This window comes from Actinomycetes bacterium (genome assembly GCA_022599915.1).
Taxonomy (GTDB): domain Bacteria; phylum Actinomycetota; class Actinomycetes; order S36-B12.
Genome location: JAHZLH010000061.1, coordinates 1 through 43866 on the forward strand (window position 1 = coordinate 1; position 43866 = coordinate 43866).

A 43866-nucleotide genomic window follows, 5' to 3' on the forward strand; every position below is an offset into this window, starting at 1 on the left:
AGTGGTCGGAAGTCGCTGAACCGTTCGGCGAGGTTAGCGAATAGTTTTTGGACCCTGGTGAAGTCGTCCCCCAGCTTTTCCAACCGTTGCGAGGTCTTATCGGTTTGCTGGATGGTGCTGTTCAGACCTTCTGACACGTCCACAATCTTGATGCCAAGATCATCGAAGAACGCGGTGAGTGCATCACCGATGTTCTGCAGCGGATCACCGCCACTGGCGCGGTTGTTGGCGATGCCCTGCATCGCTTCCAAGACCTTCCCAACACCGTCGACGATCTCATTCTTGCCAGCCGACAGGTCCGGGCCACCACCGCTGGGCTTGCCCAGCGTCGGCAGTCCGAAGCTACCGCCGTCGTCTTCCTTCTTGTCCTTATTCTCTTCCGGGATATACACCGGAGCGACCTGGATCAGCATGGCTGGCAACACCATGTCTTGTACGTTGGCTGCCCAGCCGAAGCAGGCCTTTCCGCCATCCTGGTTGATCGGGGTGAACGGCAGCACAATCCACTGCGCTTGCGTGTTGCCGCGACCGTCCGCGCCACCCAGGCCGGCTCCCATATTCAGGTCCACGTAGCGCTGCGGAATCAGCGTGGAAGCCTGCGCCACCATCGGCACCTGTGCTTTCACCTTCTCGGTGATCTGCTGGCCACCCAGAGTGGTGATCGGCACCTCCATAGTCTTAGTGGACATGTTCTTGACGCAGTACTCGGTGGTGACGAGCCCGTCCGCGCCAATCATTTCGTCAGCGGTCACCGTCTCGCCGTTCAACGTGAACTTCGTGGTCAACTCAACCGGGACCTCGAAGTCCTGCGGCATCAGACCGACAGTGCGAACACTGCCCCAGGAGCCGTGATTATCTACTGGGGCGGTGACGGTGCCGTTGCCGTTGTCAGTGGGTTCGGCGAAATCGTCCAGACTGCGAACCGCGACTCCCTGGTCGGGATAGGTAACCGTTTCAGGGATGTCGCCACCGGGGATGGTGATCTGGGTGACTGACCAGCGGAAATCCACCAGGTCGGAGTTTGGCGCGCCGTCAGCGTCTACACGCAACTGCACACTCTGTCCAACGTCGACCGGAGCCGTGCTCGGCTCCGTAGGGGCAGAGGCAGGCGTGCTGACGGCAGTGGCACCGCCAGCTGCCGGACCGAGGGCGATGAAGCCGGCGGTGGCAGCCGCGATGGTGGCCTTGAGAGTACGTGAGGTATTCATCAGGCGTTGCTCACATTCTTGTCGAGATTGACGTCGGATTCGGAATCGGAGATTTCTGCGGTGTCGGCGGCATCCGTGGCCCCGTCCACCTCGGTGGACTCACCGTCGGGGTTGTCGTCGCCCTTGGCAGCAGCGCGCTGTTCCTGGTACTCGTCGTCGTCGGGGAGGAGAATCCGAACGAACATGCCGAACAGGTAACCAACCGACAGCGGCAGCAGCGCCTGGGCCATCGCGATCGGAAGCGAGGAGTTCAGGCTCTGCGGGTCCAGGTTGAACTGGTAGACGTACACGCCCGCCAGCGCCCCGGAGCCGAGGATCGCGCACAAGAACGCTGCTTCCTTGCGAGTCCAGAACGTCAGCAGCGCGATCAGTACGGTGGTGATCGTCGCGCCGAGCGCTAGACCGAAGGCGTTGTCGGTCATGGCGCTAGCACCGATGACGAAGCCCAACGCCCCGCAGATCAGACCAACCAACAGCCAGACCGACCGGGAGAAGTAGTTACCGCCAATCAAAAACGCAGCGACTACACCAGCTCCAATTGGCCCCTGAGCAGTCAACAACAGGTCGGGTCCCGTGATGTCGCCCATCATAAATAGCAGCCATGTTGCCAGGATGATCGCTAGTGCGATGACCCAGATCCTTCCCATCACGTTCTCCTCACGTGTTTGGTCTGCGAAAACAGCAGTCCCGAGGATGAGATTAGGAACTCTGTTACCGATCCGTGGCCGAATTCAAAAACTGTCCGAACTTTCCTATTTGGCCGGTACAAAACTCCCAACCTGGACATGCCGCCCAGGTATCCGCAAGTCGGTCAGCCCGCACCCCCGCGGCAACGGCGCTACGCTCCCCTTATGGCTCGCTATGGCGCTCAATATGGCCCCAACATCACCTTCCTCGGCGTCCCCGAATGTGACGCCGCAGAACCCGACAGCTACGCCGATTCCGACGTTGTCGTTATCGGTGCGCCATTTGACGGCGGGACCTCCGCCCGTCCGGGCGCTCGATTCGGCCCCAAAGCGCTGCGGGAGTCCTGCTACCTGGCGATGGATGGTTCCCGACCCAGCCTGGCACTGCGCACTGACGGGTTGAAAGATCTGAACGTTCGCGACGCCGGTGATGTGGAGATGTTCTCCGGGGACGCGCAGCGCTCCTGTGCTTCGTTGGAACGAGTCGTGCAACAGGTCGCGGAGAACGGCGCCATCCCGCTAATCCTCGGTGGTGACCACACCGTCACCTGGCCGAATGTGACCGGAGTTGCGCGGGCGGTCGGCTGGGGCAAAGTCTCGATCATTCACTTCGACGCCCACGCTGACACCGGCAACATCGAGTTCGGCTCCCTGATCGGCCACGGTCAACCGATGCGACGCCTGATCGAAAGTGGTGCCGCTCGCGGCGATCGGTTCCTGCAAATCGGCTTGCGTGGCTATTGGCCGGAGCCAGAGACGCTGGACTGGATGGCCGAGCAAGACATGCGCTCGTATGAGATGACCGAGATCGGGGCCCGCGGATTCGACATGGTGCTCACCGAAGCGATGCGGATCGCCACCTCTGACTGCGATGGGGTGTTCCTGTCAGTGGATATCGATGTCGCCGACCCAGCCCACGCGCCAGGTACCGGTACCCCGGAACCCGGCGGCTTGTCTGCGCGACAACTGCTCGATGCGGTCCGCAAGATCTGCTACACCGTTCCGATCGTGGGGATGGACATCGTGGAAGTAGCGCCGCCATATGACCAATCCGACATCACCGCGATGCTGGGTAATCGGGTGGTGCTGGAGGCGCTGTCGGCGCTGGCGCGCGCCCAAACGGATGCGGCCCGTGGCACCCACTGGGATCCGAAGATGCCGCTACTGGCCTATCGCGGTGACGACGCCTACGGCGCTGGTGAGAATCCCGACCATGGTGACGACGACGCTGTCGTCGAAGACTGACGTTTCGTAGCGGCCGACTACCGCCGCTGAACGGCGGTAGTCCCCCGTTCAGCGGAATACCGAGGCTGGGCACAACGTTTACCCTGAAACTGGGTGTCGTTCAGCCATCCTGCCGCCAGGAGGTCTCATGTCTCGGTTCAGCAAAAAAGATATGGCTCTGCTTGTGCTCGCAGCGGTCTACATCGTGATGCCGGTGGACCTCATTCCCGAGCTGATCACCGGGCCGCTGGGATTGACTGATGACATGGCTGCGGTCGCGATGATCGCCGCGGTCATTATGCGGTCGCGGCGCACCACTGCGGGTGCGGCCCCCTATGCCCCCGCCAGCGCCTACCCGCAGGCGCCCTACGGCTACCCGCAGCAGTAGCGCTCACCTATCTCGCCGGCCCAGCCGGACGCATCCGGTGGCCCCGGTCGTTGTTACCCGCGTGGCCCGCAGTAGCCGTCTCTCGAGACCGCTACCAGCCTGCCATCGGTTCGGGTTCCGTGTCGGTTCCTACTGTCGAGTGAGGAACCCGTAGGAGGAGTGGCTCCGTGATATTGATTCCGCGTAGGCTGCTCTCATCCGGTTGTCATGGCGGTGCCGGAAATCGCGGGCGGCGCCCGCAGGAGGACCAGCATGCGAATTCTGATTATCGGAGCGGGTGGAGTCGGTAGTTCAGCGGCGCTGATCGCGGCTCGACGAGACTTCTTCGAGCACATCGTGATCGCCGACTACGACGAGGCGCGCGCTCGCTCGGTGGTGGACCGGATCGACTCCGACAAGTTCACCACCGCACGAGTGGATGCCAGCAATCCCGATGCCGTCGCCGAGTTGTGCCGAACTCATCGGATCACTCATGTGCTCAATGTGGTGGACCCACGCTTCGTCACCGCCATCTTCGACGGGACGTTTGCCGCCGGTGCGAACTACCTCGACACCGCCATGTCGTTATCCGCACCCCACCCCAGCGACCCCCACCAGCAGACCGGGGTGAAACTGGGCGACTATCAGTTCAAACGCAGCCAAGCCTGGCAGGACGCCGGGCTACTCGCATTGTGTGGCATCGGTGTGGAGCCAGGTCTGGCCGATGTGTTCGCCCGCTACGCCGCCGATCACCTGTTCAGCAGCATCGACGAGATCGGGGTGCGCGACGGTGCCAATCTCATGGTCGCCGGCTACGACTTCGCGCCGTCGTTTTCGATTTGGACCACCATCGAGGAATGTCTCAACCCGCCAGTGATCTGGGAGAAGGACCGCGGCTGGTTCACCACTGCCCCGTTCAGTGAACCGGAAGTGTTCGATTTCCCTGAAGGCATCGGCCCGGTGGAATGCGTGAACGTGGAGCACGAGGAGGTGCTGCTGGTGCCGCGTTGGGTGGAGTGCAACCGGGTCACCTTCAAGTACGGCCTCGGCGAAGAATTCATCGACGTACTGCAAACTCTGCACAAGTTGGGGCTGGACCGCACCGACCCGGTGACGGTGCGCGGCAACCAGGTCAGCCCCCGTGATGTGGTGGCCGCTTGTCTGCCGGACCCGATGACATTGGGTGATGCCATGTCCGGCAAGACCTGCGCCGGAACCTGGGTCACCGGCACTGGCACCGACGGCAACCCGCGCGAGGTATACCTCTACCACGTCGCCGACAACGACTGGACCATGGCGGAATACGGAACCCAAGCGGTGGTGTGGCAGACCGCAATGAACCCAGTCATCGCCCTGGAACTGTTGGCCACCGGAGTCTGGTCCGGCGCGGGTGTACTGGGACCGGAAGCCTTTGATGCGGTGCCGTTCCTCGACCTGCTCGACAACAGACTCGGCCAACAGTGGGGTCAGCAGGAGCGAACCCCCGCCCAACAATGACATGCTGGCGGTAACTCAACCACGGCCAGCAGCACCGCCCAGCCTCCCCCGGCTGGGCCCGACCGCCAGGAGTGAGCGATGACGCAGCCCTTCGGACCCGACCTCGACCAGCGCCGCAATGTGGTCACCGAAATCCCGGGACCCCGTTCGCAGGAACTGGCACAACGCCGCAAGGCGGCGGTGTCCGCCGCGCTGGGTGCTGCCGTGCCGATTTATGCGGATCGCGCCGGTGGCGGTGTGGTGCTCGACGTGGACGGCAACACCCTGATCGATATGGGATCCGGTATCGCGGTCACCAACGTAGGAAACAGCGCCCCACTGGTGGTGGAAGGCATCACTGCGCAAGCACACTTACTCACCCACACCTGCTTCATGGTTGCTGGCTACGAGCCCTACATCCAGGTATGCGAGGAACTCAACGAACTGACCCCCGGAGATCACGAGAAACGGTCCGCGCTGTTCAACTCCGGCGCGGAAGCGGTGGAAAACGCAGTCAAAGTGGCGCGAGCGCACACCGGACGTAATGCGGTGGTGGCGGTGGAACATGGCTACCACGGCCGCACCAACCTGACGATGGCGTTGACCGCAAAAAACATGCCCTACAAACACAGTTTCGGCCCATTCGCGCCCGAGGTGTATCGGGTACCGACGTCCTATCCGTTGCGTGACAACCGCGACGGACCCACCGCCGCCGCGCGAGCGATCAGTCGGATTGAAGCAGAGATCTCGCCCGAGAACCTAGCAGCCATTCTGATTGAGCCAATCCAAGGCGAGGGTGGCTTCGTGGTCCCAGCAGAAGGTTTCCTGCCTGCGCTGCGCGACTGGTGTACCGAACACGATGTGGTCTTCATCGCCGACGAAATCCAAACCGGTTTTTGTCGCACCGGCGACTGGTTCGCCTGCAACCACGAAGACGTCATCCCCGATTTGATCACCACCGCCAAAGGCATCGCTGGCGGCATGCCGTTGGCCGGTGTGACTGGCCGCGCGGAAATGATGGACAGCGTCCACGTCGGTGGCTTGGGCGGCACCTACGGCGGCAACCCGGTGGCCTGTGCGGCGGCGATTGGGGCGATCAAGACGATGCGGGAACAGGACCTGACCCGCCGGGCCCGGGAACTGGGCGCCATCATGACCGACCGGTTGCACTCGCTGGCAGCGCAGTTGGACGTGATCGCTGATGTGCGGGGCCGAGGTGCGATGGTGGCGATCGAGTTCGCCGAGCCCGACAGTCTGGAGCCGATCGCAGACTTGCCCAAACGAATCGCGGCGGCCTGCGCCCAACAAGGTGTCATGGTGCTCACCGCCGGAACCTACGGCAACGTGATCCGGTTGCTGCCACCGCTGGTGATGTCTGACGAACTCATCACCGATGCGATGGACGTCATCACGGATGCGATTCTCACCGAGGCAGCCAAATGAGCGCCGTTCCGTTTTGGGTGGCGGGTGAACCGCGCAGCACCGGTGACACCCAGCAGATCTCCTGCCCGTACGACGACGCCGAAGTCGGCAGTCACTACCAGCCCAGCGCGGCTGACATTGAAGCGGCGGTGGCGGCTGCGGTGGCTGCGGTACCTGCGGCACGGGCCACTACCGCAACTCAGCGAGCAGACGCGCTCCTACACGTCTCACAACGCATCGCCGAACGAGCGGATGAGATTGCCCGACTGATTACCGGCGAAAACGGCAAGCCGCTGATGTGGGCGCGAGCCGAGGTGGGTCGCGCGGTGTCTACGTTTCGGTGGGGCGCGGAAGAGGCCCGCCGCTGGTCGGGGGAACTGCAGCGGTTGGATACTGACCCAGCCGCGGCTGGCCGGATGGCGGTGGTGCGCCGTTTCCCGATCGGACCAGTCCTGGGCGTTGCCCCGTTCAACTTCCCGCTGAATCTGGTGGCACACAAAGTGGCGCCTGCTATCGCAGTCGGTGCACCCATCATCATCAAGCCGGCACCCGCGACACCATTGACCGCGCTGCTGCTGGGCGAGCTGCTCGCCGAAACTGATCTGCCAGCGGGCATGTGGTCAGTGTTGCCGTTGAACAACCACGACACCGCAGAACTGGTCGCTGATCCGCGACTACCAATCATTTCCTTCACTGGCTCCGACACGGTCGGCTATGAAATCCAGGCAGCTAACCCTCGCAAGCAAGTGATTTTGGAACTGGGGGGCAACGCGGCCGCAGCGGTACTGGCCGACTGGTCATCACCACAAGACTTGGACTGGGCGGCAACACGGATCGCCACCTTCGGCAACTACCAGGCAGGACAATCCTGCATTTCGGTACAGCGAGTGTTCGTGGACGAGTCCCTACAGGAGGAGTTTCTGCCACTACTCGTCAGCAAACTCGCTGGCCTACGCACCGGCTCCCCCTGGGACGATGACGTCCTCGTCGGCCCAGTGATCAACGAGTCGGCCGCGGAACGGATCAGTACCTGGATCGACCAGGCGGTGTCGTCAGGAGCGCGTCTGCTCACCGGTGGCGTCCGGCAAGGAACGAGTGTCGCACCCACGCTGCTGACCGATGTGCCGCCGCAAGCACCGATATCGTGTCAGGAAGTATTTGGCCCGGTTATGACCGTGGCCACCGTCGCGGGCGTTGACGAGGCGTTCGCTGCGATCAACGACTCTCGCTTTGGACTGCAAGCAGGACTATTTACCCACGATGTGCGGACAGCATTTCGGGCACAACGGGAACTGGAGGTCGGTGGCGTGATCATCGGCGACGTGCCGTCCTATCGCGCCGATCAGATGCCCTATGGCGGGCTGAAGGACTCTGGTCACGGCCGCGAAGGACTGCGTGCCGCGATGCACGAACTCACGCAAGACCGCGTACTGGTACTGACCGGCCTCGACCTCTAGGCGCCAGATCAGATCTGCGGCATCGTCGCGCTCGTAGCTGCCGCGATTGAAGGTACGGGGCGACTGACCAAATAACCCTGGATGTAGTCCAGCCCTAACTCCTGGACCGTACGGGCCTGCGTAGCAGTCTCCACTCCCTCACACACGCTGGTGGCACCCAGGCTGCGTGCCAACTGTGACATCCCCCGCACAATCTCACGGATCCGTTCGGACTCTTCCATCTGTGCAGTGAGGCTGCGATCGATCTTGAGCACATCGAACTCGATACTGGACAGTCTTTGCATGTTCGAGTAGCCAACACCGTAGTCATCGACAGCCAGCCGCATACCTCGATTCTTGGCCTTTCGGATGAACTCGCCCGCCGCCGCCACATCGGAGACGAAGGCGGTTTCGGTTAGTTCCAACACCACCAGGTCCGGCGGTAGCTGGTGGCGCGCTATGCCCGTCATCAGCACATCCAAGGTCTGACTGTCGCACACTTGCGCTGCCGACAGGTTGATCCCCACTTGCAGGTCACTGTCGGGATTAACGGATCGCCATTCGGCAAGTTCGGACAAGGTGCGTTCGATTGCTGCTCGGCCCAGCGGCAGGATCCGCCGCGACCGCTCAGCTAACTCGATGAAGCGATCAGGACTGATCACCGACCCGCCTTCGAGGGGCGTCAACCGCAATAACGCCTCCAAGCCTTCGACCTGCCGGGTCGTCACATTCACCACCGGCTGATACACCATCTGGAAAGCGCCCTGCTCGATAGCCTCATCGAGCCAGCGCAACATCTGTAGTTCGTCTTGCTTCCGCTGCTCCAACTCGTCGTCGAACCACACCACTGCACTACTCGGCTGATCCTTGGCTTGGTACATCGCGAGGTCCGCTGCATCGAGCATCTCGCTAGCCGCCCGGCTCCCACCCGACACCAACAGCGCGCCGACACTCACGTCCACCTCTAATGACGAACCGGCGATCTGAAAGGGCGTGGCGAGTTCGGCGAGCACTCGATCCGCCATCCGCTCTGCGGCGGCGCGATCGTCTACCAGGCCAGCGACACAGAACTCATCTCCGGCTAGTCGGCCGATCAGATCTGATTCCCGAGCCACCCGTTGCAGCCGCGCGGCCACTTCCACGAGCAGCGCGTCACCTTCCTTGTGGCCGTGCTGATCGTTGATGTCTTTGAACGAGTCCACGTCGAGGAACAACAACAGCAACTTCTCCCGCTGCCGTTGGGCTACCTCGGTCAGAATCCCCAAATCGCGCATCAAGCTGCGACGATTGGCGATTCCCGTCAACGGGTCTGCCATCGACAGTTCATGAAAGCGCTTGCGTGATGCTGTGATGATCGCCAGGTCGCGTTCAGACTCCATCCGATGGCGCCCGGAACTCCAGACGAACGCGCCCACCAATCCGGTAAGCGCCAAGCCCGCGAGTCCCAGCAGTGTGACCAGAAGAATGGCGGCAGTAGAGAGAGCAGACTGCTCGGACTCGAACTGCGCCACGGTCCAGGTTCGTCCACCTTGATAAGCCGTCCACACCTGGGCAGCTTCGGCCTCGTCCAGATTCGGGGAAGTCTCGAAGATCACCTCACCAGGCTCGGCGCGGAGAAACTCACCGGGATCGAGACGCGTATCTTCGCCGGAGTCAGCACCATTGGCCGGGGTGGTGGAGTCGTAGACCTTGAAGTCTGCCACGCCGAGATTCTGGAACACCTTGTCGAACTCGAAGACACCAATAATCAGGCCTTCAAACAACGCGCGACGCTGAGCCACGGTGGTGGGCACCGTGGAGGTTGAGTACACCGGCAAATAGGCAACAAATCCGAGTGCCTTTTCGTCATTTTGCAATACCAGTTCGAAAGGTCCGCTGCGTACTTGCTCGCCGGTGTCCCGGGCCCGGTTGGCGACTTCTTGCCGCCCGGGCAGCGCGGAAAGGTTCAGCCCAAATGCCTGACTATTGTTCTTGGCTGGCTCCACGTACTTGATGACGTAGTTGTTGGGTTTGTCGAGCGGGGGATGAATTTCGATCGCAGCCGGGACTTCGTGCTCTGCAACTCCCGCGGCGTGGTGATCGTTGACCGATGCCACATCCACTTTGGTCTGCTTCTCGAAAGCCTTGCCCCCATCCAGCGGCACCGTTACAGCCCATTGCACAGCCCGTACCGGAGCAACGTTCTCCAGCGCTGCCGACCCGTTGACCGCCTTATGAAAAGCCTCGGCATCGAAATCCAGATTGCTCACCACGGATCCACGCAGCCCCAGCAATACAGTGTCCAACTCTGCGATGCGCTGCTCAATCTGCCGCTTGGTCTCCTGGACTTCGACGGCTACCGTCGCTTCTCGCTGCTGCCGCTCGGCATTGATAGCCAGCCCAACAATCACCGCTGTCACCAGCAACCCCAGGATGACGACAACGACAGTGCGGGTCACCAGCCAGCGTGGTGACGACATCTCATCTCGATCCCCGGCGCCTTCGTAGCCACCCGCGGCTCCGACGTCCAGCGTCCGACCACTGCTGTTATCCGCGTCGAGGTCGCCAGCCTCTCGGTCGGAATACATATCCCGGCTTGCGTCTGACATCAACGACCATCCCTTGGCTCAACGATCACGTCGGCAGCCCACCGCCCACTAACACAGGTTATCGAAAGAATAATCGGTCAAAAACCGTCGCTTCTTTGCAGAATCGACACGGAATTCGCAAGTTTGTCATGCACATCACACCCCGCTATCTGCTGGTGGCGCCGACCCGACGCCACCAGCTTGCTGTTCCTCTTGCACTACTGCTACCGGTAATAGCGCCAGCCCCAGAATCAAGCCAATCACCACTCCGACACCAGCAAGTACGGTGACTGCCGGACCGGCGGCAGCACACAGCAGCACCGCCAACAACATCGAAGAGAATGGCATCCGCAGTCCGGCTGCGGATGCTGCAGCTATTCCAGCTGCAACCATCGCGGACAGATTGACCGAACTCACCAGCACCGCGGCTGCCGTCCCCACGCCGACGCCAAGGAATACAGCCGGGAAAATTGGACCGCCGCGGTACCCGGCCCCCAGGCTTGCGGCATAGGCGAGCCCCTTGAACAACACCACCGCAATCAAGGTCCCCACCCCAGCAAGGCCTAGCAGTTCCGGCATTTGCTCCTGACCGGAGAACAGCACCAGCGACACCGATTCACCAGTCATTGCTCGCATCAGCAGCGCGGCTGCCGCGACCACTCCGGCTCCCACCAGTAATCCAGCCAGTTGCTTGCCTTCAAATCGGTCGGCAAATACGCCACCGAGTCGCCGCGCGATCACCACGATGAGTCCTGCCACCAGTGCTACCGGTATGGCAATCCCAAGATCGATCCACTGAACCGAGGTGTATTCCGGTAGTCCGGGGACCGCCAGGTTCAGGTCTGGCACCCCGCTCCAGTCCTCAATGCCGACTTGCAGCAGGTAGCCGGTGGTCAACGCCACAATCAGCGGGGACAGCAGAAAGATACCCGTCTCAGGACTAGTCACTTTGCCAGAAAGCAGCAGAAGTTCGAGAAGGAGCACTCCCGACACCAGCGGGTTGCCCAGGATGGACCCCAACGCGGCACCGGCGCCGGCCAGTGCCAACACCTGCACCGGGCCCAACTGTCCGCCGCGGCTGATGGCAATAGCGATCGCGGTGCCGAGGGCCAGCAGTGGCGCTTCTGGTCCCAACACCGCACCAAAGGACAGACTGGCAAGCGCAGCAAGCAAGACCGAGGCAACCTCCCGCGGCCCAATAGTCAGGTGAAAGCCTTTCAGTGGCCCATCACCGCCGTTGCCCGGCAACTGCAAGGCTAGGGCAACGAGCCCTGCGCCAACGAGAAGCAGCCCCACGACCAGCCACCACGGTTCTTGCTCCTGCCCGAGGAACTCCGGCAGGGTATGCCACAGCCAATGCTGCAGTTCATGCTGAACGATGTTGTACAGGGCCGATCCGATGCCGGCCAGCAGTCCGATCGGAATCGCGAGCACAATTAGCTTGATCAGCATGCGCCCAGGGTCGTTGTCCGTTATGGCGCCCGAAGGATTAGACACGACACCTCCAACCACACATCGCAGCAGTTGCGCACGCAACTATCCGATCATGGCGGCTCCGCAGCTGCCATGCCACGCAAACCACGCGCATGATCCCGCCAGTATCGAACTAGCGTGTCGCTACCGGCTCATCCTTCGGATACGGATTCCGTGGATAGATCGCTACCTCCCGCCGTGATCATGCGCGCGCGAGGCTGGTGTGACCCGAACTCGCCAGAATTTGGTCGCAACTCCGTCTAAATGGCCAAATCTTCATGACTTTGTGCGACTTGCCAATCACTATGGGGCTATTGCTGGACGAGGAGCACCTATGCCGCTGGCTGTGCCATTTGTCGCGGGCACCGCGATCAAAGGACTGGCTGCTCACCTGATGATGAACCGGGTGCTGCAGCGGCACCCCAGCGCGTTCCTCATCACGCTGGCGAACTTCGGTGTCACCATTCCACTGCATCGTTCCCAGGAACACATCGCGGCAGATATTCGCAAGAACTTGATGCAGCAGGGCCGACCACCCGACTCCCCCGTTGTCATGGTGGGTCACTCACAAGGTGGTCTGGCATGCCTGCGCTACGCACTGGACCATCCCAGCCAGGTACTCCATGTCATTACCGTGGGCGTTCCGTGGCACGGTTCCCGCAGCGCTGGCGCGGTCGCCAGTTTGGTGCGCCGCACCGGGCGTGATCTCGCCCCAGCCATCACCGACATGGCCGCAGGTTCGCAGTTCCTGCGGGAACTACATGACGAAGTTCCCGACATCGCCGATCGAGTCACCAACATTTACAGCGTGCGCGAAGTAGTGATCTCGCCCTACTACCACGCCCACATCAATGTGCCAGGGGTCAGCAATCACCTGATCAGCACAGAAGACGAGTTCAAGCGACACCTGCATACCTTTCCGGAATACCCATTGGCTGGCCACATCGACGGCAAGGTAGGACACCTTGCCGAGATGAACAACGAACGGGTCCGGGAACTGATCTGGAGTCGGGTCGACGAGGTCACCGAGTACGCCAACCAGCTTGGCCGTGGCTCCACCGCTCAGCGATACGCCGAGTAGCGCCACAAGCCAAGACCGGTCACCCAGCCCGAACGCAGGTCATGCGCCGGGAAGAGACCAGCAGACCAGCCTTAAGCGTTCCACAACCTCACCGAAACCACCCCTGTCCCCTGGGTGATCGACGCCCTACCCGCGACCGCTAGCCCCGACCTAGCGTCGTCTTCGTTCACACCGAGGAGGGACACGATGGCGCTGGTGGCCTGGCGACGGTTAGTAGTACTGCTCGCGGCAGCTGTGGTGCTGGCAGGAATGCGGCTGATCGGTGAGCCCTCCCCCACCGCGGCGTATGAGTTCCTGGGCTGTAAGTTCGCTGGCCGATCCCCGGTTGTGCACTATCGGGCCGAGCAACTCGGCGAATACCAATCAGTAGTGCATGCTGCTGCCCGCGCCTGGAATCGTGCCGCCCGACTACCCATCAGGTTTACCCGCCGAGCACCGACCCGCCCGGGAGTTGCTCGTGTCGTTATCCGCCGCACCGAAAGCTTGCTAGACGTGTGGGCGTGGATCGGACGACCGGACGCGCGCCCGCCACGGTGTCTGGGCAGCCCGACGCGGACCTATCGGGGCAACCGAACCAGCATCTACCTGAACCACACCGCATTGCAGACGCTCACGCCGCAGCAGCGCGAACTTGTGGTGATTCACGACCTCGGACATGCTCTCGGCCTGGGTCACGAGCGAGGTAACTGTCAACGGGTGCAGTCCGTGATGGTGCAAGGCCCGGCCAAATGGACTTGTGGCTGGTCGGGGCAACCACCCTGGCGCGATGATCGCCGCGGAGTGCGACGGTTGTACGCGAGCAGCCGCACCTAGTACCTGCATTTAGCAGCCGCGATTAGCCGCGACTAGCGGCCGAAGTCAGTGGAGACCGCTGATCGCTAACTGTCGGGCTTGTCCTCGGTATTCTCCCCGGCCTCGTCTTGGATCTTGCTGCGCAGATCACCAGCGAAACCTGAGCCCGCTTCGGCGTAGACGTCGAAAGCGAAGTCCACTCCGATGTCACGTAACTGATCGGCATCATCGGGATACAACGAGGTGGCTGCGATCCGCCCGCTGTAGCCGCGGTCGCGCAACCTCTTTACCGCAGCCACGTTGGCCTCTTGCGAAGAGGCCGTGAGCAACACCCACTGCAAGCCATCCACCAATCCCACCGAACGACTCCAAAAGTCGGGGTCGGTCGCGTCACCCAGCACCACTCGATGACCTTCAGCACTGTGGGCCATCACAATGTCTTCGTCCACGTCAACGCCGAGCACCCGACCGCCAAAGTCAGCCGCCACCGCCTCATACGCGCGAGTCCCCATTCGCCCCATGCCAAAGACCACGACCTGCACCGCATACAAGTGCAGGTCTTCGTCACCCGGCAGTCGAGCCTTCCGTTCCCAGCGCCGCAGCCCGCCGCAGTACTTGGCGAACAAATGGTCGCCACGTTCGGCGATCGGCGCCGACACCGCGAAGGACACCGCAACCGCCACCGCAACGACGGCCAACCAGTCGTCGCCTAGATCACCGGCCTCGACTGCGACCGCAGTCACGATCAGGCCAAACTCGCTGTAGCTGGTCAAATCCAAACTGGCCTGCCAGGCCGTACGGGCCCGCAACTTGCTCCACGTGAGTAGCCGCAGATACCACAGCGTCTTCAACGGCAGCAGCAACATCAGGATCGCCGCCGCCACTAGTCCGTTGACTGTCGGCAGGACATCCAGTCCGATCTCCAAGAAGAAACCCACCAGGAACAGGTCTTTGACGCCCATCATGGTTTTATTCAATTCATCGGCTTTACCGCCACCGGCGAGCAGCATGCCCAACACCAGCGCACCCAGATCTCCTTTGATCCCGACCAGGACAAAGAGTCCGGCTCCGATCAAAGCCATCGTGATACCGAACAACAGCAGTAGTTCGCCATGGCCGCTGCGCCTCATCAGCCAACGCAACCCGGGCCGGATCGGGATCAGCAGCAACAACAAGATCGCCCAGATGCTGGGAGCCTTGCCTTGGGCGGCGCTGAGGTACACCACGGCGATGATGTCTTGCAGTACCAAGATGCCGATGGCCACTCGGCCGTTTCTGCTGGTAATCGCCCCTTGCTCTTCCAAAACCTTGATCGCAAACACCGTGCTGGAGAAGGAAAATGCGAAGGCAATCAGAATCGCATCAGTTTGGCTCAGGCCAACAAAAGCTCCGACGTTCAACGCCGCGAGACCAAGAAAGATGGCGCCAAAGCCGGCCACGATCCCCAACATATGCAGCGCACCAGCACCAATGACTTCAAACCGCAGCAGCGAGCGCAGATCGATTTTCAGTCCGATGGTGAACAGCAGCAGCGTCACCCCGAGATCAGCAATCTGATCCAGCAACTGCCCATACTCAGCGCCGAGGGCGTTAAGCAGGAAGCCGGTTCCCAAATAGCCGACTAGTGGTGGCAACCCCACGGTGCGGGCCAGCATTCCCGCGAAGTAGGCGATCAGCAGCCACCAGGGGTCTCCCTGGCCGACATCCAGCCAACCTTCAACCATCCGCCCACCTATCGGGTCATTGCCGAGTGTGGGTGCGGTCAGCACCCGGCTCTAGTCTTGCAGCCTGAGCCTAGTGTCTTGACGGAACCGGTGGGTCAGCCTTGGGCACTAAAGACGTCCACCACGTCGGAGTGTTCCCGCTCCAACAGGTGGGCCGGTACGAAGAAGTCCATGAACGGCGGCTGCGTATCACCAGGAACCGCTGCATAGCCCGCGAAGTCCGTCACACCCTCATCGCGCAACATCAACTCATCGATAAAGAAGTTTCCGGTGCACTCCCGCGAGGGCTTGGTCACCACCGCATGCGCAGCATCGGCCATGATCTGCGGGGTCCGACTACGTTCAGCCATCGCTTCGCCACCTAGTAGGTTGCGCACCGCAGCCGTATCAATGGTGGTCAACGGCCACAGCGAGTTCACCGCGATACCTGCCTCAGCAAATTCCGCAGCCATCCCCAGGGTGCACATACTCATCCCCATTTTGGCCATCGTGTAGGCGACATGGTTCTTGAACCATTTCGGATCGATGTCTAGCGGCGGCGAGAGAGTCAGAATGTGGGGGTTGCTGGACTCACGCAGGTGCGGTGCACATTCTTTCGACATGAGGAAAGTGCCGCGAGCATTCACCTGCTGCATCAAGTCATAGCGTTTCATGGTGGTCGCCTCGGTAGGGGTGAGGCTGATGGCGCTGGCGTTATTGACTAGGACATCGATGCCGCCGAACCGTTCCACCGCTGCGGCCACGGCTGCCTGCACCTGCTCTTCACTGCGGATGTCGGTTTGCACGGTGAGCGCCTGGCCACCGGCCTGCTCTACCTCGGCCGCGGCGGAAGCCAAGGTGCCCGGCAGGCGGGGGTCGGGATCGACGGTCTTGCCGGTGATCACGAGGTTGGCGCCATCGGCGGCAGCCCGCAGCGCGATCGCGAGGCCGATGCCCCGGGTTGCACCCGAGATCAGCACGGTCTTGTCCTTAAGCGATGACATAGTCCCCTCCACAGGTAATCCATCCCAAACTGAACTCCAGTCCAGTTCGACTATTATGCAACTTGTTGCATAGTGGTCAGCGTAGGGGCTACCCGGCGGGTCTGCACCCCGACATGCTCGAACAGAAAGGGACGAGGTGAGATGGCGCTAGCGGAGGCAATCCTGGTGTGTCTGGCCGAGGAGCCACTCACCGGCTACGAGTTGGCCAAGTCCTTTGACACCTCCATTGGGTTCTTCTGGCGGGCCGATCACCAGCAGATCTACCGAGAGTTGAAGCGACTGCGGGAAAACGACTGGGTGTCTGACGAACTCGTCGTCCAACAGGGGCGTCCGAACAAGCGGCGCTACTCCATCACCGCCACCGGCCGGGCGCACCTGATGGAGTGGTCACAGCAATCGCAAACACCGCCGCCAATCAAGGATGACCTATTGGTGAAGCTTTACAGCTTGGCGGATGTCGACGCAATGGCGGTGCGGGAGCAGATCGCCGAACGGTTAGCCGGTCACCGCGATCGACTGCGGCTATACCAGCGGATAGCGGACACGATCTATCGCGATGTCCCCAACGATGATCCGGCGACCGTGGGTCGACTGCTGGGGTTGCGTGCGGGCCTAGCCTACGAGCAGGCGTGGATTCGATGGTGCACCGACGCCTTGCAGCGACTCGACCCGCTACTGCCGTAATCGGACCGACCGACAGCAACAGCACCGACAGGTCGCAGCCGCCAGCCCGTAACTCGACATGCGACATGATCTACACCATGACCACCCCAACCAACGAACCCCACTTGGTCGCCCTGCTGATGTTCGAGGACATGGACTTACTCGACTTCGGCGGACCCTACGAGGTCTTGCTGACCGCCAACCGTCTCGCAGAGCGGGACGGTGGGCAGCCGCCGTTTCGAGTGCTTACCGTCAGCCCCGATGGGGGGCCGGTGACTGCCTATGGCGGTGTTGGGTTGCAGCCACATGGTCGTGCCGATCAGGTTACCGACGCCGCAGCCGTAGTGATTCCTGGCGCGATCGCTATTGATCGCGTTTGCGCCGACCCGCAGATCACTACGACAGTTGCACAACTAGCCGATACCGCTGAGATCACCACCAGCATCTGCACCGGCGCCTTCCTACTCGCGCAGGTAGGGCTTCTTGCCGACCGGGCGTGGACTACTCATTGGGAGGACATTCCCGAACTTCACCGGCGACTGGCAGGCAGCGGTCAGAATCCTCAGCCCGCGTCAGAACCGGGCGCACGCCTAGTCGATGACGGCGACGTCATCACCGCCGGTGGACTCTCCTGCGGCCTCGATTTGGGCCTGCAGTTGGTGTCGCGACTGGTGAGCCCCGAGCTGGCTCAGGCGTGCGCGCGACAACTGGACTACGGCAGTTGAGCGTGCCGACTAACCAGTCACCGGCACCGGCTCCGGTCGCTTGGCGGTTACGCCGTCACCAGAACTTCTACCCAGCAACCGCCTACCCAGCCACGGTGCGAAATGTTGGGCGGTCCATTGCACATCACCGGCTAGACGCGCTAGCAGCCTAGGGTCAGTGCTCGCCGGCAACGGCTGCCGCCAGTTCGGCGCTGCCACGCCCACCGCTTCCAGCGCCGCCCAGGCAACTCGTTGATGACCAGCAGCGTTGAGATGAAGTCGATCGTCGGACCACAACCGCGGGTCGTCGAAAGTGTCGCTGTGCCACAAGTCGAGCACGTAGCAGTCATATGCGTTACCGACGCGTAGGATTTCGTCGCGGAACTCCGCCATTCGCTCCTGAACGACCCCCAACAATCGCGAGCGGCGGATGGGCTGGCCAAAGGTAATCATCAAAACGTCGCAGCCTTGCGCGCGAGCACGGCCCACTCCGCCCTCCAGCGCATCCGCGGTGGCCAATAGCGACCACGAGGGCCGCAATACATCGTTGACCCCGCCGACCACGCTGATGAGATCCGGTTGCAGCGCCAAGGCCTCGGGTACTTGCTCGATCAGAATGGACCTAATCCGCCGGCCCCGAACGGCAAGGTTCGCATAGTCGAGTTCATGATCATTCTCCGCCAGTCCGGCGGCAAACCGATCCGCCCAGCCACGGAGCCTTCCATCGCGCGCTTCATCACCGACGCCTTCGGTGAAGGAATCACCGACTGCAACATATCGCTGCCACATACCTTTCCCTTCGACCGCGAAATCATCGTCCACTGTAGTCAGTACCGGATAGTGGTCCATCGTGGCCCCGACTCGATCACGGTTGTCCGGGTCGATATTGGCTGACCACTCGTTAGGCTCGAACTATGACGAATCCGTATGGCGAAATGTCACCGGCTGCCCAGCGGGCAACGCTGCAGGCGATGGGCACCATTGCCACCATGAATGGAACGCGCGAGCCCAAAGACCCCACCCGACGGATGATCGAATCAGCTGCGGTGCAGTTGTTCGGGCTCACGCCGGGTGATGTTGACTACGGACCCATCACGCCAGCGGAACTCGCGGACGAACTCGGAGTCGAGGACCCGATCAGTTGGCTGATCGATCTGATGTCCTTGGTCCCGTTTGCCGATGAGGATCTGACACCAGCCGAAGTCCAACTAGTCGATCAGTTCGCCGCCAGTCTTGGCGTCAAACCAGCGATTGTCACTGACTTGGATCGGTTGGCTGATGAACGGTACAAACGCTTCGTCTACGACCTGGCCCGCCGCGAAACCCCGATCTTCTTGGGGACCTCCAGCAAGTGGGCGGAACTACACGAGACTGCGAGAGAACTTCGACTGCACTTCGGCGATAAGACCGCCACCGAGCGCTACGAACAACTGGCAGAACTACCGGCGGGAACCCTGGGTAATACCTTCTACCGCTTCTACGTCGATCGTGGTTTCGCTTTTCCCGGTCAGAAGGATTCACTGGGAGAGACGATTACTCGCCACGACTGCCTGCACATTCTGTCCGGCTGCAACACCGACGCAACGGGTGAGATCAATGTGGCTGGCGTGGAAACTGGCATGGTTCCCGGCGGCGAAGGTTCGCAGATGCTGGTGGAAGTCATGACGTTGTTGCAGGATGATGTCTCGCTGAAGATCGATGAGCGGGAAGGCATCTCGGCGCAAACCGGTCAAATGGATCCAGAAGCGATGGTGGCGAATATTCGCAAGGGGCTAGGGATGACCAAGAATCTGTTTTCCCACCAAGACTTTGACTTCTGGGGTGCCGTGCACCGGGACCTCGAGGACGTGCGCAATGAGGTGGGGCTCCAGCAAGTCGACGGAGACATCATTCCGCCACCAGCCAGTCAAACGACCCCGACAGCGAAGTCCGATGGAGATGCCACCAGCACCGCCACCTAGGAACTCGCACAACGAAGAGGGGCGCCGCAGTCACCTGCAGCGCCCCTCACACGTTGTTAGGAGAATCGGGAGCGACTAGCTCTGCTCGTCGACCTCTTCCTCGTCAGACTCTTCATCGTCGGAATCATCAGATTCGTCGTCCTCGGGCTCTTCCTCATCGGAATCATCGTCCTCGGAATCGCCTGACTCACCCTTGGCCGCCCGCTTGGCGTCCTCAAAGGCCTGCTTGGCCGTCCTCTTTGCATCCTTACGGATCTGCTTCAACCCTTGGACGGTTTCGCGATACGCCTGCTGCGCCGCTTCCACCTCTTCGTCGCTGGTCGCAGCCTGGACTGCAACCTTACGCTCAGCTTGGGCTTCCTTCTTGGCTGCCTTGTAGGCCTTGCGGGCCTCCTTCTTGGCGTCCTTGAAGGCGTCACGGGCTTCCCGCAACGCGTCCTTATCTACCTTGCCGGACTTGCCAGCCTTCTTGCCCTTATCGGCCTTCTCAACCGCGACCTGCTGGCTGCTCGCCGCTGCAGCAGAGTCGGCAGCTTGCGCCGTTCCGACTACCCCAAACGAGGCCGCCGCCAAAGCAGCTGATCCCACCAATGCGCCAATGCGCGCCGATATACTCATGACGGGTGTATCGGTCGGCTAATATCGCGACTTTAGCCTCCCGGTGCCAATGACAAAGCCAAGTCACGGACCGGACGGCAACAGCAACGCCGCACCGGTGACGCCCATATTGCGTATTCAGTGGCCGGTGCGCTGTCCCGGTGAACTAGCATCGCCCTAATGACCTCCACCACCACTGAGGACATCCTCATCGGGATATCTCTCACCGTCGGTATCGCTATGGTCTGTCTGTTGCTGGCGCCACGCCTTCGAGTCCCGGTACTCCTGCTGTTGCTCCCAGCCGGGTTCGTAGCTGGCGCGGTCTTCCCTCGACTCAACCCAACAACCATGTTAGGCGACTCGTTCTTCTCGCTGGTCAACATCGCCGTTGGCCTGATCTTGTTTCATGGCGGTCTCGAGCTGTTCGCCTCCCCCATCCAAGGACGGGATCGCGGCTTGATTCGGCGGCTAGTGAGCCTCGGCGCGTTGTTGACCTGGTTCGGCACGACGGTGGTGGTGCTGCTGCTGCTAGACGTCTCGGCAGCCATGGCTCTGTTGTTGGGAGCGATTCTGATCGTGTCTGGACCCACGGTGGTGGGGCCACTGCTGGCGTACATCCGGCCAGCGCGACGAGTACGGCACATTCTGATGTGGGAGGGAACCCTGATCGATCCGATCGGTGCACTCATCGCGGTCATGGTCTTCCAACTGGTCACCGCAGCTGATGAGCCGACACCGATGAAGATTGCAGGGAATTTCGGCACCAGTATTGCGGTGGGAATCGGCGGCGCTGTTATCGGTTTGCTGCTCATGTGGGTGACGTTGCGGCTGGCTGGCGCCGACTCCAAACTCGGCACCATCAGCCTGCTGGGATCAGTAGTTCTGGCCACCGGACTATCTGACGCCTTCGTCGATGACTCCGGTCTGCTAGCCGCCGTGCTCATGGGTCTGGCCGCGCCGCTACTGATAAGTCGACTACGAACTCAGGATCTGGAGCGGATCACGCCATTCTTCGACGTCGTCGTCACGCTCAGCATCGCTACGTTGTTTGTCGCCATCTCGGCTTTGGTGACACCAGCCTCGCTTACTGCCCTGATCCTGCCGTGCCTAGTCATCTTGCTGGCCATTGTCCTGGTGATCCGCCCCGCCGTCGTGTTGCTGTTGACTTGGGGCAGCACACTGTCGCTCAAAGAGCGACTCTTCATGGGTTCAATAGCGCCACGCGGCATTGTGGCGGCGGCGACTGCAGCGGGTTTCAGCGCCTCACTCAGAGACGCGTCGAACGATTCCAGTACGCCGGATGCTGAAGTTCTGCTGCCGGTCACGTTCCTGATCATTGCGGGCACTGTCACCGTGTACAGCATCGGATCCGGTCTCATGGCGCGGTTGCTAGGGGTCGCTGAGCCCGAACCCACCGACGTAGACATAGCTACCGATCTGGACATCGCTCGCGACACTCAGTTTGTACTCCCTGTTGAATCCCCAACACCTTCACCGCCAGATGACACAACCTAGGCTGCGAAACCAGTAGTCTCACGACAACGGCGGTTCAGACCCGTTGCAAACCTCGGAGGCATTCATGTCAAACACTGATCCATCTCAGCAGCCGGAAGGCGAACAGCAGCCGCCCACAACACCGCCCCCGCCGCCGCCGACTCCGGCACCGAGTCAACCTGCGCCACCGCCACCAGCAGCTGGTACTGGCACCCCAGACCCGAGCGCCCCGGCGCCCGCACCGATTCCCCGGTTGCCCGACGGCAAGCCCGCAGTTGACGCCATGGGCCGTCCCGCCAGCGCCAAGAGTCGACTAGCCGCAGCGCTGCTGTGCTGGTTCTTGGGATTCTTCGGCGTCCACCGGTTCTACGTCGGCAAAATCGGCACCGGCATCTTGATGATCGTCACTCTTGGCGGACTCGGCATCTGGGTACTAATCGACTTCATCATCATCCTGGTCGGCAGTTTCAAGGACAAGCAAGAGCGCGTGCTATCCAACTGGTAAACACTCCACGTGCCACAGCGGGGCTCCTACCGATGAGGTGGGAGCCCCGCTTACCTTTTCCCTACCGTTCTGCCACCGGACTCTTGCATGCACTTGGCAAGGTGCTCGCATGAGCAGACACAGCGGTGGCAGCATTCCGGGGCAACTTGCCCCACTCGGGGGAACTGATCCTGGGCACCACCTCAAGTCGCATTCCGCCCGTAGCCTGGAGTCACCTTGGCGCGCAGTTGCTCTCGTAGCCACACCAACCCGAGGAGAGACATCATGAGCATCGCCACAACTGCTGTTGCGGCCGGAACCATAGCGGCACTGTCAGGTGCACTAGCCATAACCCCGGCATCGGCTCACACTTCCGACACCACTTCTGCCACCGCGCCAAGCCACGACGCCACCGCAACCGTGACCGCCGCCGCGGCCGGCGCCCCAAGCAAAGTCCGCAAACTCAAAGTCCCCAGCAAGAAAATCACCACCAGCACAGCGAAGGCGAAGTGGAAGGCCCCGAGTGACAGCGGCGATGACAAGATCAAGCGCTACCAACACCGGATCAAGAAGGACGGCGCTTGGGGTTCGTGGAAGTCCGTTAAACCTGGGAAACTGAAGACCGGGAACAGCGGTTGGTTCGCCAAGACCTGGCAGAAACTGGCCGCCGACAGTCGATACGTGGTCAAGGTACGTGCCAAGAATTCGATCGGATCAGGCAACGCCAAGAAAATCTCATTCACCACTCACAGCAGCGCTGCGGAGCCCAACAGTGGCTCCGGGGGCAGTTCTGGTGGCGGCTCCGACAGCAACAATCCGTTGTCGGAGTACTTCATCACTTCATCGTTGTGCAACGGTGCCGACTGCGAACAACTCCCCCTCGGCGATGACAAACTCACCACGTCGACTCCGGCGGTGGACAAGATGTACGCCTGCCAAGCTGGCAACCCTGCAGCACCAGGAAGCGACACCTCAGCCATTACTTGGATCGATTTCACCAACAACACTTGGGACCTCACCAGTAAGCCGTGGCTGCCAGCCGGGTCACCGATGACGGGCAGTTACAACGAGTCGGTGACTAGCAGCAATCGCACCATCACCAGCACTGGTCTGCCCACCAGTGGTCAGATCGGGGACTGGCCAATGACGCAGTACCCGCTGCTCACCGCCATCGATCGCAACCCCGGGGTCCCCGCGGCACAGTCGTTCTCCTACACGATCCCCCGTTATCCCACGCCAGCAGCGAATCCTGGCTGCCTACCGATGGGTGCGATCGCGATTGGTACCAACGGTGTGGTGATCTACAACGCCGTTGATGCTCGTGGTGATGACGCGGTGGCTCATGAAATCGTCGACGTCTACGGTGGCCATCCGGCCCGAGACGAGTACCACTACCACTTCGTCTCCGAGCAACTGGAGAAGGACACTGCGCGACTAGGTGACGGCCACTCCGGCATCGTTGGTTACGCCCTCGACGGGTATCCGCTGTACGGCTACTACGGCAGCGGTGGGGTGCAAATGACCAACAGCGATCTAGATGAATGCCATGGCCACGACCACGGCTCTCTCGGATATCACTATCACGCCACGTTGACCTACCCGTACACGCTGGGTTGCTTCCGCAGTCAAGCGATCGGCTAGCACACCGGGCAGAATCAGATCATGCGCGTAACTATTGTCGGCGGTCACGGCCAGATCGCCCAACTCCTTACCCGATTGCTGGTGTCTCGCGGAGATGAGGTGGTCGGCATTATCCGCAACCCGGCACAGTCCGAGGAGCTGCGCGATCTCGGGGCGGAGCCGCTAGTCCTGGATCTGGAAGCGACGACATTACCGGAGGCCGCGACTGCGCTCGCTGGTTCCGACGCAGTGGTTTTCGCTGCCGGCGCCGGGCCCGGTTCCGGAATCGAGCGTAAGTACACGGTAGATCAGGGTGCGGCTGACCTTTCCACTGCGGCGGCGCAAGCAGCAGGGGTGTCCCGTTTTCTGCAGATCAGTTCCATGGGCACAGATCAGCCACCGCAGGACGACGACGTGTTTTCCCATTACCTACGGGCCAAGGCGGCCGCCGAACAGTTCCTGCGCGACACCGATTTGGACTATGTGATTTTGCGGCCAGGCCGGTTGACCGACGAACCAGCCACCGGACACGTGGCGCTGGCACAACAAGTCCCCCGCAGCAGCGTGCCACGGGCGGACGTCGCGGCGGTGCTAATGGCGCTGTTGGATCGGCCAACGCTGCGCCGCAGCACACTTGAGTTGGTCTCCGGGAACGACCCCATCGCCGCCGCGGTGACGCTTCTCACCCAGTAATAGCCTGATGTCGGCAGCCAGCGACCGGCTTCAGAGTGAAATCGGGTGCGCTCACGGCTATCCACCTAAACTGATGCCACGGCGTATTGGCCAGTCCACACGAAAAACGTGAGCGACGAAAGGGTGGCGATGTCAGACAAGTCACCCCGAGACGAGTTCGACGAGGAACTGCCTGCTTTCGATGAGGACTGGGTGCGTTCGGCCGCCCACAGCGAGAGTAGTGCTGAAGAACGAGCGGACCGCTACGCGCGAATTAGCGCCGGGCATCAGCGAGTACAAGACGGTGAGCAGTCGTGGCGCGGCGATAGCAAGCGCCAGCAACGCGGTGGCCTCAGCCTCGCCAGATGGATACTGGCCATCGTCGGTATCTTGTTGCTGATCGTCTTCGTCGTGTGGCTCTTGGACTCGGGGCGGCCGCTAGTCGACGAGGGGCCAGTCGCCTACGTGGGTGGCGATGAGATCAACCAGTCACTGGAACAAAACACTGCGGTTCAACTAACGAAAGCTGACTTCCCCCCACCGGGCGCGGATGCCCAAGCCACCAGGATTCTGCCAGCGGTCCAGCCACCGGCCGTCCCCGGACAGTTCGACTTTCTTACCGAAGTTGGTGGTGAACCGGTCACCTACTCACCCTGCCGCCGACTGGAGGTAGTGGTGAATCCGCGAGGTGGTCCGCCGGGTTCCTATGAGGCGGTGGAGCAAACCGTCGAACAGATTCGCCAGGCCACCGGACTAGATATCACCGTGGCGGGTGAGACTGATGAAACCTACAGCAGCGGTCGGGATCCGGTACAGCCAGAGCGATACGGCAACAAGTGGGCGCCGATCCTGGTGACTTGGACAGAATCTGCACTTGTTCCACAGTTCCAAGGCAGTGCTGTCGGCTTGGGTGGCAGCCTGCAGGTCACGACCAAGAAAGCCCCCGCCAGTTACGTGACCGGTGAGATCACCCTCAATCGGGAGTACTTCAGCCAACCCACCACCGCTGGTCTACTCAAAGAAGTACTCCTGCACGAGTTCGGTCACGTTATCGGCCTTGGCCATGTCGACGATGCCGAGCAGGTAATGACAAGCGAGGCCCTGGGCGGGCGACCACTCGGCACCGGTGATCTCGCTGGCCTGGCACTGCTCGGCCAGGGCCCCTGCACGCCTAAGCTGTGAGTTCAGATCGCTAGGGTCACACCATGTCGGCTCCTCTCCTTGACGCGCTACATCGCTATCCGCCGTCGGAGCGACCCGCTCTCACTGGTCAACTGGCGGAATGGACGACAACCCAACCACTTGCTGGCGTCTCGGTGCTGTCGGCAACTCCGGTGTTCCACAACACGGTGGCCGCTCACCACATCCTCCTTTCCGCTGGCGCCAAACTCACTGTCGGAGTCTCCCCGGAACTCCCCCGCGACCGTGAGGCGATTGCAGTGCTACAGGCCGCTGGCGTTCCTGTCGTGGATCCCACAACCGCGAGCCAACGAATCTTCGACGTGGTGACGGACTGCGCCGGAGTTTTTCGCAGGTCGCCCAGCCGCTGCGGCTATGTTGAACTCACGAAATCGGGCGCCGCCTATTACCGCGAGAGTTCGGCACCGGTGGTGCTCGCGGATGCCGGTCGAGTTAAGCGCATCGAAACCGAACTGGGCACCAGCGATGGTTTTGTGCGAGCGCTCAGTCGCTTCGGCTATCCCGACGTCGCCGGGCGGCGACTAGTCGTCTTTGGCGGTGGCAAAGTTGGCTCAGGAATTGCCCGCCGCTGTCAATCAGCTGGTGCACAGGTTGCCGTCATTGACCACTCGGGCGCCGCACTATCAGCCGAGGGCTGGCAAACCGTCGATCTGGCAAATACCGACGCTGTCCGTTCTTCTATAACCGCAGCCTGGTGCATCGTGACTGCCACCGGCGAAACGAGCGCTCTGGGCCAGTGGGCACCGGACCTCCTCGACAGTTCAGCGCTGTTAACGAACATGGGGGTGGCCGATGAGTTTGGCCCAGCAGTGCCAGCAGATCGGGTTCTCCATGGCAAAGTGCCACTGAACTTCGTGCTCACGGAACCCACGCGGATGCGCTACCTCGATCCGATCTTGGCGCTAGTCAATGCAGCCACTGTCGCACTCACTACCGGATCGGTCCCACCAGGTATGCATCCGCCCGCGGTGGATATTGAGGAGCCGATTCTGTCGTTCCTGACCGGAAGCGCCGTCGCCCGCGAGGTACCAAGTTTGCTCCGGAGCTGATCTGAGCTAGTTGTCGAGGTGACAACTCGGTGTCACTGCACTAGCGTGCGAAATTGCCCCACCCGTGGTCATCGGAGTCAGCATGGTTGTCCCCAGCGACGCGCAACCCGCGCCTAAGAAGCCGAGCCTGTTCGATGCGCTGGTGCCCGTGATCTTCCTGATGATCTCGCTGGCCTTTGCCATCGTCATCTACGGTGACAACGCTATCGGCGGGCCGGTGCAGGTCTCGCTGTTCTTGTCCGCCATCGTCGCCGGATTGATGGGCTACAAGAACAGTCACTCGATTACCCGCATGAGCAAAGCGGCAGTAGACAGTATTGCCACCGCTATGGGGGCGATCTTCATCCTGTTTGCGGTAGGTGCGTTGATCGGCACCTGGAATATGTCTGGAACGATCGCGACCATGACTTCCTGGGGAATCCAGGTGCTCAATCCGAACTGGTTCTATCTCACCGCAGCTATCATCTGCGGCCTGATCGCTCTGGGCATCGGCAGCGCATGGACCGTGATGGGAACTATCGGTGTCGCGCTGATCGCTATCTCTGAGGCACTCGGGATCAACTCTGCGGCTGCTGCTGGTGCCGTGATCTCCGGTGCCTATTTCGGCGACAAGATGTCACCGCTGTCCGAGACCACAAACTTGGCTCCCGCGATATCCGGTACCGACCTGTATACGCATATCCGCTCGATGATGGTCACCACGATTCCCGCCATCCTGATCGCGCTTGGGCTGTTCGCATTCTTCGGATTGAGACAGGACGCCCGCGGCGACATTCCGGTGGATACGGCCGTCGAGGCCATCGAGAAGTACTACACCACCGGCATCATCACCCTCATACCACTGGCAGCGGTGATCTGGTTGGCGGTCAAACGCACGCCGCCGACGCTTGCCATTATCACCGGGGCCTTGCTCGGCGGCATTATCGCGATCATCTTCCAGACCGATCGTGTCATCGAGTTTGCGCAGTCCTCCCGATTGGATGCCGAGGCAGAGCCCGTCGGTAACACGCTGAACCTCATCGAAGGCGTCTGGGACGCGATGGCGATCGGCTACACGGTCGAGACCGAATTCCCAGCGTTGAACGATTTGCTGTCCGGCGGTGGCATGGAAAGCATGCTCAACACGATCTGGCTGATCATGGTGGCGCTGGCCTTCGGCGGCATTATGAATATCACCGGATTCCTCGGTCGTCTGATTGAGCCGCTGAAGAAGCGCGCGAAGACCGACCGGGGCGCCATGGTCGCCACCGGCACCACGGCCATCGGTATCAACGTCTTGGCGGCCGACCAGTACTTAGCCATCGTGCTCACCGGCAACGTATATAAGTACGACTTTCGTCAGCGTGGCATCGCACCGCAATCGTTGTCCCGACAGATTGAGGACACTGCTACCGTCACCTCACCCCTGATTCCGTGGAATAGTTGCGGCGCCTATGCGGCGGGTGTGTTGGGTGTGGAGACGATTGCCTACTTCCCGTGGTGTTTCTTCAACTTAATCAACCCGATCCTGTCGTTCACCTACGCGCTGTTGGGCTTCCAGATCAAGAAGATTCCCCCTGATGAGCAAGTGGCAGAAAGCCCTAAGGACACTGACTTCTACGGCGTGAGCGGCCAAGACGGTGCGGAAGTTCCGCTGGGAGACGAGTCCAAACCTGAGCATTAGTCTGTGCTCAGTCAATCGAGTCCGGGTCACCGCCCAGTAATCGCATGAGTTGCACCGCGTCCTCGGTACCTGCCTTGGTCTGCTCCAGCAGTTCCGACGTTGTGGCGACCTGCAAGAGTTTCACTCGGTCCAAATCACCAAGTGGTGCCAGTGCTGCCAGCTGCCATGCGGCGGTGACTGGATCTTCGGAGAATTCAAAATCGGCGGGAATGTCATCGCCTGACTCGGCAGCCGCTAGTTGTGCCGCCGCCCGAACTTCCTGCTCAACCTCCTGCAGGGCTAGGCGATCCGCCTCGTCCCACGTCAGCGCGTCGAGGTCAGTCACTTCAGCTCGCGGATAGGGGTCATCCGGCAGCCACTCCTGGATACGAATTCGACGCGTTCCCAGCCCGACGATCACCATGCAATCCGCTAGTGCTTCACAGGCAATGATCCGAGCCATAGTGCCGACCTCAAACCGCTGGTCACCACCACCGACTTCACTCCCCCGCTCGATCAGGACCACGCCGAACTCTGGCTGCTCTGACTCCAAAAGTTGACCCAACATTTGCAGATAGCGCGCCTCAAAAATCCGCAGTGGCAGTGGCGCGTGCGGCAGCAGTGCTGATCCCAGCGGAAACATCGGAACAACTGACATGCTGCTAGCCAATCACCGAGCGGGCCGGGCAGCAACCGACAGCGGGATCAACAACCCGGGTGCCGGGTATACCGCTGGCTCTCCTAGCCAGTTCCGCGCAGCGCGCAGCTCACTCGATAGTCACTCAACTAGTGGCGGTCAACGGCACGACACCCGCGGCTTCGGCTTCACCTTCCAGGTGCGCTGCCACGTTCTCTTGGTGTAGCCGCTGCCCTTGACGGTGATCTTGGCGGTGTATTTCAACCCAGCGCTGCACACTGGCTTCACCATCACCCGGCCCCACTTCTTGTTGGCCTTGATGCCGCACAGCCGTTTGCTGGCCTTGCCCTTGAGTTTCTTGCCGGGCTGGGAACACCTGACCTGCACCTTGGCGATATTGGCGTTGGTCGTGACCTTACGCACCACCTTGGTTGTCTTGCCTACCTTGAGTTTCTTCTGCTTGCCCATTGCCTTGACCTTGAGCGACGCCTTCGGCGCCACGATCGGCTCGGGTGTCGGCGTGGGCGCCACGATCGGCTCAGCTGTCGGGGTCGGCGCCGTGATTGGCGGCGCCGTGGTTGGCGGCGTGACCGGCGTGGGCACTGCCTTAGTCGCTAGTTGAATCTTGCCGACCGTGATGGGCAGGCCGGAGAACAGTTTGCTGGGTTGGGCCCCCCACACCACTGATGGCACGCTAGTTGGCGAGAACACGACGTGGGGGCCGCACATGCCGTCCCAATCGATGCCGCCATTGTCGAAGAAGCAACTGCCTACCTGACCCGTGCTGGTCAGATCTTGCGGTGCAGCGAAAGTTTTCGAGTTCGCTGGTCGGGTCGCCGCCTGCACAGTAGCGGCACCACTTGCGGTGCGTCGCCACACCGCCGTGGTCGTGCCATCTTCACCAGCTGCTAGATCCAGCCACGGAATCTGACCCCCCGCACTCGACACCTGGGCTGCGGCACCAAAGTCAGCAGCTCCTGTCGCGCGAGTACGCACATCCACCACTGTCGAGGAACCCGAAAACTGGGTCCCACTTATCGACGCCACCGTCAACGAACCGTCCGGCCCGTAACTAGCCACCGGCGCATAACCAACCCCGATATCCTTCACCGCCGCAAAGTTCGCTGCTCCCTTTGCTTTGGTGGCCACCTGCACCAGCTGCGGATTACCTAACTCTGCCTGAGCACTCGACAGCGTCACTCTGCCTGAGCACTCGACAGCGTCCAGACCACAGCAACAGCCCCATCGTCACTCACCGCTAACTCCGGCCAGTCCATGTCAGCCCCAGAAACGGTTTCCGGGGCAGCAAACTTCTCCGCCCCAGCAGCCCGGGTGACCGCCTTCATCGTGGAACCCACAACGTTAAATGTCGCCACCAACAGCACCAACGAGTTATCCGGTAAATACGCAATATCGCTTGGGGCAGCCGGGTCCGCGATCTCGCCGCCGACTGACCCGCCAACCGCTACGAAACTCGACGCACCGGCCACCCGAGTCGCCGCCTTCGCCCGATCGACAACTCCGCCACCATCGTTTTCGCTCCACGCGACCGTGGTATCCCCCGACGGTCCATACGCCGGCAACGGCACACCACACTGCAACCCCGCGTTCGGATCACACGTCCCCACAACACCCTGAGCAGAAAAACTCGACGCACCAGCCCCCCGCGTCGAATACTCAATCCTGGTCGGCGTATTACCCGAGGCATATCGTTGCCACGCCACCGTCACCGCACCAGCAGCACTCACCGCCACCCGCGGATGATTCACTTCCTCACCCGCAGCCGACACCGTCACTGGCGCAGAGAAATCACTCGCCCCGGCAGCCTTCACCGCCACCCGAATATGAGTGTCGTTCTGAGCATCGATACCCGTACCTGCCAACCACGCAATCGCCATCGTGCCATCCGCACCAGCAGCCACACTCGGCGCGTAACCACCCGCACTAGACACATCACTCGCCGGTAGACCCCAGTTGATGCTGTCGGCTTCGACGGCTCCTGCCGTTGCTAGTGGAGTAAGCAGCAGAGCAGCGACCGCGCCGCCGACTGCCCCTACCTTGACTCTCAGACTCCGCGTGTACCCCATACGACTCTCCTCTGCCCATCCACCTTGAGTCGCTGCTCCCTAGCCACGCCACTAGAAATGGCCGTTCTTGAGCAAGTCTTGAGGTTCGACGCCCACTCCTCGGCTCATGAGCGCTTACCCGCCTAGGGCCCGTCGGGGTCGCCTAGTAGTTACTGGCGAGCCAGAGTCGGTGGTCACTAGGCCACATGAGGAACTGACCACTAGCCCCCTGACTGCTACACCCCGATGGATGACTCCCACACGTATCGCTGGACTGTGGCGGAGTTGTAGAGCGGGTGGCGAGGATGGCCGGCTGTCGTGACTCCTTGGGACCAGCAGCGATAGGGCGCCAGCATTCGGTGAACCTGCGCGACCCGATCAGCGAAACCTGACACTCGCTCCCCGGCTGCTCCCCAGGCCAACAGAATCTGATCCCCCTCCCGTGCCGCCGTGCGGATCGCGGCATCATTGCCCGGACCCACCGGGTCTTGTGTGGCCAGTAGCCCAGCCGGGTCAGTACTGCGGAAGCCGTAAAGATTGACCAAAACGAAACCGCCGTGACCCAACTGCTTCGCCAACCCGGTCACCCGCCTCGTGGTGGCATCCTCGCGAAACCGGTCTGCGGTGGATGGGTTCAGTCCGACCACCGCCAAGGTGCTGCCCTGCTGCCAGCGTCGAGAGAGTCGATAGCGATAGCGACGACGAGAATCATCTGCCGGGCGACTACTCACGGGTTCCCGCACATCTAGCAGTGTGACTGCCACGCGGTGCTCACACCAACCGCAGACAACCAGATCTACTCGAATCTGGCCGGCCAGTACTCTGCCAAACAGCGCGCAAGCAGCCCTCGGATTGCGTAGGGTGACTAACGCTCCCAGCGGGCGCCAAGAGAGGACTTCAGATGACGGACACCAAGCAGCGGCTTTCCGGTCTCGACTACCAGTTCTTGGGGATCGAAGATAAAAGTCAGACTCACATGCACATCGGCAGTCTGCTGACTTTCGAAGGGCCGTCACCGGGTCAGCAGGAACTGCGCGACTTCATCGCTTCCCGAATCAGTTTGGTGCCCCGGTTCCGCCAGCGGATCATGTCCACCTCGGTGGACACCGGCAAGCCTTACTGGATTGATGATCCGGACTTCAATCTGGAGAATCACGTCGTGGCCGTAGCGCTGCCGGCTCCTGGTAACCGCGAGGACTTGGAAAAGCTGGCGGGTGAGTTCTTCTCCACCCGGTTGGATAGAAATCAGCCGCTGTGGCGGATGTGCTACGTCGAAGGCCTGCCAGGCGATCAGTGGGCCTTGATCATGAAAATGCATCACTGCATGGTGGACGGCCTCGGAGCCCTCGATCTTTTCGCTGCGCTGCTGGACCTGACGCCGGAACCCCGCGAGGTCGAAGAAGCAGAAGCATTCGAACCGGAAGAGTTGCCCGGCAAGCGACAGGCTCTCGCCGAGCAAGCCAGACGAATGATGGATCGCGCCACCGACGCCACCAAGTCGCTGAAGTCGATGATCTCCAACCCGGATGAAGCTGGCCCCAAGATTTTCGAAGTGGCCAAAGGACTGGCAGAAACTGCGCAAGCTGCGCTGCCGTTGCCCGTCGATACGCCGCTCAACGTGGAGACTGGACCGCTGCGTGGCTTCTCCGGGACATCTCATCCCCTCTCGGACTACAAGGCCATCAAGAATGATCTGGGCGGAACAATCAACGATGTTGTTCTGACTGTGTCAGCTGATGCGTTGGGGAGGTACCTCCGGCATCTCGGTGTCGACACCGACGGGCTGGAGTTGCGCGCTGAAATCCCGAGTTCAGTGCGACAAGACGGTCAAGGTGGTGACAAGGGCAACATTTTCGTCGTCCTGGCAGTCCAACTTCCTGTGGGCGAGATGCTGCCCGGAGATCGCTACCGGGCGGTGAATGACTCCATGCAGACCATCAAGGGCTCTGGGATCGCCACCGCCGTCGGCACTGTACTCAAGGCCACCGACTTCTTGCCGCCCACGTTGTTGGCGCAGACATCTCGACTGGTGTTCGGCAAGACGTTGTTCAACGTCTTAGTGAGCAACGTTCCCGGTGTGCAGTTCCCGGTCTACATGAATGGCAGTCGACTACTGAGCCTTTCGCCATTGCCGTGGGTGGGCCCGCAGCAGGCGCTGTCGGTGGCGTGCATGTCCTACAACGGCGAACTCAGCTACGGCTTCATGTTCGACCGTGAGGTAGTCACCGAAGGCCAACTGGTCGCGGACTACTTTGACGAAGCTTTCGTCGAGTTAAAGGCATCGATCGAGGGCTAACCAAGCCAGCGCTATTTGTCTGATCCCCAAAACGCAGATTCCTCGTCTGCCTCGGCTGTGCTGGCCTCGTCGACATGCTGGTGATCAGTCAGGATGGCTGCCATTAACGCCGTGGTGATGGGAACGGCGGCGATGATGCCCAGACCACCGATCAGCGCACGAACAATCTCTTGGGCAATGACTTCGTTATTGATCGATTGCAGCAAGCCCAGGTCAGACATCGTGAGCAGGATGAACGTGGGTAGCGCCGCGCCGACATAGGCCAGGACTAGGGTGTTCACGGTCGCCGCTACGTGGTCGCGACCAACTCGCATACCGGCGCCGAACAACTGCGGCCAACGAGCCGACGGATCTGCCCGCTTTACCTCAGCGACGGCTGCTGCCTGGGTGATCGTCACATCGTCCAACACACCTAACGCGCCAATGACCACCCCTGCTAAGAACAATCCGCGGAGATCAAACTCCATTCCTTGTAGATCAAGGAAGTACGATCCCTCATCTCCCATCCCGCTCAGCGAAACGAACCCGGTAAACAACCACGCCAAGGCGAGGGTAAGGAAAAGCGCCAAAACCGTTCCGACAATCGCGACCACTGTTCCCACATGGGGACCGTGGGCAAGGAACATGGCCACGATGGCGATAGCCGCCGTGCCCACGGCCGCGATAACCACCGGATCCTTCCCCAACAAGATCGACGGCAGAATGAACCAGATCAGCAGAGCCATCGACGACACCAGACCTGCTAGCGCCGACACACCTTTCCATCGCGCGAACAGCACCACAGCGACCGCAAACAGGCCCGCAAGCCACAGCAGGGAGGACTGCCGATCAATATCGCTGAGTGCAAATTCGCCTGGCTCTGTGTTGCTTTCCACTAGCCACACTTGGGTTCCTACAGCTATCTCTGGGGAGTTTCGCGTCTGGAATGCATCGGTTTTAACGTTCTCCCCCGCGAAGAGGCCTTCGGCAACCTCAATGGTTAACGTCACACAATCTTCAGCGACCGGTTTACAGTCTGAAACTTCAGTGACGGTGCCTGGGGTGCGCTCGCCTAGGGGGGTGGTGGGGACCGGTTCGGAAGGCCACAGGATGATCAGTGCCGCCGCCGTGATCACGGCCAATAATCCGATGATGAACCATAACGACCGGCGGATACTGCCACCCACCAAAGTGTCAGCGGCGTCAGCACTGTGAGAATGTTCGACACTCATGACTTCTCCTGCCTGACTGAACGAAGACGTCTGTTGTGAACCACCCTACTTTGTCAATCGGGCAGGCAAACAGATCCGAGATTGCGTTTGGCGAAGTTGCGGCAGGGATGCGCTTTACTCCAAGTAATCGCGTAGTACCTGCGAGCGGCTGGGGTGCCGCAGTTTCGACATCGTCTTGGACTCGATCTGACGAATCCGCTCACGAGTGACCCCGTAAACCTTCCCGATCTCGTCAAGCGTCTTGGGCTGGCCATCGGTGAGACCGAAGCGCATCCGCACCACACCCGCCTCACGATCAGACAAGGTCACCAGTACCTGATCCAACTGTTCTTGCAGCAGTGTGAAGGACACCGCATCGGCCGGCACGATCGCCTCAGAGTCTTCAATCAGATCACCGAACTCGCTGTCGCCGTCTTCGCCCAGGGGCGTGTGCAGCGAAATGGGCTCCCGACCATACTTTTGCACCTCGACGATCTTTTCCGGCGTCATGTCGAGTTCGAGGGCCAACTCCTCCGGAGTGGGCTCCCGACCGAGATCCTGCAACATCTGCCGCTGCACGCGAGCAAGCTTGTTGATGACCTCCACCATGTGGACCGGGATTCGGATGGTTCGGGCCTGATCGGCCATCGCGCGCGTGATCGCCTGGCGAATCCACCACGTGGCGTAGGTGGAGAACTTGTAGCCCTTTTTGTAGTCGAACTTCTCCACTGCACGGATCAAACCCAAGTTGCCTTCTTGGATCAGATCTAGGAAGAGCATCCCGCGACCGGTGTAGCGCTTGGCCAGTGAGACCACCAACCGCAGGTTGGCCTCCAGCAGGTGGTTCTTGGCTCGTTGGCCGACCCTTACCAGTTGCTCGAGTTCGTATTCCTGATCGCCTTTGAGTTTCTTGACGAACTTCTCATCCGCTAGTCGCTCTTCGGCGAAGAGACCGGCCTCGATCCGCTTCGCGAGCACCACCTCTTGCTCAGCGTTAAGAAGCGGAACCTTGCCGATCTGCTTCAGATAGTCCTTGACTGGATCCGCAGTAGCACCCGCCACGGTGACGGTCTGGACGGGCTCATCAGTCTCATCGGTGTCAGACAGCACCAGCACCTCGGGGCCGTCTTTCTTCTTGCCCTTGCCGTCTTTTTCTTCATCTTTCAGATCGCGCAAGGCAACTTCTAGATCCTCTTCGGCTTCCTGCTCAATCTTGGCGGCGGCTTTAAGATCCACGCCGTCTTTGTCGGCGATCGCCGGTGCGGAACCGTTGGAACTGGGGGCGGCGGCAACTTCCTCAGTCTCAGCAGCCTTCTTGGCTTTTGATTTAGTAGCAGCGGCCTTCTTGGTCGCAGGCTTCTTCGCCGTGGACTTCTTAGCCGTGGACTTCTTGGCCGCGGGCTTGGCTTTCGAAGTAACAGCCTTCTTGCTGGTGCTCTTCGTGGCCGCGGCCTTCTTGGTCGCAGGCTTCTTCGCCGTGGATTTCTTCGCTGCCGTTTGGGACTTGGTAGCCGAACTCTTCGTCGTGCTCTTCTTTGCGGCGGGCTTGGACTTCGAAGCAGCAGCCTTCGTCTTGGCAGGCTTCGCAGCCGAACTCTTCGTGGCCGCGGCCTTCTTGGTCGCAGGCTTCTTCGCCGTGGAGTTCTTCGCTGCTGTCTTGGTCTTGGCAGCCGAAGCCTTCTTCGTGGCAGGCTTCTTTGCTGTCTTGGTCTTAGTGGTCACTCTGCTCCCTCTAGCGGCCGAACCCGCAGCCAGCGTCCTCCCTGGCCGACACAAAGGGCCCGTGTCAAGTCGAAATCGACTTGGACGGGCTCGGGCGCTCTCGCGCTGCCCTATTGTGGCATGGATTCCCAGTGAGGGCCTCGTTGCCCCGTCGGCGACGTGTCTCTACTGGGAAAAACGCCTGATCGGCCGCCCACATTCCCCCAGATGTGTGCCACATCTAACCTGCTTTGGCCGCCTTTTGCGCACGTTTCCACTCCCGCACCCGCTGCAGACTGTCCGGCCCAGTCACATCCGCCACACTCATGAAAGTCCCCGGCTCACCATAGGGGTCGCACACTTGCTGCGCATCAGCCATTTCCTGCGGCAATCGGCCACTCTTGAGCAACATCGCCAAGAATATCTTCGCCTTCTGCTCTCCGAACCCCGGTAGGGCCCGGAGTCGTTTGAGGCAGTCGCGGCCATCGGTGGCTTCCAACCAGATTCGACTGGCATCACCGTCGTAGTCGTCGCATACCGCCCGAGCCAATGACTGAATCCGGGTGGCCATGGCTTTCGGGAAGCGATGTATCGCTGGCGACTGCGCGGCTGTTGAGACCAGGTCGTCCTCTGAGAGTTGCGTGAGGACGGCGGGATCTAAGTTGTCGGGTGACCCTAGTCGCGCTGCAAGCACATACGGGCCGGTGAACGCCCGTTCCATGGGCACCTGCTGATCGAGCAGCATCCCCACCAACAGTGCAAATGGATCGCTAGTGAGCAAATCGTTGGCTTCGGGGGTTTGGGCAACAGCAATCTGGGCGGTCATGGCGCATGACAGTACCTGAGCCCCACAGGGTCAGCACCTCGGGGGCGGCGCTTGCTAGCAGGGCGATGTCGCTGTATCGGCCAGGGTCTCGGACACGATACGGCCCACCGGGTCCGCCTCAATCAGGAAGCCATCATGTCCAAAGGGTGATTCGATGACATCCAGCCCGCCACAGCTGCGAATGTGATCTGCCAAGTGCTGCTGCTGGGCAAGGGGATACAGCCGATCGGTATCTATTCCGGCGACGCGAACCGGAACTTCAATCCCGGCAAGCACCTGCTCCAGACCTCCACGACCCCGACCCACATCGTGGGTAGTCATGGAGTCAGTCAGCGACACATAACTTCCGGCGTCGAACCGGTACAAGATCTTGTCACCGTGGTGATCCAGATAGGACTGCACGGCAAAGCGGCCAGCATCGTCATGGCGACCCGCCACCTTGTGTTGCAGCGGCTCTTCGGCAGTCTGCGGAACCCGACCGAATCGCAAGTCAAACTCTCGCGACGTGCGGTAGGTCAAATGGGCGAACCGCCGCGCCACTCGCAAACCAGCCACGGGGCCGATCCCGTGATCGTAGTAGTCCCCGCCCAGCCAGTAGGGGTCGGCGGTAACTGCCTGGATTTGGGCAGTCTGTGTGGCAATCTGATCGCCAGAGGCGGCCGCGGTGGTAGCGAGCATGACTGCCGATTGCACTCGGTCCGGATGGGAAACCACCCATTCCAGTGCTCGCATGCCCCCCATCGAGCCGCCCACGACCAGGGCAAAAGACTGGATGCCCAGGTGATCGGCGAGCAGCCGTTCCACTTCAACCTGATCGCGAGCCGAGACACGCGGCCATCGGGAACCCCAGGGCGACCCATCGGGATGGAGACTTGCGGGACCGGTAGTGCCCTGGCAGCCTCCCAACGTGTTGGCGCACACCACAAACCATTGATCGGTATCGATCGGGCACCCTGGGCCAATGAGGGAATCCCACCAGCCGGCCGTTGGTTGGCCAGGACCAGCCGGACCTGCGGCATGCGCGTCACCGGTCAGTGCATGTTCGATCAGCACCGCGTTGCTGCGCTGGGGGTTGAGTGTTCCCCAAGTCTCGTAGGCCACCCGCACCGCCGGCAGGCTGCCACCGAATTCCAGGTCTAGCCCCCCGACGTCGGCAAACCGACGCCAGGCGGCTGGATCACCCTCCCGCCACGCACCGGTGGCGGGAGGACGCTGGGACCCGTTCACGACGTGGCTTCCGCCTTTGCTGCGCGGAAGCCGGCGTCAAGGTCGGCCAAGATGTCATCGATGCTCTCGATACCTACGGCCAACCGGACCAACCCGGGAGTAACTCCTGCGGCTAGCTGCTCTTCAGGAGTGAGTTGCGAGTGGGTGGTTGACGCTGGGTGAATGACCAGGGAGCGCACATCACCGATGTTAGCGACATGGCTGTGCAACTGCAGGCCTTCGACGAAGCGCTTGCCCGCTTCGAGGCCACCGTCGATCTCGAAAGCCAGCACAGCACCGGTACCTTCGGGAGCGTACTTCTGGCCCAACTGGTACCACGGGCTGCTGGGCAGTCCGGCGTAGTTCACGCGGAGAACCTCTTCGCGGCCTTCCAGCCACTGCGCCACCTTCTTGGCGTTCGATACGTGGCGCTCGATGCGCAGCGACAACGTCTCTAGCCCTTGCGAGAGCAGCCAGGCGTTGAACGGGGCGGCTGCCGAGCCGATGTCACGTAACAGTTGCACCCGGGCCTTCATGATGAAGGACACGTTGACGCCGAATAGTCCGTCCGTACCAAGGTCCTTGGCGTAAACCAGGCCGTGGTAACTGGGATCGGGCTGGGTGTAGTTGGGGTACTTCTCCGGGTACTTGCCGTAGTCGAAGGTGCCACCGTCAACGATGACACCAGCAACAGCGGTGCCATGTCCGCCGATGTACTTGGTCGCGGAGTGCACAACGACATCCGCGCCCCACTTCAGCGGCTGAATCAGGTACGGGGTGGCAACGGTGTTGTCCACGACCAGCGGTACACCATTCTCATGGGCGATACCAGCCACGGTCTCGATATCCAGTACATCGTTCTTGGGGTTCGCGATGGTCTCGGCAAAGAACAGCTTAGTGTTCGGGCGCACCGCATCCCGCCACGCCTGCGGGTCATCGGGATCACTGACGAAGGTCACCTCGATGCCCAGCTTGGGCAGCGTGTAGTGGAACAGGTTGTAGGTGCCGCCGTACAAACTCGGGCTGGACACTAGGTGGTCACCGGACTCGGCGATATTCAGGATGGCCAGCGTTTCGGCTGCCTGGCCACTGGCAACCAGCAGCGCTCCCACGCCACCTTCCAGGGCGGCAATCCGGTCTTCGACCACGGCCTGGGTCGGGTTCATGATCCGGGTGTAGATATTGCCCAGTTCCTTCAACGCGAACAGGTTGGCTGCGTGGTTGGTGTCGTTGAACGTGTACGACGTGGTCTGGTAAATCGGCAGTGCACGCGCGTTGGTCGCCTCGTCGGGTGACTGACCCGCGTGAATCTGCTTGGTTTCGAAGCCCCATGCCTCGCTCATAGTTTCTCTTCCTCCATTAGTTTTACCCAGGTTTTGGGCGCCTGTAGTTTTCGTTGTGATCTTGTTTTCAGATAGGGGTCCCCATCCCAAGTGGGCGGGGGATGTCATCCGGGGAGCGCTGGAAAAGCGCCGCTCAAGCCCCGGTGACCTGCTGCATTCGACAACAACACATATCGTCCACCTTTTCCGGGGACGCAGTGTGCGCGTCCCGCGCTTGCCGACATTTCGACCTGGTCCTCATCCGGAGCACCCCACCGCGGTGGGAGGGTTGCTGTCCGACTAGCCGGAGCTTTCCATCGGAACTCGTGACCTGACCAATAAGGTAACTGATGTGCCGGGCAATCGTCCAGTTTGGCTAAGCAGCACTTTCGGGTCGAGTGCCGTGTCGGCACTGTTCCTCGGACAAATTGGCCATGATGTCCTCCCAAACTGACGGCGGCATCCCGGCATCGAGTGCTCGACGCAAGAGTTGCGAAAGACCGTGATTTGGGTCGGTGACCAGCGCTCGCTCCACCGCTGCCGCGGCCCGTAGCCCATCCCCGAGTTGCCAAGCGGCGAGTCCGGCGACCGCCCCCATAGGGGCGATATGCGACTCTGGCCCCCGTCGCAGTGCCTCCGCGGTGCACCGCCAAACGCGCGACCACTGTTGCTGCCGAGCGGACACCGTCATTCGACGCAACCAGGTGTCGCGCACCCGAAGGTCGGCGCAGCCAGCCATCAGCTCCGCCAGCTCAGCATCCGTTGGTGCATGCTGGGCGGTGACCAACAGCTGTAAGCGGAGCAGGCAGTTGTCCCGCTACACCTCGCGATCACCACTACTGGACGGCACCCTGATCGACCCACTGTCCGGGCCGGATTGCACTTCGGCGACGACATCTGCCCGACGGGGCAACGGTGCCGCACCAGCGACGATGAGTTGCAGCGCTGGCTCGGAGGCAGCAACAGTAGGTAGCGGGTGAGCAGCACATCCCGCCGCAGCGCAACTGAGGCCAATCCAACTCTTGGCTGTGGCATGACCTGCCCACAACAGCCGCGGCGATTCGCCACTGGCAGCGAAACTAGCTGCCAGTTGGCCAAGTGGGTCCGTTGGGTCACCGGAACACCCAGCGGCCACCAGCACCACGGCTGCTGGATCAACCGCTGCGCACCGCTGCTGAATCGCCGCCATGGTGGCGCTGGGATGAGTGGTGGCGGCCGCCCAGTCCAATCGCAACGTCAACACCACTCGTTGATCGTCACCAATCATTACGGCCACCAGGCTGTCCTGTGGGTGGAAGCCCATCAAATACGGAATCGCAACTACTAGTGGACCGGGGTCGAAGCCGGTTGCGCGGACATCTGGGCAGCTGTGCGGGTTCATGTCGGCCACTGTGGTGGTGTGACCGGGGGAACAGATCGGTGACGACTCAACTGTGAGCGGGGCCCTAATCAGCTAGTTGTGGATGCCGGCACTTTGGCGTGTCGGTCCCCCACCCTGTTTTCCGATTTCCCTAGGGTCAAGGCAGAGCCCGAGGTTCGACAGAGGGGAAGCTGTCGGACCTCGGGTTCTTCCATGACCGCTCTCACTGCTGGGCCCACGAACTGTCTGGCGGCACCCGCGCACGGACGAGTTGTCAGGTAGGGGTCGTCAAGTTTTTTTCTGAATCCTCAATCGCCACCGGAGTCCGGCGAATCCAAGACTTCATCGGACGTGACAGCTACCGCCTTCTTGCGCTGGCGGTTGATCTCCCAACGCCAGTAGAAGATGCAGATCAATCCAATGATGATCTGTGGGATGTAGGACGAGGCCCGCCACACTAGGTCAGCGGCAGTTGCTAGTCCCGATTCGATACCGAAGCTAGTCATCAATCCGATCATGACGGCGTCTACAGTGCCCAACCCGCCCGGAGTGATGGGGATCATGATGCCCAACTGTGAGATTGCCCAGCAGCCGTAGACCAACAGCAGTGCCGGAGCTCCGTCTTGTCCTGCGACTCCCACCATCGCGGTGTAGAGGATGGCGAACTGCGACCACGACACCCCGATCTGCACCACGGTGATGACCAGCCAACGTTTGGAGACCAAACCGACGATGTCGTGACGAAGTTTCACCACCTGTTCGGTCATATTCACTGAGGACTCTTTTCGGAAGAGTCGCGTAACCCAGGCCACCACACTGTCAGCCCAGCCGCCGATGCGTTGGGCATTAGCGTCCGAGCGCAAAACCAGCGCGAAGAGGATGATGGCAGCCGCCAGCATACCGATCCCCAAAAATGCTGCATTGAGGTAACTGGAGGCATCGTCGCCGGCTATCGACAACGCCACGACACCCGTCACCGGCAGGAACATGGTGACGAAGACGCTCCACACACCAGTGGCGCCAATCGCAGCGGTCGCGGCAGTAGGGGTGGTCTTGTAGGAGGTCAACTGGGCGTACTGCAAGCCCAGCCCGAAGGCACCACCAGCAGGAATACCATTCGACACCGTAAAGGCGGATTGATTGACGACGAAACCATGCTTGTAACGCAGCCCCGGAGTAGCGGCCACAAACGGCCAGCCGTAGAAGAACAGGTACCACAGTACGACCAGCACTAACCCCACGATGGCTGCGGTCGTCATCGCTTGGATGTACTCGGCTGCCTGAGCGTAGTCACCGATCTGCGGAATCACTCGGGTGAAAACAATGGCCAAGAATACGACCGCGACAATGCCACCAATGATGCTCTTCTTGCGGTCGATCCCACCGCCAGAGACACCTAAGTGTTCTCGGGCTTCCTCGTCGCTGAGCTCCTCCCCGTCACCGACAGCCTCCGCCGCATCCACGTCGGCAGGGTCGGGTTCAACGGAATCAGCAGAACCATCATGATCTTGAGCCATTGCTTCATCCTAGGGGTGCGCGTGATCCCTAGGGACCATTAGCCCCTCAGTTGTCTCGCTTTCGGTGACTCACCGAGTTGTTTTCGCTTCGTACGTAAGCCACATCGTCCGGATCGCTACTTGGTCATACAACCGACGTGCCGGATAGTTGTCGTCACCGGTCAGCCACTGCACTCCCACCCAGTTTCGAGACTTGGCGGTATTGACGACGTCGGCGATCAGTGCCCGACCAATACCCTGGCCGCGCATCGCTGGGTCTACAAATAGGTCATCCAAAAAACCACCGTGCGCCCCCGCCAACGGCTCCGGCACTTCACGGAAATGGGCCAGTCCCACCACTTGCCCGTCACGAACTGCAACCAGACCCTCGAGAACGTGGTCTGTGTCGTGTAGCCATCCCCACACGGTGTTGGCGAGTTCATCGGAAAAGCTCACTTGGTAGAACTCGCAGTACTGCCGATATAAGTTCCGCCATGCCTCAAAGTCAGCGGCTGTTGGCTGCCGCAGCATCGTTTCGGCGCTCATACCGTCAGGCTAGAGGTATGGCCAGCCGGATACCGCCATGAATACACACTGATGTGAGCCCACAGATGACTAGCCGGTGAGCCCGTTTTCTTGCGGAGCCAACGGATCAATACATTCACCGTTACCGAGGACCTTCAGTGCCTCACGCTGCTCTTGCGAAAAACCGTTGGCATCTTGCGGATCGGGACCCATGACCGAGCCCTGATCAGCGGAGTCTGCCAAACCAACAACGTGGGCCAACTCGTGCAGCAGTACTGCCCGTAGTTCCTCGTCGCGGAGTTCACCATCGGCGTTTAGTCGGATCATCCCAGACAGATACGTCTGCTCACCGTCTTCAGTGACGATGACGTTGGATCCGTCGTGACCGCTGACGAACGAGGGCTCTGCATCAACCCAGCCGATCAGAATCGGCGCCGGCCGGTCTCCGTAGCGCTCCGGCTGATAGACCGTCCGATCATCGCTGGGCACCTCGTCAGTGTCTTCCCCCAGGACTAGTTTCAGCCCAGTCAACTCACGAATGTCGGCGATAGCCGCCTTGACTGCTGGCCGGTAGCCGGACGAGGCACTAAACGTGTTGATGGACACCACCCACTTCTCGCACGACGAGTAGGTGACCGGAGCGCCGTTTGCCATGACATCGGCGTAGGGACTTTCCGGTGCCGCTTGCGCTTGATCGCCAGCCACCGCCGCGGGAG

Annotated in this window: 40 protein-coding genes, 1 pseudogene and 1 riboswitch; of the genes and pseudogenes, 19 read left to right on the forward strand and 22 right to left on the reverse strand. The window is 61.1% G+C overall.

Annotated features, from left to right (window positions below):
- A partial coding sequence (locus K0U62_09805; GenBank protein ID MCH9801806.1) for a hypothetical protein occupies window positions 1-1208 on the reverse strand: 1208 nt, incomplete at its 3' end.
- Window positions 1208-1855, reverse strand: coding sequence for a hypothetical protein (locus K0U62_09810; protein ID MCH9801807.1), 648 nt, complete (start codon window positions 1853-1855; stop codon window positions 1208-1210). The genes K0U62_09810 and K0U62_09805, both read right to left, overlap by 1 nt.
- Window positions 1856-2059: 204 nt before the next feature.
- Between K0U62_09810 and speB the strand changes: the two genes are divergently transcribed.
- The 5 genes from speB to K0U62_09835 all read left to right on the forward strand — a co-directional run bounded on the left by speB (window position 2060) and on the right by K0U62_09835 (window position 7840).
- The gene (speB, locus tag K0U62_09815) at window positions 2060-3139 is read left to right on the forward strand and encodes an agmatinase (protein MCH9801808.1); all 1080 of its coding nucleotides are present in this window, start codon (window positions 2060-2062) and stop codon (window positions 3137-3139) included.
- A 127-nt stretch (window positions 3140-3266) separates the two neighbouring features.
- Window positions 3267-3506: a DUF1232 domain-containing protein gene (locus K0U62_09820; GenBank protein ID MCH9801809.1), complete on the forward strand. Its 240-nt coding sequence runs from the start codon at window positions 3267-3269 to the stop codon at window positions 3504-3506.
- 252 nt (window positions 3507-3758) lie between these two features.
- Complete coding sequence (locus K0U62_09825) at window positions 3759-4982, forward strand: saccharopine dehydrogenase NADP-binding domain-containing protein (protein MCH9801810.1); 1224 nt, start codon at window positions 3759-3761, stop codon at window positions 4980-4982.
- Window positions 4983-5060: 78 nt separating this feature from the next.
- Complete coding sequence (gene gabT, locus K0U62_09830; GenBank protein ID MCH9801811.1) at window positions 5061-6404, forward strand: 4-aminobutyrate--2-oxoglutarate transaminase; 1344 nt, start codon at window positions 5061-5063, stop codon at window positions 6402-6404.
- A complete protein-coding gene (locus K0U62_09835; protein ID MCH9801812.1) occupies window positions 6401-7840 on the forward strand; it encodes an aldehyde dehydrogenase family protein in 1440 nt (479 codons plus the stop codon). Before gabT ends, K0U62_09835 begins: the two co-directional genes overlap by 4 nt.
- Before the next feature lie 8 nt (window positions 7841-7848).
- Here K0U62_09835 and K0U62_09840 read toward each other — a convergent pair whose 3' ends face one another.
- A complete protein-coding gene (locus K0U62_09840; GenBank protein MCH9801813.1) occupies window positions 7849-10407 on the reverse strand; it encodes an EAL domain-containing protein in 2559 nt (852 codons plus the stop codon).
- A gap of 135 nt (window positions 10408-10542) precedes the next feature.
- Window positions 10543-11838 carry a chloride channel protein gene (locus K0U62_09845; GenBank protein ID MCH9801814.1) on the reverse strand — a complete coding sequence of 432 codons (1296 nt, stop codon included), beginning with the start codon at window positions 11836-11838 and terminating at the stop codon, window positions 10543-10545.
- 355 nt (window positions 11839-12193) lie between these two features.
- Between K0U62_09845 and K0U62_09850 the strand changes: the two genes are divergently transcribed.
- Window positions 12194-12940: an alpha/beta hydrolase gene (locus K0U62_09850; GenBank protein MCH9801815.1), complete on the forward strand. Its 747-nt coding sequence runs from the start codon at window positions 12194-12196 to the stop codon at window positions 12938-12940.
- 186 nt (window positions 12941-13126) lie between these two features.
- Window positions 13127-13753 (forward strand): hypothetical protein, encoded by a 627-nt coding sequence (locus K0U62_09855; GenBank protein ID MCH9801816.1) that lies wholly within the window; start codon window positions 13127-13129, stop codon window positions 13751-13753.
- 65 nt (window positions 13754-13818) lie between these two features.
- Here K0U62_09855 and K0U62_09860 read toward each other — a convergent pair whose 3' ends face one another.
- On the reverse strand, window positions 13819-15456 hold the full coding sequence (locus K0U62_09860) for a cation:proton antiporter (protein ID MCH9801817.1): 1638 nt from the start codon (window positions 15454-15456) through the stop codon (window positions 13819-13821).
- A gap of 95 nt (window positions 15457-15551) precedes the next feature.
- Entirely contained in the window at window positions 15552-16439 is an 888-nt protein-coding gene (locus tag K0U62_09865; protein MCH9801818.1) for an NAD(P)-dependent oxidoreductase, read from the reverse strand.
- A gap of 141 nt (window positions 16440-16580) precedes the next feature.
- Here K0U62_09865 and K0U62_09870 point away from each other — a divergent pair, with 141 nt between their 5' ends.
- Both K0U62_09870 and K0U62_09875 read left to right on the forward strand, forming a co-directional pair.
- On the forward strand, window positions 16581-17123 hold the full coding sequence (locus tag K0U62_09870; protein ID MCH9801819.1) for a PadR family transcriptional regulator: 543 nt from the start codon (window positions 16581-16583) through the stop codon (window positions 17121-17123).
- On the forward strand, window positions 17081-17827 hold the full coding sequence (locus tag K0U62_09875; protein MCH9801820.1) for a DJ-1/PfpI family protein: 747 nt from the start codon (window positions 17081-17083) through the stop codon (window positions 17825-17827). Before K0U62_09870 ends, K0U62_09875 begins: the two co-directional genes overlap by 43 nt.
- Before the next feature lie 9 nt (window positions 17828-17836).
- On the opposite strand, the gene K0U62_09880 is transcribed toward K0U62_09875, so the two are convergent.
- Window positions 17837-18595, reverse strand: coding sequence for an SGNH/GDSL hydrolase family protein (locus K0U62_09880; protein MCH9801821.1), 759 nt, complete (start codon window positions 18593-18595; stop codon window positions 17837-17839).
- A 125-nt stretch (window positions 18596-18720) separates the two neighbouring features.
- Here K0U62_09880 and K0U62_09885 point away from each other — a divergent pair, with 125 nt between their 5' ends.
- Complete coding sequence (locus K0U62_09885) at window positions 18721-19767, forward strand: hypothetical protein (GenBank protein MCH9801822.1); 1047 nt, start codon at window positions 18721-18723, stop codon at window positions 19765-19767.
- Between the two features lie 75 nt (window positions 19768-19842).
- Here the strand turns inward: K0U62_09885 and K0U62_09890 are convergent, their stop codons facing one another.
- The gene (locus tag K0U62_09890) at window positions 19843-20385 is read right to left on the reverse strand and encodes a hypothetical protein (GenBank protein ID MCH9801823.1); all 543 of its coding nucleotides are present in this window, start codon (window positions 20383-20385) and stop codon (window positions 19843-19845) included.
- 159 nt (window positions 20386-20544) lie between these two features.
- On the opposite strand from K0U62_09890, the gene K0U62_09895 reads away from it, so the two are divergent.
- From K0U62_09895 to nhaC, 7 genes are all read left to right on the forward strand, one after another.
- Window positions 20545-21879, forward strand: a complete 1335-nt coding sequence (locus K0U62_09895; protein ID MCH9801824.1) for a cation:proton antiporter — start codon at window positions 20545-20547, stop codon at window positions 21877-21879.
- Between the two features lie 64 nt (window positions 21880-21943).
- Entirely contained in the window at window positions 21944-22363 is a 420-nt protein-coding gene (locus K0U62_09900; protein MCH9801825.1) for a TM2 domain-containing protein, read from the forward strand.
- A gap of 264 nt (window positions 22364-22627) precedes the next feature.
- On the forward strand, window positions 22628-23983 hold the full coding sequence (locus tag K0U62_09905) for a YHYH protein (GenBank protein ID MCH9801826.1): 1356 nt from the start codon (window positions 22628-22630) through the stop codon (window positions 23981-23983).
- A gap of 21 nt (window positions 23984-24004) precedes the next feature.
- Entirely contained in the window at window positions 24005-24655 is a 651-nt protein-coding gene (locus K0U62_09910; GenBank protein MCH9801827.1) for an SDR family oxidoreductase, read from the forward strand.
- Window positions 24656-24763: 108 nt separating this feature from the next.
- The gene (locus tag K0U62_09915; GenBank protein MCH9801828.1) at window positions 24764-25816 is read left to right on the forward strand and encodes a matrixin family metalloprotease; all 1053 of its coding nucleotides are present in this window, start codon (window positions 24764-24766) and stop codon (window positions 25814-25816) included.
- A gap of 23 nt (window positions 25817-25839) precedes the next feature.
- Window positions 25840-26883, forward strand: a complete 1044-nt coding sequence (locus K0U62_09920; protein ID MCH9801829.1) for a hypothetical protein — start codon at window positions 25840-25842, stop codon at window positions 26881-26883.
- A gap of 82 nt (window positions 26884-26965) precedes the next feature.
- Window positions 26966-28546, forward strand: a complete 1581-nt coding sequence (gene nhaC / locus K0U62_09925) for a Na+/H+ antiporter NhaC (protein MCH9801830.1) — start codon at window positions 26966-26968, stop codon at window positions 28544-28546.
- A gap of 7 nt (window positions 28547-28553) precedes the next feature.
- On the opposite strand, the gene K0U62_09930 is transcribed toward nhaC, so the two are convergent.
- The 4 genes from K0U62_09930 to K0U62_09945 all read right to left on the reverse strand — a co-directional run bounded on the left by K0U62_09930 (window position 28554) and on the right by K0U62_09945 (window position 31971).
- Complete coding sequence (locus tag K0U62_09930) at window positions 28554-29183, reverse strand: LON peptidase substrate-binding domain-containing protein (protein ID MCH9801831.1); 630 nt, start codon at window positions 29181-29183, stop codon at window positions 28554-28556.
- 138 nt (window positions 29184-29321) lie between these two features.
- Window positions 29322-30362, reverse strand: a complete 1041-nt coding sequence (locus K0U62_09935; protein MCH9801832.1) for a hypothetical protein — start codon at window positions 30360-30362, stop codon at window positions 29322-29324.
- Window positions 30359-31249: a hypothetical protein gene (locus K0U62_09940; GenBank protein ID MCH9801833.1), complete on the reverse strand. Its 891-nt coding sequence runs from the start codon at window positions 31247-31249 to the stop codon at window positions 30359-30361. The genes K0U62_09935 and K0U62_09940 overlap by 4 nt, the downstream gene beginning before the upstream one ends.
- Window positions 31250-31464: 215 nt before the next feature.
- Window positions 31465-31971, reverse strand: coding sequence for a DUF1643 domain-containing protein (locus K0U62_09945; GenBank protein ID MCH9801834.1), 507 nt, complete (start codon window positions 31969-31971; stop codon window positions 31465-31467).
- A gap of 158 nt (window positions 31972-32129) precedes the next feature.
- Here K0U62_09945 and K0U62_09950 point away from each other — a divergent pair, with 158 nt between their 5' ends.
- A complete protein-coding gene (locus K0U62_09950) occupies window positions 32130-33524 on the forward strand; it encodes a wax ester/triacylglycerol synthase family O-acyltransferase (protein ID MCH9801835.1) in 1395 nt (464 codons plus the stop codon).
- An 11-nt stretch (window positions 33525-33535) separates the two neighbouring features.
- On the opposite strand, the gene K0U62_09955 is transcribed toward K0U62_09950, so the two are convergent.
- The 7 genes from K0U62_09955 to K0U62_09985 form a co-directional block, all read right to left on the reverse strand.
- Complete coding sequence (locus tag K0U62_09955; protein MCH9801836.1) at window positions 33536-34735, reverse strand: YibE/F family protein; 1200 nt, start codon at window positions 34733-34735, stop codon at window positions 33536-33538.
- A gap of 114 nt (window positions 34736-34849) precedes the next feature.
- A complete protein-coding gene (locus K0U62_09960; protein MCH9801837.1) occupies window positions 34850-36436 on the reverse strand; it encodes an RNA polymerase sigma factor in 1587 nt (528 codons plus the stop codon).
- A 220-nt stretch (window positions 36437-36656) separates the two neighbouring features.
- Window positions 36657-37241: a Fe-S cluster assembly protein HesB gene (locus K0U62_09965; GenBank protein MCH9801838.1), complete on the reverse strand. Its 585-nt coding sequence runs from the start codon at window positions 37239-37241 to the stop codon at window positions 36657-36659.
- Between the two features lie 54 nt (window positions 37242-37295).
- Window positions 37296-38468 (reverse strand): homoserine O-acetyltransferase, encoded by a 1173-nt coding sequence (locus tag K0U62_09970; protein ID MCH9801839.1) that lies wholly within the window; start codon window positions 38466-38468, stop codon window positions 37296-37298.
- Window positions 38465-39790 (reverse strand): bifunctional o-acetylhomoserine/o-acetylserine sulfhydrylase, encoded by a 1326-nt coding sequence (locus K0U62_09975; GenBank protein MCH9801840.1) that lies wholly within the window; start codon window positions 39788-39790, stop codon window positions 38465-38467. Before K0U62_09975 ends, K0U62_09970 begins: the two co-directional genes overlap by 4 nt.
- 205 nt (window positions 39791-39995) lie before the next feature.
- Window positions 39996-40101, reverse strand: a riboswitch (SAM riboswitch).
- A gap of 44 nt (window positions 40102-40145) precedes the next feature.
- Entirely contained in the window at window positions 40146-40556 is a 411-nt protein-coding gene (locus tag K0U62_09980; protein MCH9801841.1) for a DUF4192 domain-containing protein, read from the reverse strand.
- A gap of 30 nt (window positions 40557-40586) precedes the next feature.
- Window positions 40587-41150 (reverse strand): DUF4192 domain-containing protein, encoded by a 564-nt coding sequence (locus K0U62_09985; protein ID MCH9801842.1) that lies wholly within the window; start codon window positions 41148-41150, stop codon window positions 40587-40589.
- A gap of 170 nt (window positions 41151-41320) precedes the next feature.
- Between K0U62_09985 and K0U62_09990 the strand changes: the two are divergent.
- Window positions 41321-41503 (forward strand): annotated as a pseudogene (locus K0U62_09990) (hypothetical protein).
- On the opposite strand, the gene K0U62_09995 reads toward K0U62_09990, so the two are convergent.
- The 3 genes from K0U62_09995 to K0U62_10005 form a co-directional block, all read right to left on the reverse strand.
- Window positions 41438-42646, reverse strand: a complete 1209-nt coding sequence (locus tag K0U62_09995; protein MCH9801843.1) for a YbhN family protein — start codon at window positions 42644-42646, stop codon at window positions 41438-41440. The pseudogene K0U62_09990 and the gene K0U62_09995 sit on opposite strands and share 66 nt — an antisense overlap.
- 69 nt (window positions 42647-42715) lie before the next feature.
- Window positions 42716-43156, reverse strand: a complete 441-nt coding sequence (locus tag K0U62_10000) for a GNAT family N-acetyltransferase (GenBank protein ID MCH9801844.1) — start codon at window positions 43154-43156, stop codon at window positions 42716-42718.
- An 84-nt stretch (window positions 43157-43240) separates the two neighbouring features.
- Window positions 43241-43866, reverse strand: a 626-nt coding sequence (locus K0U62_10005) for a hypothetical protein (protein ID MCH9801845.1), incomplete at its 5' end; no start/stop codon positions are given.

Coding starts and splice junctions, on each gene's coding strand:
- K0U62_09855 (MCH9801816.1), top strand. CDS start 13,127: ATGGCGCTGGTGGCCTGGCGACGGTTAGTAGTACTGCTCGCGGCAGCT.
- K0U62_09880 (MCH9801821.1), bottom strand. CDS start 18,595: ATGTGGCAGCGATATGTTGCAGTCGGTGATTCCTTCACCGAAGGCGTC.
- K0U62_09835 (MCH9801812.1), top strand. CDS start 6,401: ATGAGCGCCGTTCCGTTTTGGGTGGCGGGTGAACCGCGCAGCACCGGT.
- K0U62_09870 (MCH9801819.1), top strand. CDS start 16,581: ATGGCGCTAGCGGAGGCAATCCTGGTGTGTCTGGCCGAGGAGCCACTC.
- K0U62_09865 (MCH9801818.1), bottom strand. CDS start 16,439: ATGTCATCGCTTAAGGACAAGACCGTGCTGATCTCGGGTGCAACCCGG.
- K0U62_09910 (MCH9801827.1), top strand. CDS start 24,005: ATGCGCGTAACTATTGTCGGCGGTCACGGCCAGATCGCCCAACTCCTT.
- K0U62_09895 (MCH9801824.1), top strand. CDS start 20,545: ATGACCTCCACCACCACTGAGGACATCCTCATCGGGATATCTCTCACC.
- K0U62_09885 (MCH9801822.1), top strand. CDS start 18,721: ATGACGAATCCGTATGGCGAAATGTCACCGGCTGCCCAGCGGGCAACG.
- K0U62_09950 (MCH9801835.1), top strand. CDS start 32,130: ATGACGGACACCAAGCAGCGGCTTTCCGGTCTCGACTACCAGTTCTTG.
- K0U62_09995 (MCH9801843.1), bottom strand. CDS start 42,646: ATGGCTCAAGATCATGATGGTTCTGCTGATTCCGTTGAACCCGACCCT.
- K0U62_09920 (MCH9801829.1), top strand. CDS start 25,840: ATGTCGGCTCCTCTCCTTGACGCGCTACATCGCTATCCGCCGTCGGAG.
- K0U62_09930 (MCH9801831.1), bottom strand. CDS start 29,183: ATGTCAGTTGTTCCGATGTTTCCGCTGGGATCAGCACTGCTGCCGCAC.
- K0U62_09810 (MCH9801807.1), bottom strand. CDS start 1,855: ATGGGAAGGATCTGGGTCATCGCACTAGCGATCATCCTGGCAACATGG.
- gabT (MCH9801811.1), top strand. CDS start 5,061: ATGACGCAGCCCTTCGGACCCGACCTCGACCAGCGCCGCAATGTGGTC.
- K0U62_09905 (MCH9801826.1), top strand. CDS start 22,628: ATGAGCATCGCCACAACTGCTGTTGCGGCCGGAACCATAGCGGCACTG.
- K0U62_09890 (MCH9801823.1), bottom strand. CDS start 20,385: ATGAGTATATCGGCGCGCATTGGCGCATTGGTGGGATCAGCTGCTTTG.
- nhaC (MCH9801830.1), top strand. CDS start 26,966: ATGGTTGTCCCCAGCGACGCGCAACCCGCGCCTAAGAAGCCGAGCCTG.
- K0U62_09985 (MCH9801842.1), bottom strand. CDS start 41,150: ATGAACCCGCACAGCTGCCCAGATGTCCGCGCAACCGGCTTCGACCCC.
- K0U62_09845 (MCH9801814.1), bottom strand. CDS start 11,838: ATGCTGATCAAGCTAATTGTGCTCGCGATTCCGATCGGACTGCTGGCC.
- K0U62_09840 (MCH9801813.1), bottom strand. CDS start 10,407: ATGTCAGACGCAAGCCGGGATATGTATTCCGACCGAGAGGCTGGCGAC.
- K0U62_09825 (MCH9801810.1), top strand. CDS start 3,759: ATGCGAATTCTGATTATCGGAGCGGGTGGAGTCGGTAGTTCAGCGGCG.
- K0U62_09860 (MCH9801817.1), bottom strand. CDS start 15,456: ATGGTTGAAGGTTGGCTGGATGTCGGCCAGGGAGACCCCTGGTGGCTG.
- K0U62_09820 (MCH9801809.1), top strand. CDS start 3,267: ATGTCTCGGTTCAGCAAAAAAGATATGGCTCTGCTTGTGCTCGCAGCG.
- K0U62_09850 (MCH9801815.1), top strand. CDS start 12,194: ATGCCGCTGGCTGTGCCATTTGTCGCGGGCACCGCGATCAAAGGACTG.
- K0U62_09900 (MCH9801825.1), top strand. CDS start 21,944: ATGTCAAACACTGATCCATCTCAGCAGCCGGAAGGCGAACAGCAGCCG.
- K0U62_09965 (MCH9801838.1), bottom strand. CDS start 37,241: ATGACCGCCCAGATTGCTGTTGCCCAAACCCCCGAAGCCAACGATTTG.
- K0U62_09940 (MCH9801833.1), bottom strand. CDS start 31,249: ATGGGGTACACGCGGAGTCTGAGAGTCAAGGTAGGGGCAGTCGGCGGC.
- K0U62_10000 (MCH9801844.1), bottom strand. CDS start 43,156: ATGCTGCGGCAGCCAACAGCCGCTGACTTTGAGGCATGGCGGAACTTA.
- K0U62_09975 (MCH9801840.1), bottom strand. CDS start 39,790: ATGAGCGAGGCATGGGGCTTCGAAACCAAGCAGATTCACGCGGGTCAG.
- speB (MCH9801808.1), top strand. CDS start 2,060: ATGGCTCGCTATGGCGCTCAATATGGCCCCAACATCACCTTCCTCGGC.
- K0U62_09955 (MCH9801836.1), bottom strand. CDS start 34,735: ATGAGTGTCGAACATTCTCACAGTGCTGACGCCGCTGACACTTTGGTG.